This window comes from Halorhabdus rudnickae (genome assembly GCF_900880625.1).
GTDB lineage: Archaea > Halobacteriota > Halobacteria > Halobacteriales > Haloarculaceae > Halorhabdus > Halorhabdus rudnickae.
Genome location: NZ_CAAHFB010000005.1, coordinates 171,967 through 225,430, shown reverse-complemented (window position 1 = coordinate 225,430; position 53,464 = coordinate 171,967). Strand labels below are relative to the sequence as shown.

Sequence of the window (53,464 nt, the reverse complement as noted above, 5' to 3'; positions counted from 1 at the left end):
GAGATCATGGCGATGGCCGTCCCGTCGTCGGCGAGTTCGCGGGCGAAGGCCCAGAACTGCTGGTAGGTCTCCCAGTCGAAGCCCGTGTACGGTTCGTCCAGCAAGAGGACGTCGGGATCGTGCATGACGGCGATCGCGAGGTTCACCTTCTGGCGGTTCCCGCCACTCAGCTGGTCGACACGGTAGTCGAGATACTGTTCGAAGTCGAGTCGATCGGCGAGGCGATCCCTGGCCGCGGCGATCTCCTCGCTCGTCATGTCGTAGCCCGATCCGAACAGCCGGAAGGTTTCGGCGACGGTCAGTCGATCGTACAAGAGCGGTTCCTGTGGACACCACCCGATCGATCCCGACCGCTCGACGGTGCCCGCATCGGCGTCGAGGACGCCGACGAGGATCTTCATCAGCGTGGACTTGCCCGCGCCGTTTTCACCGACGATCCCGACGATCTCGCCGGGGTGGATCGCGAGGTCGGCCCCCGAGAGGACTGGCACTTGTCGAGTGAACGGGAGTCGTGAGCCGTAGGTTTTCTCGATGTCGCTCGCGCGAAGCACCGCCTCTGTGCTGTCGGTAGCGGCCGTCTGTGGTTCGGAGACTGCCATGTGTATACCAACGGGTGGCTGTTTCAGGCGATTTTCTGCTCAAATTTCAAAGGGACTGACGTGCCTCCGTTGACGATTCCGGCACGCGATACAATCTCGTCGGTGTATTCATTCGAACTGGGGGCAAAATGCCCACCATATAAACCACGAAAGCGGCACGCGGTGGGTCGTCGTGGTCCCACGGCAGCACGGTGTGCCTGCGACTGAAGCGAATGACGAAATTCAGTTTCGTTTCCAATGATCCGATCGGTGTCTGGGACCTGTTTGCTAAGCACAATTGCAAAAGGCGATCCCGACGAGTGTATTCCCATGTCACCGATTATCAATGGCGTCCTCGAATCCCTCCGGATCGGCGTGGGGTTTCTCTGGACGGCCGCGTGGGCGATCATCATGGGCCTGACGATCACGAGTCTCGTCCAGGTCTACGTCTCCAAAGAGCGCATGGCGCGGGTCCTCGGCGATGGCGATCTGCGCGGACTCACCAAAGCGACGCTGTTCGGCGCGGCCAGCAGCGGCTGCAGCTTCGGCGCGGTCGCCATCGGCAAGGGATTGTTCAAGAAGGGCGCTCACGCCGTGAACTTCCTGGCGTTCATGTTCGCGTCGACGAACCTCATCGTCGAACTCGGGTTGATGATCCTGCTTCTGCTGGGCTGGGAGTTCCTCGTGGCGGAACTCCTCGGCGGGCTCGTTCTCATCGCCGTCATGGCGGTGATCGTGCATCTCACGCTCCCGGAAAGCCTCTTCGCAGAGGTCCGAGAGACGCTGAATGCGCGCGACCGCGAATCGGGCACGACTGAGGATCTCACGTGCGGCATGGAAGGGACCGAGGAGTACACGGTCACGACCGACGGCGGGGAGACGCTGCAGTTCTGTTCGGAAGGATGCATGGAGACCTATCTACAGGAGTCCTCGAGCGCGGGCGGCTGGCGCGAGGAACTCCTCTCGTGGGGTGGCTGGTACAAGGTCGGCAACCAGTTTCGCAAGGAGTGGTCGATGATCTGGACGGACGTCATCGCCGGCTTTCTCGTCTCGGGGTTCGTCATCGTCTTCGTCCCGCAGTGGGTGTGGAACACGCTGTTCGTCCAGGGTGACGGCCTGCTCGTGACCGCCGAGAACGCCATCATGGGCGTCGCCATCGCCGTTATCAGCTTCGTCGGCAGCATGGGCAACGTCCCGTTCGCGGTCGCGCTCTGGGGTGGCGGGATCAGCTTCGCCGGCGTGATCGCCTTCGTCTACGCCGACCTCATCACGATTCCGGTCCTCAACGTCTACCGGAAGTACTACGGCTGGAAGGTAATGCTGTACATCCTCGGGGTGTTCTTCGTGACGATGGCCTTCACGGGCTTCCTCATGGAACTGCTGTTCGACGCGTTCGGCATCGTTCCTGATCTGGCCGGCGGCGAGACCGCGACCGAACAGACGTACTTCGAACTCAACTACACGTTCTATCTCAACCTGATCGCCTTCGCACTCTCGGGGTTCCTCCTATACGTCTACCGACGGGGACTCGGGGCGCCCGGGCAGTATCGTGATCCCGTGTGCGGTATGCGGACCGATGATTCCGAACCGAGTACAGTCCACGACGGGACAACGTACTATTTCTGCTCAACGACCTGCAAGCGAACGTTCGAGGAGACACCGTCGACGTATGCCGAGCAGCACCCGGAGATCGAACACCACGATCACGACCATTGATATGACCGGGTGTTATCCCGATACCTGCGTACGATGATACAGCAATCGTCTCACTGCCGGCTTCCGGTCAACAGCAGGCGGCCTGGACGGCCGAACACGCGTTTGATCGTGGATCGACTGCCGTCCAGCAACGGGTTCGAGCGTTGCCAGTCCAACAGCCGGGTCACCCATGATAGCGCAGCCCGAATACATATGTCTGCTGCAGAAAGAAATATGTAGTTTTAGTGCGTGGGATGATGTATGGCAGAGCGTTCCCGTGGCGACGGCCCACCGCCGTTCGATCGCCCCTTCGAAGACGAGGACACGAAACAGCGCGTCTATGGAACGATCCTCCATGCACGCGACCCGATGACGGCAGCGGAGATCGCCGATCGAGCGGACTGCTCGGAGGATGCCGCGCGGTCGCATCTCTCCTTCTACGCCGACCTCGGGATCGTCATCCGGCACGAGGGCCGTCCGGCCCGGTACGAGCGCAACGACGATTACTTCGAATGGCGACGGGTGAACGAACTGGCACGGGAACACACCGTTGACGAGCTCCAGGCCCGCGTCTCCGAACTCACTGCCCAGATCGAAAGGTACCGTGACGAGTACGACGCTGACTCACCTGCTCACGTCGACGTGCTCGCGTTCGACGCGGACGACGTCGACGATGTGTACGTGGACCTCAGCGAGTGGGCCACCGTCGTCGAGGAGCGCCGTCTGCACGAGCGTGCCAGGCGAACGGCCACCGACTCGACGGTGCCATCACACAGCTGACGATGGTGCCGGTGGACGACGGCGCGAGCCCCGCGCCGATCGATCGGGCAGTCCTGCGACAAATACGGTCCCGGTTCGCCGGCGGTCGTCAGACTGACGCCGCCCGGATCGTCGAGGACGGAAAGCGACACGTGCGGGTCGAGCTGTCTGGTGACTACTACCCGAACGAAGTCTCGGCTCGTTTCGAGATCCGCTGGTACCGCACCGACGATTTCACCATCCACTATCGGGAAGAGCGCGACGAGGAGACGTGGCAGTGTCGGTGGGATCGCCATCCGAACGTGCACAATTCGCGGGATCATTTCTACCCGCCGCCGGCAGCCAGTCGTACTGACGCTCGGGACGCCGACTGGCCGAACGACCATCGTGACGTATGTCGCCTCGTGCTTGATTATCTCGAGGAGCGCATCGAGACACTGTGGGAATAGCCCCAATGAGTACTACAGGTCGAATCATATTTCGGAATCAGCCGCACAGAGAGTTCGTGAAATTCCGGAAGGAGCGCGCCGTCGCTTACGTTTCTGGCAGTCCCACGTTGAGTTGCAATGTCTCGAAACGACCCTGTGTTCGGGGACGGCTTCGATCAACCAGTCTGTCCGAACGGCCACACCTCGTGGACACGGTCGAACGGACACTACTGGTGTCACGACTGTAGCCGTCTCCACGGCGCGAACCCCGAGTTCGACTCCCTGCGAGACCCGGAAACCGGCGACCCAATCGAGGTGAACGCCTCGTGACCGGCGACGTGCCGGAATCGACCCGGAAGTATGCCCGGGAGAACCGAGACCAACTCGAGTACATCCTTCGGCACGGCAGCAGCATCGAGATCCGGGCGTACGCGGCGGCGCTGCTCATCCGTGGGCTGTCCGATCCGGAACTCGATCAGGTCGTCGAGGAACTGGAGACCGGCCGGGAAGTACTGACTTGATGTGCATTGTCGCGGCCTGATTCTCCGATCTCCGAGTATTGTTCCCAAAGCCCAACACTAGGTTTATCCTGTTCGACAGACTCCATCTCGTTATGAGCCTCGAAGAGACAGTCGACTACCTTGCTGAGGAACTCGACCTCGAGCGGAGTGAACACGTTCGCGAGGTCGGTCAGTCAGTCGCAGAGCTTCGCGACTGATTAGAACATTTCTCTGAAGTCTCGTTCGACGAGGGCGTTCTCGAGAGATGCGATTGCTGAGTCAACGCCCCCTCTGAATGGTCTTCTTAAGAGTAGCATACTCCACGAGATAAATGTCCCAGCGGACGAGCGGACTGGTCCGCTTCTGGCACCTCCGGAACCACCACGACCGATCTTACCCACGCATACAACGTACGAGCGCCGGGTGCAACCCGAATGTCAACTGTCGCTCAGCGCTTCACGGAATCGTTCGGCGTCTTCGAGGAGATCGGGTCGGTTCTCGAAGACCGTCATCGCCTCCTGGGCCTTCTCAATGTCGTCGAGGAGTTCGGGATCCTCCTTGATGAGGGTCAGAATGGAGTCCCGGAGGTCCTGCTCTTCGGCCTTGATCTCCTCGACGGCGTCGTGAGAGGTCGCCTGGCCGCACCAGACACAGAAGTCCTTCTCGCGGGGCGTCTCCTTCCCGCAGCGCGGACAGTCCATCGGCGCGATGGGGTCGGGTTCGTCGTCCTCGTCGATCTCGGCGCCGTGGATCTTGGCGAGTTCGCGGTCGGCGTCCTCGCCGAAGACGCTGACGTAGCGGGCCGCCACGTCGCTGCCGCGGACCCACCCGTGGTGATCCTCGATGTGGGCCTGGTTCATGCCCTGCGAGGCGAGATAACTCGCGGAACTCTTCCGGAAGTTGGTGAACGTGACGGGCTTGTTCACGCCCGCGTCCTCGGCAGCGCCCTCGAGGATCTTCGTGAACATCCGGTAGGAGAACTCCTCGGCACGGTTCAGCTTGCACCACAGCGGCGCGTTCGGATCGTCCCGCGCGGGATGATCGGCGAGCCACCGCTGGAGGTACGGAACGGACGGGATCAGCGTGACCGTCCGCTGGCCGGTCTTGCCCTGAAACGTAAGCTGATAGCCGTGGCGGTGGTCGGCGACGTCGCCGATGGTGAGACTCCGAATCTCGCCGCTACGCGCGCCGGAGTCCCACGCGACGGCGATCAATGCGGCGTCGCGGCTGTGATTGGTCGCCTCGATCATCGGGAGGACGTCTTCCTCCCAGTGGAGCATGTCGCCGGGGTTCGGTGCGGGATCGTAGTTGTTGGAAGTCCCGGACGGCACCCACTCGATGCTCTCGGGCGGTTCGTCGCCGTTCTCGTCGGTCGTTCGCCGTCCGAAGACGCTGAGTGCGACACGGTAGTCCCGGTTCGTCTCCTCGTTGTCGTAGGTCCGGTTGATCCAGCGAACGAGTTCCTCGGTCGCTTCGCGGTCGTCCAGCGCGTCGGCCACCCCGCCGACGTGTTCGGCCATCCGCGTGCAGTGACGGAGGAGCTTGAGGTGCCGGTGGTCGCTGTACTCGGTCTGGAGCAAGAAGAGCTGGTCACTGAAATCGAGCAGTGCCGCCCTGTCGTCCTCGCTGATCTCTTCGGAATCCTGGATACGCTCCCGGAGCGTGTCGATCTGATCGCCCGGATCGGTCATACCAGTACATGGTGCTTCCACCCCTTTGAATTACGGCATGTGAACTACCAGTTCAAATCCGGCTGAAGACTTCGTTCCCGAGGGGACTATTCTGTATCACTACCGGATCTCCGGTGAGCTCGAAGCCAAGATCCACTTAGACGAATTTGACGAGAAAGATGTCGAAACTTGGGAACGCTTCATTGAGAGTGAAAGATGTTGGAAATACCAGCCTCAAACCCTCACCGACATTCTGAGAAACGCCGATATTCATAAATTGGTGGTTCGGTGACAATCTTAGATATTCATGAAGAGGGCCCTGATTGGATCGGTTCGAACGTCTTCCGAAGTTCGAATCTTCGGCAGGGTCGTGGTGGGGGAACCCGCCCTGATAGCATGACGACACCCCGAGAAATCGCCGCAGACATTCGTGAGTACCTCCGCTCCAATTCAGCCGTCTGTGCCGAAGGGGCGGCTCATGGGTGGCGGTGGCTACGATTCTGCGCCGGCGAATGGCGTGCGGTGCGTTACTGTTCAGGCGACGAGCGCCGATCTAGTTACGTGGAGGGAAGGGTTTTCGATGATGACGAAGCGCTGGATTGGATCGAATCACACCCAGCCACTCTTCGGCCAACAGCAGAAGCCTACCGGTGGGACCCAGCCGAGCAAACAGTGTGGGAAGACGCTTGCGAGCAAGACGTCTTCTCCGATTTCGATCGTTGCTTCTGGTGTGGTGGGAGCGATCGGGATCACGACCTCCAGGAGTACCAAACGGTCGAAGACGGTGTCTGTTCACTCTGTGATGAGTGCCACACGGCCTGGGCCGACGCCGGAGAGATCGTCTCAACCGCCGGAAAAGGGAGGGGAGCCAAAGCATGATCACGCCAGACAACCTCAAAGATCAGATTGACCAAACACGACTCAAGTACACTCCAAGAAGTCATGGGGCCTCCGTCCAGGGGGGACCCTTCGTCTGTTACTTCGGGGAAACTGTCGATCCGGGGGTGTTCTTGGACCAGATAACAGAAGTCGGAGAGCCTTGGCACTTCTTCGGGGCCACCTCGAAGATCCACAATGGGTACTGGACCTGCAAAGGAAATCTGTTACACGTCGAAAACGGGGAGCAAGTGTGGTCGTCAGAGGTGACTCTCGAGGTGAGCGACGAGTGGGTCCGCATCTACGTTTTCGAAGAGTCTTCAGCAGCTAGAGTCGCCGAGTTTGTTCAAGAATTGGACGATAGATATGGGGTGAGAGTAGAGTTCTCAGACCCGCGAAAGCCGCCCAAAAACCCGGTGAGTACCAATAATGGCCATTGAAGGCTCTTCCAATGAGGAACAGCCATCGTCAGAAATGGACGCCCTTGACTACCTTTCCGAGCTCGAAGAAGTGGCTGCGCGTGTCCGGGCTGGGGATGTCGATGACCTTGACGATGCAGTGAAAGAGTCGTATGACTCGTTCCATGCGTTTTTGAACGAGATCGTCCGGTCTCACTGTGGGCCTGACGATATTGACAGAGGTCGAACCGTCCTAGTGAGTTACGGAGAAAAGCAGGGGAGCGAAGTGGTCAAGGATCCACGTCCGATCGAAGACTTCCAGTTCACGATCGGGGACCAGTTCGAGCATGATCACGGCGACGAGGACGACGAAGACGAGCCGACCACTTGGTCTATCGTCAGCGTGGCATGGGAGTATACGCAGACCTGGCCGGTCAAAGGTGACTGCGACCCGACGTACCCCGGACACAAACAGTACAGACTGGTTTCCGACGAGATGGATCTCCAGTGGGTTAGCGAGCGGGATCTGATTCTAGGGGCCTGGGAGCACGTCGACGAGTAAGCCGATCACACCTCATGGCGTTCCCAGAATCGTTCCAGCCCGTCCTCGAGTAGATCGATCCCAGCCGTCTGGAAGTCCTCGAGGGCGTACTGCGGGAGGTACTCGCGAACGCTGTTCCACCGCCATTCTTCGGCGTAGCGTCCGTCAGCCATCACGCGAACCCCAACCTCTTCGTCGCCCCGGATCACGCGACCGATCGCCTGCCGGGCCTTTCGGACGGCGGGGACGGTGAATGCATACTCGAAGCCATTGTTCTCACCGAAGCGGCTCTCGTAGGCCGCCTGGATTGCGTCGGGGTAGTCACCGCCGAGGCCTCGGATCGGGACGCCACAGACGACGACTGCGGACAGCCGATCGCCGTCGTAGTCGACCCCTTCAGTCAGCGTCCCTCGAAGGCCGGTACACAGCACCTTGCCGTCGCCAGCGAAGAACCGCTCTTTCAGCTGCTCGGTCTCGTCCTCGCTGCTACTCTCGTCGATGTGGATCTCTTTCGAGACGTCGGTGTTCCGCTTGAGGAACTTGCCGGCCCACTCGGCCTCTCGGTAGGAAGGCATACAGACGAGCACGTTGCCCGGCGTGGTCCGAACCACGTCCTCGATGACGTCACGATACTCTTCGCGAACGCTCTCTTCCTCGTCGTCCCAAAACTGTTCGTAGTCAGGATTCCCCCGATTGTTGCCGGTGAACGGCGTGGTTTTCACTGCCAGCGACCGGCGATTCTTCTCGGGGAAGTCCAGCCCGTAGACCATCTCTTCGACCGGGCGGGGATCGCGGTTTTCGTCTCCTTCCGCGAGTTGATCGATCCCGACGACCTCGCGGTAAACGTCGATCGGGGCCAGCGTGGCCGACATAAGCACCGCCGAACCGAACTGATCCAGCCGCTTTGCGATCGGGTCCGACGGGATACAGTTGTGCATCTTGAGCCGGGCGCGGTAGGCACGCTTCCAGCCGTCTTCCTGGTCGTACATCCGATCCCGCTTTTCGAGGATGAACTGCCGGAAGTACTGCTCGTGGCCGCAGGTACGCCAGCGATTGAGGATGCGCCCCACCGAGTCCGAATACGTCTGATCTCGAGAACCGCCGACCTCCGAGGCCGCCTCCTGGAGGGAGTCAGCCACGGCTGTCCCGACTCTCTCGACCCGCTCCCACTCATGTTCGAAGCCCTCTTCGACGACCCACTCGGAGAAATCGTCCTCATCCGGTTCGTCCGGCTCCCGAAGGTTGTCCTCGATCTCGCCCGGGAGTTCGTCGAGGTTATCCAGCCACCCCGAATCTTCCGACTCAAGGTTGTCGATCGCTCGGTTATCGATCCAGCGCTGCACGGCTTCGAGAAAACGCCGGAAATCCCGGACTTTCGCTGGGTTCACGCCCTCGTTCGATAGGTGCTGCCGGGCACGTTCGGCGAGCGTCCCCTCGCCCTCGAGGAGACCTTCCACCTCCCCGATCGCTCGATCGAGCGAGTAGCGGGAGACGTCGTCGGAAAGCAGCTGGCGGACGGACTCTTCCAGGCCGTGTGCCTCGTCGACGACCAGGATCGTCTCCGGCCCGATCACATCGGCCGTGAGGCGTTCGACCGTGACCGGATCGAATACGTGGTAGTAGTTGCCGATCAGCAACTCGGATTCTTCCAGGCCGGTTCGCATCAGCGCGTGGGGACACTGCCCCTCACTCGCGCCGTGGGCCAGCATTTCAGGCGGCGTCATCACCCCATGCGGGTGATAACCGCCTCGCTCTTCTTTCTGCATCTCAGCACGGAACGCGGCGTAGAACGGGCAGTACTGCTCCCCTTCATCGTCCGTGGGGGGTGAAGTACCGAACGGGGCCACCCAGTCCTCGCCCGAGAGAGGGCGATCAGCGTCCCGAGCTCGCCCCGCCATCTGCTCCCAGTTGCCGATTTTCTCGCGCGGCCCGGATGCCGCCGCGCCGGCCTGCCGCACCGAGTCGCAGAGGTCCTCACACGACGTATAGAACTCGTCCGACGAGATGACGCCTTCACTCGCGTAGGGGCACAGGTCCTCTTTGCCGACGAGCGAAAGGCCGCTCACTGGCGGGACGCCGTCAGGAAGATTCTCGTTGATCGTCTGCCCGTCCTGCTCGAACGCTCGAAGTTGCTGCTTGACGCTAGTGATCACCAGGACGCGCTCGTACTGTGTGCGTGGGTCGCGGACAGCCTGGATCGCCGGCGTGAGCGCTCCGAGGGTCTTCCCCGTACCACAGGCACCTTCGAACGCCGCAATCCCCTGCTTGCGGAATAGATCGGCGAGGCGAGTGATCGCTTCCTGCTGGGCCTCATAAGGCTCGTCGAACGGGAAAACGTCACCGAGCGATAGCGGGTCATCGCCCTGGCCGCTAGACGATCGCTTGGCTGCCGTCATGCGTCCGAACCCCCGACCGGCGTCAGCCGTGAGACGGGCATGGTGTACGACTTGACCCCGTAGCCACCATTGCCCTGGCTCTCGGTGAGCTCACCGGACTCGAAAGCCGCCATCACGTCAGAAACCGTCCATTCGCCGTCGAACTTGTAGTCGACGCTGTCGCGATACACGACTTTGATCCCCTCAGCATCCGGGTCGTGATCCGGGTTCCATTCGTCGACAGTCTTCTCATCCCCGTTCGGCTCTTCGTAGACGACGATCTCACTAACCGGCGTCCCCATCCGCTCAAGCACGATCACCAAGTCGTCACTGTCCTCGTCCTGATCGGCGTCGCGAGCGAACACGCCCTCCCCGATTTCTTCTCCCGTCGTAGTTGAAGTGGCCATCTTGCGACCTCCGTGTACTACTACGTTGGTTCGGATTTAACTTAATACTTACGGGTTAGAATAGAATATGCTGATACACCAACCCGGGGTGCTACGAACTGAACCGAAACGGGATTCAGGCAGGGTTGGCCGTCGCGATCGGTTCGAAATGGCGAGACTCTTCCGTAGCCCACCGGGTCACGAGCCGCTCGTGAAGCACGATATTCTCGTCCCGGTCGTCGGCTTCGAGCTCGAGATGTCGTCCTTCCACGTCTGAAATGTGGTCGCCGGCGTCGACGACTGGATGCACCCGGTCGAGCCACCGAACGGCCTCTGCCTCAGCGAAGTCCTCGAAAACGTCGTCTTGCCCCGTCTCAGCCGCTTCCCCATTCCACAGGTAGAGACACTCGTCGCACCCGAAATCGGGATTCGCGCCAGGTACATCGGTGTCCGGGTTGCACACGGTGTCATCGCTTCCACACCGGGGGCAAGTGGGCGCGTCGCTCATGCTCGACCCCCCGGTTCCTCGCCTTCCTCGTAGCCGAACACGTGCTTGTCGAGAAATTCGTTCGCCTCGTCGATGTCCGTCTCGTCAGCTTCCAGGTAGTCCTCCCGGAAGTCAGCCCACCGCTCAGCGTCCACCGTGCCGACACAGTGGTTGCCGTGGACTTTCTGCATCTGGCGTTCGACGAACGACGTCGAATAGGTGAAAATGTCCCCCGATCGGGGATCTTTGAGAGTCCGACTTGCATCCGGGTCGATGTCCTCATGACCCTCGGGAAGCATTTCATAGAACTTCTTGGTCGACGGGATGAACAGCACGAGCGTCTTGAGCTCGCCATCGACTACTTCCGTATAAAACGGAAACCCCGAGGATCCTCGCTCGCCCTTTGTCGGTTCGGCCTCGCCAGCGGTTGTAGCGGTTTTCGTCATGGTGTGACCTCCTACGCATCTAGTCCATAGAGCGGTTTAATAATAAATGTTTCGGTAGCTATTGGGTTTATACCGTTACTCTCTTGAGGCCGGGACAGTCCAGACAGAGAAATCCCAGGAGGTCCTCGCCAGAATGACCACTATTCGCTACCGACGAAATCCGTCAGCGTTCGACCTGAGTCTCCGTTATTTTCGTCCTCGTCGCTAGAATCGCTTTCATCGTTACTGGGAGTGCTTTCGTCGCTAGCGGTGGCGCTCTCGTTTTCGCTGCGATTGGTTGTACTCTCGTCCCGGCCGTTCCGCTGTTCTGCATCCATCCCGCCGCGTTCCTGGTTAGATCTCACGAAGGGGCCGGCCACGTAGCCACAGTCCCCGCACTCTTTTCGGAAGTGGCCGTCCTCTCCCCGCCAGAGTTCCGTATTCTGCGACCCACAGTTGATACACTCCCCCGTCATGGCTGTGGGTTCTCCCCCCGGGCTATCGCAGAGAGGACGTCCCCGACACGTCCGAAGTCGACCTTTTCAATCTGACCGGTTTGTACGCGGTGCCCTCGCTTCCCTGCCTGGGGCCGGATTCGTCTGTAAAAATCGGTCGTGTTCCGTGTTTGGTCGACCTCGTCGAACCGGATGCACGTTTCGTAGTGATCCGGACCAGATACGACCAAGACATACTCGGCGCCGTCTTCGTCGTCTGTGCCGACACTGATATCGTCCCCCCCCATGTATCCGCCGGCGATCTCGTTGAATGCCATAAGTATCACTCGAATTTGGTAGCTGAAGCTGGTTTCTTTACAAGTCGAGCTCGTCACCGGCGTACTCCTCGAATTCGTCCATGACCAGCTGATACACCTGATCTTTGGCCATCTCGACCTCTTCTTCCACGAAATGCACGGCGTCGTGAGGGACTTCTATGCGGGCCTCTCGGATCACCTCGATCGTGCGTTCTTCGACCTTCTCAGCGACATCGTGCTTGTCTTCGAACCCGTGGGCTTCGAACTCCTCGGGGATAGAATAGTCTTCCATCAGGGCGCGGGCACGCGCTTCCCAGTCCGGGATCAGGTGTTCGACTTTTTGGCGGTGTTTTTCTTCGCGAGCTTCGGCGCGGGTCATTACAGTCATCGTAGTTACCTCCGGTGTATCTAAACAATAGAGTGTGATTATAATAAAGCTTTCGGTAGTAATTAAGTTTGTGTCGGTGACTAATCGCCTACTCGAGATCGGCGTCGGCTCCGACTGCGGCCTTAAACGCTATCGAATGAAGAGGATCGGGGGCCGGCGTTCCGACCGCATCGATCTCATAGTCAGCCAGTGCGTTCGCCAGCAAATCCCATCCTTCGGGCGCTAACTCGACGGCCGCGCCCGGGGCTTGGTCGAGAATTTGATCGCGAACGCTATCGAGATGTTCGCGGTCCACGTCGCGGCTCTTTCGCTCTGCCCACCGTAACCCCCGTTTGGCTTCCTCGAGTTCGTCCTCAGTGATCGGGTGAACGTGATCGGATTGCTGTTCCGTGTCGGTGGTGGCTTCAGACATGACAGACGCCCCCGTTAGAGATCCAGCGCTTCTTCGAGATCGTCCACGTCGTCGCCCGCTTCGACCACGTGAAGGCCCTCGATACCGTCCAGTTCGTCGTCCTGTAGCTTGTGGACCGCTTTCTCTACCCACGGGTACTGGTCGGTCAGCGCGACTACGACGACCCCGTCGCCGGCGACCGCTCGGTCGCCGATCGTTTCGTAAGCTCCCTGAGTGTTGTATACCGATTCACTCACGCTGGAGACGACCCGACCGGGGACGCATTGCCGGCCGTTGACTCCCGAATCACGGTGGAAATGGAGGTCCACCGCGTCTTTGTCACCTGCTAGTTCCCAGTCACTCACACCGAAGTAATCGATGGATTTGGCATCCGGTTCCTGGATTGTAACGTACATCGTGTGACCTCCTTCGCATCTAGTTCATTGAGTGTTTCTCTAATAAGTGTTTCGGTAGTAAATAGGTTTGCTTTCCGCTGCGATCACTGGCGGAGACGCTACGGCGAGGTCACTACCACTTACCCGCCCGGCTGAAAAAGTCGAAGCTAGCGTTGCCGATCGGTCACGACTCAAGCGACTGCATCGCACTGATGACTGTCTGCCGATACGTGTCGACGGATTCGTCGTACTGCTCTTTTGCCATGTTGACGTACTCGTCCGGGTCGTCGGCCCGGAAACGCTCGATCCGATCTAGCGTTCGCTGGGCCGTCTCCGTCATCCAGGCGTCCCGGGTTTCTTCGTCGACGATGGCCAGATTCTCCGGCCGAAGAGATACGTTGATATCTCCATCATCCGTCTCGTAGGTTCGGGGCTTGCCGACGACCGATAGATACGCCGGCGGCTCGATCTCCCGGAGTAACGCCGCAGCTTGCGGCTGGTACTGACCAGCGTACACGAACACCGTCTCGTCTGAGTCGGTGATTCGGCCCTGCCAGTACTCGCTGTCATCGTTGCCGACATCTTGCGTCTCGGTCAGCGTCCCGACGAAAAACACCCGGTTCGCGTAGTCGCCCGTCGGCAGCAGGGCGTACACGGGGGCGCGCTCTTCGTCACTCTCTTTGAACGTGTGCGTTGCGTCGTTGATCTCGGTGGCGAACATCCGCTTGGCAACCTCACGGGTTTGTGCTTGGCTCATGCGTCCATCGACCTCGCTTTGATGAGGATCTCCTCAGGATCGTCCATCTCGTTGGCCTCTTCCACCTCGTTGACCAGGAGATTGCGGCCCATAACAGGCCCTTTGACCCGGTAGTACCGGCCAAGAAGCTGATCACGGATCTCGTCGGTGACGACACTCTTGTCGAGTGCATCCATCGCCTTCTCTTCGGCCTCATCGAGCGAAATGCCGGTCACTTCCTCCGTCATCTCCTCGTCGAAAATCGCCTTCTGAACCGACTCCCCGTCGTCCAGGACTGCTTTGATCCGCAGGTCGAAGTCGCCGTCGACCTCACCATGCTCCGAACAGCGGCCGTTCTGGAGGACTCGCGTACACCCCTCTTGCGGACAGCGGTTGATCAGGCCACTTCCGTCTTGGATATCGACGAGCGCACCGACGATCTCGACGTCGTCATCTCCGACTTCGATCCCTTCGTCGACCTGCTCGACCGTGGTCCTCTCGTTGAGTTGGACCGAGTACCGACCCTCGTACTCGTTGGTGACGACATCCTCGAAGCGGTAGGCTTCTCCCTCCTCTAGCTTCGGAAGGTCAGACTTGGCCCATGCAGTGAACTTGATCCGGCCCGACTCGTCACCGAGGAGACCGACCTGCCCGATCGAATCGCTTCGAGGGTCCCAGAGGTCGATCACCTTTGCCGTCAGATTCACCCACTCACCTTCGGACGCTACCTCGGCGGCGTCCACCTCCTCGTTCTCGGACTCCATCTCCGTGTCCGACTCGTCGGTGTGGTTCGATACGACACTATGTCGAGCCTCTTCGAGCGGGACGTTGTAGTCCCCTACCAGCGTGGAAAGCTGGTCCTCGATCTCTTCGACCGATAGCCCCACGTCGTCGGGCAGATCGTCGTGAAGGTCTTGAGCTTCCTCGCTTATGTCGATCTCCGTCATACTATCACCTTCCACTAGAGTAATAGAGTGGGTGTATAATAAATCATTCGGTAGTAAGTGGGTTTAAAACTCCAGTGTGGCGGCGGGGACTCAACGACGGTGAAAATCAAAGCTGCTCGTTTAGACGTATTCGACCGTACCGCCAGAGACGACGAGCTCACCAGATGGATCATGGGTGAGGTAGATTTCGACGTAGAGTGACTTACGCTCAGTTTTTGAAGAGTTGATGTGCGGAACCTCCGCCATGACGGTCCCTACCGCCTGGGGTTCGCCGTCAAGCGAGTCACACGTCGTGACATCCTCGATCTCCAGGGTATCCCACTCGATCTCGGTAAGCGGAGGGACAGCCTTGTCGATCTTGCTCGGGTCGCAGCTTTTCGCGACAGCCTTCGCGTTCTCAGGTGCGGATTCTGGCATGTGTAGTGACCTCCTTGCGCATCTAGTCCATAGAGTAGATTCATATTAAAACTTTCGGTAGTATTTGGATTTCAGGGTGAGCTCCGACCGAAGTGCCGGCTACGAAGAAACAGTGGTGAGCGTGCCGGCCCGGTCGCGGAAGGTTTCGACCCGGTCCTGGCGAACGAGATTGCCGATCCGCTCCCCAGGTATCTCAGACCCCACATCCGTAGGGTCGATATCGCGCTCTTGCATGGCCTCAGCCCCACCGATCTCCTCGATCGTCTTGACGGCGAGGGTGAGGTGTTCGCGGACGATCCCATCCGGGAAGTCGTCGGCAGGATCCCGTCCCTTCGCGTCGGCCGTCCCGAGGTCGATCACTTGCTCGATCGAGAGCGGAGAGCCGTGGACCTCTTTGGCGAGGTCGATGATCGCCGGCGCCGTCATTTCCTCGATCCGGGGGAGTCTCATGTGAACGCTAGCAGCTGTATCCATCACCCCCCGGAGGTCACGATCGAGGCCGAGACGGGACCGCACCGACCGAGCAATGGGGACACCTTGCTTTCCGTGACCGTGGTGGGCGGGAAGTTCGTCTGCCGGCGTCTCTCCCTTCCCTAAGTCGTGGGCGAGGGCGGCAAGGAGAGCCGGCACATCGTTCCCACGTCGCTCATGCATCTGTTCGAGGACCTGAAGCGTATGCTCCAAGCTATCGCCCTCTTCGTGGGTCCCCTCCGGACCAGCGGGAACGTTCGCGAGCGCCGCGAGTTCCGGAAATGCAATTTCGAGCGCATTGACATCGTCCAGTACATCGACGAACGCCCGGGGCTGAACCGCCTGCTTGAGCGCCTTTACGAGCTCAGCACCGATCCGGTCGTCCGGGATCGTCGCTAGGTCGGGGGCTATCTCTGCCATGAGCCGGCGGGTCTCGTCAGCGATCTCGAAACCCGTCCGGGCCCGGAAGCGCGCCACACGAACCACACGTAGCGGATCCTCAGCGAACGCTTCCGAGACGTGGCGGAGAGTCCCAGTCTCGAGGTCCTGCATCCCGCCGTGAGGATCGAAGACCCCACCTGTCCGAGCGTCGACGGCCAGCGCGTTGATCGTCAAGTCACGCCGCTCGAGGTCGCGCCTGACGGCTTCCTCATGAGGGACGTCGGCCGGGATCGCATGTGCCTCGAAACCGGTGTGTCCCTCGCCCGTAGACTCTTCTGTCCGGGCAAGGGCCACCTCCCGGCCTAGCGTATCCTGGAAGACCGGGAAAGACGCGCCTTCGATCGGCCGAAACCGTCGATCCCGCATCTCGCCCGGAGTCACGCCCGTCACCATCAAGTCGACATCGTTCGTTTCGACCCCGCGGAGTCGGTCGCGAACGAACCCACCGACGATGGCGACGTCGATTCCGTCAAACTCCGGGGGGAGCTTGACGGCGTCTGCTATGCCGATTGCCTTCGTCTGCTCCATTGTGAATCACTCCTATCTAATCCGTGGAGTGGTATCATAATAAATATTTCGGTAGTAATTGAGTTTATAATTGAAGGCCGGTCGATCGTCGACACGTGCGAAACTCGACGGGAAAAGGGTTTACTCGTCTTTCTCGACCGCAATTTCGTCGATCCGCAACTGCATCGTCATATCGCCGATTTCGACATCGAGATAGTCTTCCGACGCTGCGTCACGAAACTGTTCTATAGCGTCTTCCCCATCATGCGCTTTAAGAACAGCGCTCAAGACGCAATCCGCTTTGACCACGTGGGGTTCAAATTCGCTCATACCTGATCACCTCTCGTTTATCCGTAGCGTGTTCATGTCTGTGTGACCTCCTACGCATCTAATCCATAGAGCGATATTATAATAAGTGTTTCGGCATCTATTGGGTTTGAAATTGAGTCGGTAGTAGGCCCCCAGTAGACCCACAGATATTATCTATAACACTTCTATCCAGATATTTGGCTTTAGAGCCCGTAAGTATCGGGTCTAATGAGTTTTGATGGGGAGATTTAAATGCCATTTAAGTGGTGGAATATAGAATTTACACGCTACCAGAAGGTAGTTTTGTAAGAGTACGGTTCTGAGCCGTACTTGATGGCTGAGTACGTGTTGCGCAAGATTAGCGAGTCGGGGCAGATACGTCTCCCCAAGTCGTTCGATATTGCGTCTGCATATTTTGTCTTAGAGCCCGGAGAATACACTCCTCCGGGGATGATTAAACTGTACCCCGTCGACCAACCACCAGTCCATAATGGTCCGATGACAGGGGAGCAAATTCGGGCCCCAGTCACCGCACAAAATCACCTGACTATTCCTGCACAGTTCCGGAAACCGGGGTTCTCCGAGAATGATACTATCTATGTTTTCAACGAGGGATCGACAATAGTGCTCACACCGACCGAAGACGATCTAGAAGAGGAACCCGACGAAGAAGCCGTAAACGTAGACGAAAACAAGAGTAGCGAAGTCATCGAAGAAGAAAGCGGGGGGAGCGGAGACATCGAAGAAGATGACGAGGACGAAGAAGGCGAAGAAATCGACGAGGACCTCCTAGACCAAATGGTTCGAGACGGTGAAAGCGATAACAGCGATTGAATCAGCTGGACCTCGTCGCAACCGAGATCGCGTGTTTACTCGTCCTCGTCGACGGTAAACCAAATCACACCATTCCCACACCGGCCTGAAACCATTGCTAGCGGCTTCTCGTCACAAGGGATACTATCGCTCGAACAACGCAACAGCAAGGAAAGCTGTTTACCCCTCGATTTTCTCCGGTGGGAATTCCGTTGGTCCACTGTCGCCATCGAACAGTAAGGAGTAGGCAGGATGTTCGTAGACAATACCACCACATTTGACACACTCAGCCCGGAGAATTGCCCGTTCAGCCCCGGCATCCGTCCGTTCGATCGGGGCATTTCGTAGCTCTGGACTTCCACCCCACAGACCACTCGTGACGTAGTGACAGCGGAAGTTCTGACTCGAGAAACGGTCTAAATGACCACAGAACGGGCAGTCGTCAAGGGGGCCGTCCCATGCTGTCGTCACTGGATCGGTCTTGCCGGCGGCAACTGGCTCTCGATCGCCCTCCTCAACGATCACAACGCTGTCGACGGCCCCATCTGAGTCCGTCTTCCAAGACCGGGACGTCACCTCTCGAGAAAGAGTGGTGACTCCACCTCGAGGTCCTTCCGCGGCGACATCGCGAACATCCGAGTGCTTGCCGTCTTCGTGAGCTTCTTCGATCACTGTGAGGGGTTCAGAGCGTCCCTCCCAGAGAATTCGATCGCCGTCAGCCAGCGCCGGCGGCCCGCCGGCGATTGGGTACCGCTCCGTCAAGGGTTGTTCCGCTTCAGCTTGTGCCATCTTAGAGACCTCCTCAAGCATCTAGTTCATAGAGCGGATATATAATAAATATTTCGGTAGTAAATGGGTTTAGATTGTATGGAAAACAGAACAGCGCAGCGTTTAGGCGGGGAGAGGAGCCTCCGGCCAATTCCGTTCGATAACTCGAGCGAGAGTGTGTGGACAGACGATGTAGTACTTCTGAGCCGGGCACGTACAAACGCGGTAGCCACTCGGATGGGCGACGATCGGGTATAGCGACGACTCACGTTGACCGAACCCCGTCTTATTGACCGAACGGGCCACCTCTACTGTCTCCCCCGCGATCTCGTGCGGTTCGATCTCGCCATCGTGGTCCTCCAATATCGGCGGCATCTCCCTAATCTCAAGGTCGTAGCCCACATCCTCTCCAATCATCTCTTTGGCCTTGTCGAAACTCGTTCGAAACGCCTGCGCAGCTTTCTCAGCGTCACCTTCACCGAGCCGCTGGATGAGTCGGGCACCCTCATGCTTCGCTTGCGTGAGGCGATCTTCACGAGCGTACTCAGCTACAGCAGCGAGGACTCGCTTTCGTAGGTCGAACATCTCAAACTCGTAATCCTCTTCAGAGCACATCGTTCAGGTGACCTCCTACCACAACCATAGAGCGGGTTTATAATAAGTCCTTCGGTGGTATATGGGTTTAGAACACCCACCTTATGACAGAGTAAACGCGATAATAATGCGTTTAGACACAACACGCAATATAAGAGAGAATTGCCGGTATATCATTTTTAAGCGCTAGTAGTAAATCGCCATACGGAAGCGGTTTGACACCCCCCTTATGACAGAGTAAGGGCGGCCGTTTTGGCGGGTATATCAAAAATGAAATTGGGTTCCCACATGACTGAGTAAATTATATTTCATATACACACACTTAAAGAGTAAGTGGCTAACCACCAGGCGGGAGTCGTATTGCACCCCCCTTATGACAGAGTAAATGAGCACGTAGTGCGTTTAGACTCAACCCGCAAATAGGACAAAATTTCTTCACCACGAGTATATAAAGGCGAGTTGGTAAAGGGCAGACGGTAGGGGGTTCACACCCCCCTTATGACAGAGTAAATTACGGAATATGCCGTTTAGAACGAAAACGCTGAAGATGGCTTCAGCAATATGAGAGTGGTGGGTCCCCTCCGCATTTAAATCAAATACGTTATATTAAACTGAGTCACGATTAGATGCACTTAAAGACGAATCTGAAACCACCATACGCAAGTAGGTTCACACCCCCCATATGACAGAGTAAATCTGTCCGGATTCACGTTTTTAGTAAAAAGAATGACGCTCCTTCGATCGTCGACAGCCTACGATAGGAGCTTGTTGAACTCGGCTGTAGCTACCTGCTGGACAATATCCTCGTCGATAGCGTCGAACCTGTCGCTATTCGACTTGAGGGCCTGTTTGACTGTATCTGGATCCTTCGTGAGCTTGAAATGTTGATGCTGGCCCTTTCCTTGACCATAGCCCTTCTTTTGTGATTCAAACAGGGAATTGGTCTCAAACCCACGTAGCCATCGTAGCGTAGTCTGGCGCTCGTTCGTTGACATATCGAGTTTATCCGCCATTTTCTCGTACACTCGATGGATGACGACAGCTGGGACCCCACTTGCTTCTAGCTCGGCGTGACTCATTCCCTGGCAAATAGTAGCAGCATATGCCACCAGCTTCTTCTGCGAGCTCGAGTTCCGAACGATATCCAAGACGTACTCTTTCTCGATCCGTTCCATTGCCTCATTTACATGCCCATCGTGGACGGTAGACTCTCCTCTTTCGTCACATACCTCCCCAGAGGCGCGAAGGAGATCGATCGCCATTCGGGCATCGCCTTCACCGGACGCCGCATGGGCAGCTGCGAGTCTGAGGGCACCATCCTCTAGTGCACCTTCTTTAAAGGCGTCTTCCCGGCGTCTGAGGATCTGCCGAAGCTGCTGAGCGTTGTAATCCGGGAACAGGATCTTTCGGGGCTTGAAGGAACTCTCCACTCTCGACCCAAGATTAGATATGAGCGACTCCGGATCATTCGTGAGGACTGCGACAGCGATCTGATTATCCAGATTGCCAATATCCGACGCTCGAGTGAGGTTGTAAAGAAGATTCGAAAACGCTGGTTGAGAGCTCTTCCCACCAGGACTACCGATCAGTCGGTCCAATTCATCTAGGATCAAAATCGCGAGATCCAGGTTATCACGGATAAGGTCAAAAAGACGATCGTACTTCTCTGACGTAGATATGCCATGTCTCGGGATATCGTGGTCCACACCCACCTCCTCCGAAACCTGGTCCAAAATAGCGTATACAGCTTTGTCCTCTGTCTTAAAATTCCGACAGTTGATGTTGATGTATGCAAACTGCCGATCTTTGCGTTCAGCTACTCGGACAAGCTTCTTTGATACCATATTCGCGATAAGAGACTTCCCGGTTCCCGATGGACCATGTAGAAGCATATCCTTGGGAGGGACGTCGTCCAAGGCTCTTTTGAACAGATTGATGACCTGCGACAGTTGCTCATCGCGACCAAAGATACGATCTTCACTCACAACCTTCGAGGGCTGGAGAAGAGACTCGTTCTGGAAGACGGTGGTCCGCTGAGACAGCAGTTCGTCCTCAATATTGATCCCGTTTTGGTCGGGATCATCTTCTGTGACCTCCCCACCAGGATGATTGCCCCTCTCTGACGACGGCATGGCTTACCACAACTATCCCTCCCCCCGATAAATAAATCTACTGGACCCTTCTGACAGAGTAAAACCGGGGATAGAGAGGTTCTATGTCGTGTAATTAGCAAGTATGGAAATATTGAGGTGTTGCCCTGAAATTCTACAAGATCATTGTGTTTTCTGAAAAGGTAGGAACTGCCTACAGACACCTTCATCTAAGATTCCCTCACCACACACCCTCCCCTCATGACAGAGTAAACTGTCCAAACGTGAGTGAGTAACTCGAGAGAGAAGAGGGGTAGAAGGTCTGCAAACTACTATACCTCCAGTTTTCTCAGGATATAGACCCTCTAACGGGCAATCCTACGTTAATATTTAAATATGGGAAGTTTTATTAGCAACATCTTCTAACAACAACCGCAAACTAGTTAGAAGTGATGAGAAATATAACCTTAGATATGTTTCTCAGAATCATTGTAACTTTGATAATACTTTCCTTAATCGGTTAGCTGATTAACTCTCCCCTTCTATTTCCGCAGCTTTAGTCCTTCTAAGACTGGTTCTTTGCTGCCTGGCTTCTGGCTTCCTCTTTCTCAGCCACGCAGTTTACTCTGTCATGAGGGGAGGGTGTGTTCGCACCGAGTTCGATCGAACCCACCCTCGTAGTTTACTCTGTCATGAGGGGTGGGGGCGGACTCCTTCACTCACGCCGGAAGTACGAATAGGTATTCTCCGCAAGGAACTCGTCTGGATTGATGCCGACCTCTTCAGCCACTTCCTCGAGCTTCTTCGGATCGAGATCCATTGCTTCCATAGGATCAGCCCCAGCCTCTTCGAGCCGTTCCGTCACGATCTGGGTGGGGCTCTGAACGAACGTCCGCGAATTGGAAACTCTCGATAGCCCTTCGAAACTGTCCCCCACTTCAACGTGTTCGGATAGCACGGGTTCGACTTCCTCTTTCCGAGTATCCTCGGCTTTGCTCTCGATTTCTTTGATGACCTTCACTAGCTGGGCGATCGTCTCTGGCTCTGCCTGGTCCAGATCCTCGTCTTCGATCTGTTCCAAGGCCTCGATCCCCTCCTCCAGGTTGTTCGAAATCTCTTCGAGTGTCGAATCTACTCCAGCTTCGAAATCTTTCAAGCTCATATTCGTAGTGACCTCCTCACGCGTTTAGATCATAGAGCGGGTTTAAAATTAATCTTTCGATAGTGGTTAGGTTTTAACCACACCTACAAACCGAAACACTACCGAAACACTTATTATAGACCCACTCTATGCTTTGGATACACAGGAGGTCGCTACGAATATGAGTGTCACACAGTCCAATTCGGTCAGTTTCGAAGAGTACCCTTTCGACCAAGGCGACGAAGTCTTCGCCGACTGGCGGGAAGGGATGTCCTCGGAAGACGTCATCCACGGCGAGATTGAGGAGATTCACCGCAGCGCCGGCGAGGTGGTCGTCCAGGTCGTCGACCACGAGAACGAGCACTTCGCCGGTGGGAAAACCTACGACGCTGCGCCGGAGTGGATACTCACTCCAGCGGTCGAACCCGACGACTGACTATACACTTGGTAGGGCGATCGTCTACCCTACGAGGTCCTCGACCGCTGAAAATCCTCGAGGACCTCGTCGACGAACAGCTTGAAGTATTCTCTTGTACTCTTCCTTCTACCCCACTCGCTTTTGATGCTATCCAGATGCTTGAACGTCCACTCAGCACCGGCAGGTCTTGGATGTGGGGCCGGATACCAGCGGAACCCGATCTCGTCTTGCACGTGGACTCTGAAGCCGCTCTCGCCGCTCCCTTGTGCCATAGCTTTGGTTTTCATCCTGGGTAGGCCGAACACCTCGCTGAATTCCGCCCCGCCGCGGGTCGTGATCGTGATGACGGCCTCGGGATCGAGTGCATCCATCTCTTCATACAGGTACCCATCGAACTGGCCAGCGCCGGCACAGTGTCTCCTGGCCCGATCGTTGCTCTCGTCGTATTCGATCTGGTTGCACTTCCGAACTTGAGTGAAGTGACCGTCAAACTCCGACTCTTCGACAGCTGTGAAGAGTGGTTCGGCGAATTTGAGTGTCCCGTTCACCGCATCCATGATCGACTCGCTCCGAACGTCCTCGAGATCTGCTTCTCGCTTGTTCTCATCCGCTGGGTGATGGTCCCCGTCATCCTGGGGCGGTCCAGGCCCTTCACCGACGATAACGATCTCCGGGTCCGCATCCCCGTATGCGAATAACGGGCGGTGATCGAACGAGCTCGTTCGAGATCCTGCCTCGCCGTGATAGTCCTCACGCACTGACCAGTGTGCCGGACAACCTTCGCACCGACCAGCCCCACCGTTCGGCCGTGTCCAATTACTCCAGAGAACATAGTCGACTTCGGGAAGTGGCTTACTCATCCGACCGGTACTTTTGGGGGATTTCCACAAGAAACTGAGGGGGGTGGCCGGCGATTTACGCTTCGATCGACGGCGCTTTCGGCGCCTCACCGAGCTCCTCGACGAGAACATCGTCTTCTTTGACTGTCTCGTCGATCGTTCCAACCGGGTTGGCAGGGACGAGTACGAAACGATCAGCTTGGGGGATAGCACGGAGCGGCATGTCGAGCGACCACCGTAAACCACGGACAGCGGCCTTTGGGACCGAGACTGCGTACTGATCCTTTCGCGGGCCACTACTGTCTGGACTGTAAGCGTTCAGCGACCGCGTTGCGAGGTGGGGATCGTCGATGTCCCCGTCCAGGTTGAACGCGAGTCCGAGCGTCCCGTCGTCGACGATGAGCTCTACAGTCACCTCTTGCCGCGGCTCAAACCCGTATGCTCGAGCGTAGTCGAGCGGCACCTCGTACCGCAGTGACTCGATCAACTCTGAATCTCTGGAGCGTGAGGGCGTAAGGCCGCTTTCTGTGAATTTCTCGTCGAGGTCAGCGTGATCTGCTTGCGAGGAGACCACTCCACCGATCGGTGTCAGCGAAGGCCGGGTTGTGATGTCGATTGTGACCCGACCCGGGTCGATACCGTCCATATCACCACTGGTGATTTCATCCTCGATCTGTTCAATAGAGAACTCGTGTAATGGCTTGCCGTCGATATAGACCGAGAAGTAACTCAGGACCACCTCAGCGTTGTTTGCGAGGGACTTGAGCCCCGAGATCCTCGCCAGGGCTGACGGGACTCGGAGGGTGAAGTTGTCGTGTTCTTCGTTGTAGTGGACCTTTCGTCCGGCAATCTGGGACCCTTCGTGGAACTCCACGTGGAATCCCAGTCCGAGGTCATCTTCGTCCCAGTAGGGGTACATCACGGCAGCGTAGTCGTCGGAAAGGGCGACGAGATCTTCGACTTGGGTCGGCACCCCCATCTTGATATAGTCTTCACCGTAGACTGGCGTTTCGAAGTGGGGCGGTTCATCCCCGTCCGTGGCTGTCGGATCGATTATTGGCATGTCTATCTGACCATAGAGGGCCTTCACCAATAAGTCTTTCGGCAGTAATTGGGTTTTACCTAACCCCACCCTTCGAACGGGGTATCCTGGAGAAGAGATTTCACATCAATTCGACTTCTGCCCACTGACTCGGCGCACTGATGTAGAACGTCCCATTGATCTCGACCAGGTCACCTACTTCGAGGCTCCGCGTCTCGGCTTCGATGAATGCTTCGCTCTCCTTACCGCTCCCTCGGTTCCACTTGTGCCAGACCTCCGAGAGCCCACTCTGGACGCCGGCGTCCTCGTCAGCGCCTACTGTGACACTCTGAGTGCCGACTTCTTCGTAGAGGCGTTCGAACGTGGCTTCGGCGAGCTCGAACCCGTCAGTCTTCAGGCTCTTGTAGCCTTCTTCCCGAATGGCCATGCGGACTTCAAGAGCGATCTTGCCGTCCGTGTCCGACCGGTGATCGCCGCGGTGTAGCTGGTAGATCGTTGCCTCGTCCTTGGCTTCGGTCTGAAGTTGTTCCTTCATCGTAGTGACCTCCATCACATCTATACCATATAGCGGGTTAATAATAAGTGTTTCGGCAGTTCTTAGGTTTAGAGTTTTGGCGAATCCGGTCGACAAGCACCCACGCGGTTTTAAAACCCAAGCAGTCTGATCGTTTCATATGGTGGGTGACCCACTTTCCGCGGGGACAAGTGGTATCGTCCTTCAGGTAGCTGGCTTCCCGGTCGTCAAACTCGTCCTGATCGCTGCGGCGATCGCTGCGGCGATCGTAGTCCTCAAGGTGGTGATCGGATTTACAGCCCGGATCGTGTACGGGGCGGGAATGGCTCTAGCAGTGCTGGGTGCTCTGTGGGTCGTTTCCCCGGAAGCCTTCAACCGAGTGGTCGATACGGTTACCGGATTGCTTTGATTCTCATGATGGACGTCATCCTCACGATCTTGACGCTGGTTGTTGTGGTACTCCTCTTCGGTGGCCTATTCTTCTACCTCGAGTACCGGTACGATTCCCAGGGATCAGTACGCAATTGGTGGGTCTATCTTATCTGTCGACTCGCCCTCGCTTTTGCTGGCGGAGCCGTCGGCGCTTACGTGGTTGCCAGGGCAGGCCTAATCCAAGAGCACTACAGTTACTACCTCGTCGCAGGGGTCTTCTCGTTCCTCGTCGAGCTCGTCAGCAAGATACGATCTCTCCGAAATGACGACATCGAACCGCTGGCAGATTTCGAAGATGGATAACTTCTACCGTCTAAATCGTCTGGTTTAGGTCCTTATTCGATTAGCTCTCGCGTTTCTTGGTATAGCGATTGGTAAACCAGCGGGGACCTTGCCGCCTGGGACTGGTCCTTAAGCGACCGTCTCCTGATACGGACCGTTACCTTTCTCCCGAAGAGCGGTGTCGAGAAGGTTCTCTTCGGCGAGTTCGGTGAGCGGTTTGTTCAGCTGCGTGTCCCCCAACATGGTGACCGCCCACGTCTCTTGGCCGGCCGGGTTCGGCATTTCCGTCCACTCCGGCGACCATCGGCGATCTTCTCCGGCGCCGTCGGCCCATGGCCCCTCATCCGTCCCGTAGAGGAGCTTCTTGATGAGCTCGTTCTGTCCGTCAATATCCGTCCAGTAGTACCCATTCTTGTCGTGACCCGCTTCTTCGCGCTTCTCTTCTTCTCGAATATAGCAGTACTCGACGATGAAACCGCCGTCCGCATACGCGGATAGCATGGTTTCGTCCTCGCCCGGCTCACCATCTAGCCGGTAGAGAGTGATCGCGTTGTAGCCGCCCATGTCGACCATGCTCCGGATTCGATCGACGCCCTCCTCTTCGAAGTTACCGGTGTTCCCGAACGTCCGAACCAGGGTGATGACCGGCTCCAGGCTCTTCTCGTCGATCAGATGCCGGGCTAGCTGCGACGGAAGCCGCTCGCCCGAAAGGTCGTACCCGTACTCCGAAAGGAACGCACGTGGCGTGACGACCGCGTCCTCGTCCCATGACGGCTCTTCTCGAGGGAAATCGTCATCGTAGAACCGAAGCTGCTCTTTGAGAGACCGTTCGTCGTTTGAAACTCCGCCGGAATCGGAACCGCTCGTTGCCATACTTTCTCGACCTCCTACTTTGTCCATAAAGTGAGATAATAATAAGTTTTTCGGTAGTAATTAGGTTTAGAATCAGTCAATAACACTCGATAGGTTATCTTCTGAATATCGTTTTCCATTCAGCGGTTAGATGCCCGACTACCGGTATATTGTGGACTTTCCGCTAGTCGAAACTATTCGTCCAGACATCCGCTTGCTATCCTCAGTCTTCGTCGGAATCTTCGTCAGTCAGGTCTTCTCCCGGCTGAACAGGCTCCCAGAAATCATCCGGAGAGGGATGCCACATGTCGATCTCGCGAGCTCCGGGGCCGCCGATCACCTTCAGCGAAACCGTCCCCTCGGGCAGTTCCCGTCGGCTGTCCTTGTGGAGGTTCCAAGTCGTTTCGTTCGAGAATGTGACCAAGACCGCTTCGTCGGTACCGGCCTTGTCTTGGGCCTGCTTGATTTCGACCTGCGTGTTGCACGCCTCGCAGAACACGCCCTCGAACACGATATGGTGGAACTCCCGGCTGCCGCACACCGGGCACCACAGGAAGTCGAACAGGTCTTCGCTGTAGCGCTGGGTAACTTCGAGACTCGAACCGTCGGAAGTGTATTTGCTGGTCGCCATCGTGTACCTCCTGTTTGGTTCATGGAGTGGCTGTATAATAAACCTTTCGGTATCAAATAGGTTTAGAACTCAAGGGTGGGTATTTTGTGAGAGTGGTTAGAATAATAGGCTAAGAGAATGCTTCACCGGTGGTTTGACCGCTTTTGGATCCATAAGATGCCGATCGTGTTGTTTACCGGGGGAACCATACTGATAGTCATGGACTTGGCTACTCTGTTCTTCAGGTCGCTCCCTACTTTTCTTCAACCGCCCCTTGGTCTGGGTCTAGGGCTTGTGTATCTGGTTCTTGGCGCGATAGATGAGTGGGCGATCCAGCAACAGCAAGATCTACGGAAACGGGAGAATCAGCTAGAGGGCATCCCGTAGGTATCTCGACGTGCTCAGACTACTCGCTGTCGACGAATCGATTATCGAAGCCGAAAAGAATTGTCTCCCAGTCGACGACCTCCAGGCCGTTCCCGTCGACGGGGCGTAGATCGACGCCTCGCTTGTGGGGCCCGGACAGTCTGACTTTCTCTTCCCGTTCGGTGTCGTAGTGAATTCCGCGATCACCGTACCCGAACTTGTACTCTCGGATGAGCTCGAGTTCGCCGGCGAAGATTCTCTCTCGCGCTCTGCTTCCGAATAAGCCGCTCTCGGTTGCACTGGCAACTTCACCCTCTTTAGTCCGAATCCGGACCAATTCGGCATCGTGAAACCCGTTATCAGGGAGTTTCGTCACGATAAGGTAGTCGAATGGGCCATCATTGTCTTCGAACATCTGGCCGATCCGAAACTCGTGGTGATCGACTATCTCGATGTCGGTCAACTCGAAGAAATCGTAGACTGGAAAGCCGTCTTCGTTCGCCCCTTCACGTCGCCCCACGGTGACGTACTCTCCGGCGCTGCCGTCGTGGTACCTGATCTTGTATCGGCCTCCTTGGGGACCTTTCAGCTTGGCCCACGCACTCCCGAAATTACCTTCATGCAGGCCTTCCTGTCGCGTCACTTCGAGTGGCTGCACCCGATCGTTGAAGAGGATCCGGTCGCCCGTCCTGACTCGGTCGATAACCTCGAGCGCCTTCTTCTCGATCTCGCTCATGTCGCACTCGCTCGTATCGACGGTTGCAGTCATTTCATCCACCTACGTCAGTAAAAGAGTGCATATATATTAAGCCCTTCGGTAGTAATTAGGTTTGTGGTACCTGGGTACAGCTGTCTACACCGGGTTGTATTCGATCTCGTCAGTCCTGGTCCGGGTTGATCTCCCAACTTCGAACGCGCATCCGGAGGTCGGGCTCTGCGTGGACCGCTGCGCCGCCTTCCTCAGACGAGAAACCGATCATGACTTCGTCGGCGTCCATCATCCCCTCAGCCACTCCCTTCATCATCTGGGCGACGCTCGTCCGGGCGTCCGATTCTAGCTGATCGAGCTCGAGGATCGCGAAACTGTGTCCAGTATCGACGAGCACCCGCCGGAGTACTCTTCCACCGACGCGCCGGCGCTTTTCGATCTCTTTCTTGTCGACGCCCATCTCCAGGAGCGCCGACTTTACCAACTCCTCACTGTCCTCGACCGTCCTCGCGTCGACGGCGACGACGTCGCCGCCGAGACGATCTCGGAGGACCGCTTCACGATCTTCCGCCGTTCCACCGTACACCTCCACCCCGTACCCTCTGGCTCCGTGCTCGAATTGCCGTTCCCCCGTTTCGTCCAGATCTAGCGATGCCATGAGCCTAGTATCTCCCCGGGGTTTAGAAATATCCCCGCTCGTCGAACGTCCGTTCTCGGCGTTCGTCTAGTCGGCGTTCTGCGGCGGCCTCCGCTCGTGCGGTGGTCGCTTCTTGATCTTCGTCCCCTTTCTCAGACGGTGGTTCCTCGTTCCCCGGTGCTTGTGAGACGAAGTATTCGGCGCCCGCTTCGTCTTCCAGAGCCCCGGCGACCGCCTCGGCCTTCGCCTCCGAATCGAAGTACGTACCCACAACTTCGTTTCCGTCCTCCGCCCGCTTGATCCAGTAGCGTTGTGCCATCGATGGTGACCTCCGGTGTATCTAGACAATAGAGCGAGTTAATAATAAGACTTTCGGTAGTAATTGGGTTTTCACCTATGGCGAAGCAATCGCTTTCCGTCGGCTAGTGCCGGTGGACTTCAACCATACTGACGGCCAATACGCCGCCACCGGGCATATCGTTCTTCGGGATGTTCCGCTCCAGACGCTCCCCTACCGTCTCCACGTCTACCGAATTCGAGTAGTTGTGGCCGCACTTCTTGAAGCGCCATTCACCGTCCTCGACCCAGTAATAGCGCGTTGCACCGGGCGCTGGCGGCTGGATTCGGAGCGCTTGACCGTTTTCCAGGGTGGCTTCGTTAGCTTCCTCGAGAGAGTCGATCTGTGTCGCCATTTCAATCACCTCCTCGACTAGATTAAATAGTGGTATTATAATAAGTCTTTCGGTAGCAAATAGATTTGTACCGTGGTGGTCGATGAAGCTGTCGAATATTTTCATTGAACAATTCAGGGCCCGACTCCCGGAAAATTGGGGTTGAACGGAAGGAGAAAAATACTGAGATCGACCTCGGTTGATCGGTCACCGGTCGGGCTTTGCTTCGAGCGCTAGTGCCCGTAGTTGGGCGCTGTCTGGTGAACCGTATTTCCGGCCTTGTTGTCCCACGGGAAGAATGAGTCTCGTCGCGTGCCGTTGTCTTTGTCGCCATCTACGTAGGGGTAACTCCCTCGGAAAACGGGATCGCCGCCGCTGTCGCGGACCTGAAGCCGAAACTCATCGCCGTACTGTTCCGCAGTCGGTCGAACGGATTCGGACCCTTCCTCAACAGAGACGCGCTCACCTTTGACCATCCGGGCCTTGACCGTTTTCCCCGTCCCGCTGACCTCCGTGATCTGGGCGAGGTTGACATTCGTCTGGCCGTAGCCCCACGACGTGTAGATGAAGGTGCCTTCCCAAGCGTCCGAGACTGTCGCGCTGTCCCCGCTCGGATCGAAGTGCTGTTCCTCGGCCTGGCCACCGTCAGTCAGTGCCATTTTGCCGAAATCCTCGAGGGCGGTTTGTTCCATCGTTGTGACCTCCTGCGTATCTAGTCCATAGAGCGGGATTATAATAAATCTTTCGGCAGTAATTAGGTTTATACAACCCCTCCGCGGCCCCATCGAAGCCAGAAAAACAGGGGTTCTCGACCTCGATCGGGGGAGTCATTGTGGGGACTTCCCAGAAAGCCAGGGTTCGGGCGAAAGGCGATCAGGGAAGATCCTTCGTGTGCTCACAGTGGTAGTCCGTACAAGCGAGGAACTGCCCATATGGGCCATCCTGAAGGGTGAGGGCAGAACCACACTCATCGCACCACGGATCGCTGTCGTAGTCCCGCCAGCGGGCCATGAGGTCCGCCATCTTCTCGCGAAGGTTGCCTGCCCACGTCTTGAGTCGAAGTGTTTTCTCGCGGCCACCGATCGGTTCGTCGGCCTCTTGATGCCAGACGACACAACGGATGGCGTCGTTGCCACAATCACGGGCGGCACTGGCCCCTTCTTGGATCGTCGAAAACACCCGGATCGTGAGGTGATCGACAGGGAGCGGGATGTCGTACACGAGCTCGCTCGCGGCATCGTAATCCACTCGCTCGTATTCAGCCATCTCGCCGAGATTTTGCTCGAATTCCGCTTTCGAAATCCGGTGGTACTGTCGGCCCCTTGCCGTCGAAGTATCGTGTTCGGCCATCGTGCGACCTCCTGCTAGGACCATAGAGAGTTATTATAATAAAACTTTCGGTAGCAATTGGGTTTAGCTGGTCGGTGGACGGCCCCTTCTTCGGAATCTCAATCTCCAGGCGATGCGCAACCCTCAGTCTTCTCCGGCGTAGACGATCGTCTCTTCTCCGCACGCCACACACTCCAGAAGAACGGGCGTCTCGCCGTCTGATGGGTCGCCTTCTTCTTCGATGGTCTCGACGGCGTCCGGCCCGGCGAGTACCTCATTCGGCGTAAAGTGCTCGCCACACTCACACTCGGCCGGCCAATCGATCGAGCGGAGCGCGTCGATCGGCGGGAGGGGTGCGTACTGATTCGCGTTGGTATACTCGTGTTCACCGGGTTCCATCAAGCCCTGCGAAACCGCCGAATGGCGTTCCTGGACGGGGTTTTGCCACGAAATGTCGATTGCCCGGTACTCCACCGTGAAGCGGAGCCCGCAGTCCTCACACCTGACTGCGACCTCGTGATAGTCGAACGACTGGGGGACCTGTTCACCGGCGGGATCGAGCTCGCCGTTGCAGATCGGGCATCCGACATCGAGCGCTGTGTACGTTTGGACATCCTCGCCTTCTGACTGTCCGTCTTCAGTGTGTGTCTTGCTCATTCGTAGTGACCTCCTCACGCATCTAGCTCATGGAGCGTGTTAATAATAAGTATTTCGGTTGTAATTAGGTTTACAAGGGCGATCGTTCGAGCAACCGCGTGGCCGATCGCCGCTTACACCGTTTCGACGAGCGTCGTTTTCCAATTCTCCGACCGGCAGCAGGGCGTCAGTAAGCCGTCGTCGCTGTCGACCATCTGGGGGCCTTGCCGGGGAAGGTCCTCTTGAGAAACCGGAATGCGCGTCGTCTGACCGCAATCTGAACATTCCGCTGCGACGTCCACCTCGGCCTCGTAGCTGACCGCAAGTGTGTCCGTTGTGACGGCCTCGAGCTCGTCGAAGCGGCCGACGCCCATCTTGAAGTATACAGTCCCTTCGTCCGGGTCGTGCGAAATTCCGCGCGTCTCGGCGAAATCGGCGGACGGGTTACGCCGACTTTCGCCATTCAGGATGACGTCGTAGGGCTCCGCGAGCGACGAGCTCGCGTAGTTCTTTACATCCGGGTAGGGCCCTTTGGTGATCGTGATGTGCTTCAGCATCGTCCCCCACGACCGTTCGATCTTCACGGCGATCGTCTCGCCTTGATCGAGACTGTATAGGAGTTCGGCGATCTCCGCAGGTTCCGAAACCCATTCTGGTTCGTCCGTCCCGCCGACCTCGAGCGTGTTTAGGTCCATCGTTGGCGACCTCCTGTATAGTCCATAGAGCGGGATTATAATAAGTCTTTCGGTAGTGATTAGGTTTGTAATAGTGGCCAAAGCCCACGCTCGAGGTTTGCGATCACCGGCCAATCTCTCGGGATTACTGTCTACTCGTCCGTGATCGCCTTTCGGGCGAGTTCGACGAGTTTCTCTTTCGCGTCCTCGATACTCTCGAACTGTTCGGATTCGATGGTCGCCGCGTTCTCTGCGCTGAGCTTCACCCTGAAATGCCGGTTCTTAACCGCTACAGCGCTCGTCCCCGACGACTTCCGAATTGAGAGTCGCTTTCCGTTCTGATGTCGATACAAGACCTTGTACGTCCCGTTCGCCGTCGCTTCGAACCCAGCGATCTCTTGGGGGAGCTCGTGCGTTGTGTGGCTGCTGAGCATCGTTGGTTTCACGGTCCCATCATTCTCCTGCATGATCTCGACGGCCTCGTCGAACGCTTCTTCACGTTCTTGGGGCGGGCGACGGCGCAGCGCACCACGTAGGGGATCGTGCTCGATGACGTACCCGTCGTAATCCTCCGGACTCTCAACCGTGAGCGTCCCACTCTTGTCCTCTCGCTCCCATGTCGCTCGTTCTCGGCGGTCTCCGTCCGTCCCGCCGATCGTATGCTCTTCGAGCGTCCAGGGACCGGGCGGCGAACCGTTGAGCGGGTCGAACCGGTCACTGTCTTTCGGGTATGGACCTCCGCGTCCGTATAGTGAATCAGACTCCGCCTCAGCTTCGAGTTCACTTTGAGCCATCGTGACCTCCTACTCGGACTATAGAGGGATATTATAATAAGTCTTTCGGTAGTTTTTGGGTTTAATTATTATCTGAAAATGATATATTATCTATATTATGGATGTCATCTATCACGTATAATCTCCTTCTCAACCCTTCTATTGGTAGAGTTAACTTCTTTCTATTAATCCAGCGTCAAGATTCCCATCAAGGGAATATTTCGCAATGGGTTGGGAGAAAGTATCCGTTTGGCGTGCGATCGGCGTTTATCATTTCCACGATCGACTTCCTAAGTCTCGAGTACGTCGGTGTATTCAGTCATTTTTCCGCCATCTCTGGATAGAGATGACCAGGTCTAGGAGTACGACTCCCCCCAGGGCGATATATAGTACCATCGCGACAGCCCCGAGATCCTGGCCCCGCAGCCACTCCTCGCCGGCGAACAAGAGGACGAAAATCCCGATAGCAGCTACCCAGCTGGCCGAGTTGAGGGTCGATCGGTCGAGGCCGAAGAGCGTTTTGTCGGTCATGAGTGTGTGGGTCGCTCGCCGCTCGCCCAACCCCTTTCGGGGTGGTTCGGGGCGTCAGCCCCGAGCTATGCGAGCAGTGCCCGCCCGATCCGGAAGAGGGCGTATGCGGCCGCCGCGAGTTTCGCGGCCACCGTCGCCCACTCCCGCAACCAGTCGGGCGGTGGATTGAGTTGGGTCATCACGACCCATCATATTCTATGCACTCCTACCCCTTAAACATGTCGGAATATTGTCAGGTAATTATACTTCCAATAATCTTACCACTGACCGGAGTCAACATTGAAATGGATTGAGTTGGGTCATCACAGGGATCGCTCCTGTGCTTTTACTCAACTTCGAGCATCGAACAGCGACGCGTCAGCGTCCTCAAGATGGCGCCTCGGGCCTCTTCATTGCCCTCGAGTCCTTCGAATTATCCAGTTAATCGCTAACGTCTTCGACGTTGAGCGGGGCGTGGCAACACTCTGAACCGTATTCGTTCGGGTTCTTGGTGACCTTCGAGGCTCGGTGTCGTTCACCGACTTTCTGACCACATTCCGAACAAAAGAGGAGATAACTCGGATCACTCCACTGCGGGCCTTCTAGGGGCGCGTCGATCTCGCGGGCTCGCGCTTTGAAACCGTCTCGGTGGTTCGACGTCCCGAATTGCTGGTATTGCTCGACGTGGACGAGTTCATGGCGCAGCGCTCCGCGGCAGTCCTCGGGCCCGATACTCTCGGCATCGAAAGCGTTCCAGGTGAGTTTCACCCGCACGTTCCGGTGCTCTTCGATGTCGGAACCCTCCGGGATCGGCACGTGCTCACGGATCTTCCCCCAGTCGATCGGGACGCCAATCGTCGTCCTCACCGGCAAATCCAGGGATTTCATCGCGGCGATGCGGGCCTTACTTCGGTCGGTCGTATCGACCTGGAAGGTGACGCGCTCGAGATCTACGTCCATGTCGTGCTCGTCGACGACATCCCGAGCGTATGCCTGGGCCCAGGCACGTAGATCGTCGGACGTTTCGACTGTAGCAATCGAATGCTGGTTTCCGTCGCGATCGGTGACGGACTTAGCCCCCTCGAACGCGCCAAGACTCCGCTGTGATGTGGCCATCGTTGAGTGACCTCCGGTGTATCTAAACCATAGAGAGTGATTATAATAAAGGTTTCGGTAGTGGATAGGTTTGAGTTAGGGGCGAAGGATCACCTATTTGGAAGGAATCAAATGGGGAAGACGATCCATCTGTCAGCTTTCGACCGCGTCCTCGGGTAGTAGCAACTCCCCGCGAGTCCGTAGCTGGTTGAGTAGTTCGTCGGCCGCTTCGTTCGTCTGTTCGCCGATCGCTCTGGTCTCGAGACCAGGGCCAGGGACCCGACCGTCGCTCCCGACTAGTTCGACCGCTTCGGAAGCATGATGGTGAGCAAGCGCCAGTCGGCGGAACAAGCCGTCTCTCATGATTCGTTCGACGACTTGCCTGTTGTGGGCCGATACGCCGTGATACTCGGCGACTTGCTCCGCCTGCGACCGGATCACAGTCTCATTGTCGGCCATCGTTCCACCTCAGGCCCCCGCCCGCTTCCGGGCCATCTCGGCCGACCGGTCGGAAATTTCGTCCGGACCGTCGACGTTGTCCTTCTTGATCGTCCCGACCATGCCGAAGTCGTGTCCGCATTCGTCGCACCGGACGAACACTTTGGCAATAGTCGGTTCGTCCTTCGTCCCCTTGCAGAGGGCGTCAGCGCCGCATTTCTTGCACGTCGCGTCGGTCAGCATGATCATTCTCATTTGTAGTGACCTCCGGTGTATCTAAACCATAGAGCGGTATTATAATAAATGTTTCGGTAGTCATTGGGTTCGTTAAAGTGGCCCGGACTAGCTAGCTCGGCCGCTACTCGAGTTCGTAGCCGGCGTGTCTGAGAAGGGCCTTCAACTCAACCACCGACATGCTCCGCCGTCGTTCGTCGTTTTCCGGGGCTAGATCGGCGATCGCCGAAGCCCGGCCGTCCTTCTCCCCGATACGTTCGATCGACCATTCCCTCCCATCCGGGTGAACGACCGTATCGCTCTCGGTGGGCCAGGGAACACTCTCCTGCTCGCTGTCCTCGCCAGTAGCAAACTCCGGCATAGCCATCACTCCCGTTCCTCGCGCCGAACCTCGTTGAACGCCTTGTGGATCGGGTTGGTTGTCGCCTTGACTTCCTTCGGCGGGGTGTCCGTAACGCTCGCGGCTTCAGCAAGCCGGCGCAGGTGCTCGAGCGCGGCCTCGAACGTCTCGAAGTCTACCCCGACCGGTTCGTGCGTTTGCAGGTCCGAAACCACCGTGCCGTACTCCTCGCCCGTTCGGATGTTGTGGCCCGACCCCTCTTCTCGAGTTTCCACGCTCTTGGTGACGTCCCACCGGCCTTCCCCCTTCGTCGTGATCGCGTACTTCTCCCGGATCGCCGGCAGGACCATGTCGTCCGTGGGGGTGTAATCCCGCTTGAAAACCACCGTGCTGTTGTTCGGACAGTCCCATACCTCGAACTCGCCGATCTCCTGGGGGACCTCTCGCGTTTCGTCGAACCCGTGGCCTACTGTCGCCGTGATCGTATCCTCGGCACTTTCCTCGCCGGTGGGTGTCTCACTGACTGCCATCGTTGGTGACCTCCGGTGTATCTAATCTATAGAGCTCGATTATAATAAGTGTTTCGGTAGTGATTGGGTTTAGGACTTATCTAAAATAGATCTGTCCTAGAAATCCGCGCTATTAGATACCTGCTGGTTGGGTGGCCCGTTGGTATTTCACCAGAAACCCGGTGTCCTGCCGTCACAATTGCGCTTTTCGAAAGCCCATTTCGAGCTCGTGGTAGCTGATAGCGGCGTCACGAACCGAGAAGAGGGCGGATTACCGTTCAATCGTGATGCTCGAGACACTACCCACAAACGGGTGGTGACCGCCCGTGAACAGGCCGACGTCCCCAAACTCGTCGTGCTTGACACGCATCGTCTGGCCGTCGTCCCGCTCGAAAACGATCGCGGGGGAGTTCCGGCGCGAGGGCGCTCGCCAGATGGTTCCCTCTTTCGAGTTCATCCCGTTGCCGTTCTTCTGGAGGTATTCGACGGTGATCCGGTCGCCTTCCTCCACGGTTTCGGCGGCTTCCCGAAGGCCCGTCTCCGCGTCGTCGATCTCGTCGATCTCCGCGGCGACAGTGGCGCCGTGTTTGTCGGCGACTTCCTGGAGGTGGTCCAGGGCGTCCGCGTCGACGATCCACTCCTCGCGACGCTCGTTCCACTTGTGGTGGGTCTGGTCCCAGTCGAGTTCGTCCTTGACGCCCTTCTCGATCAGCACATCGTAGGTGTCGCCGGCGAGGACCGCGCGCTGATCGCCGTACCGGTTCTCGAACGTCTCCTCGACCCACACGTCCGGCACAACGGTCTCCTGGGCCTCGAATTCGAACGTCACGCTTTCAGCACTTGCCCCTTCGCCGGTCTCGCCGTCGTCAGCAGTTGTTGACATCTTTCGTGACCTCCTACTTAGTTCATAGAGTGATATAATAATAATAAAGGTTTCGGTAGCAATTAGGTTTAACGAGGGCAGTATTATATATTAACTGATAGTAGTTAGACAGTCTACTCGGAACGTTGTAGAAGTCTATTGATTAGGATATCGGGGAATTAGGCTCTCTTTCCCCAGATTTGGCCCCGACTTCCGGATTCTTGCTTTGGTCTGTGGCTTCGAGAAAAAGACATCTGGCGTCCGTGCCCGGGGTTTTGTCCTACTGTTCCGGGGGGACCGCGCGGACTTGGGCGTCGGGGCCGTTCTCGCCCATCGGCTCGTCAATCGTTTCGAGTCGCCAGTCCCACGCTTCCAGCGTTTCCTGGACCATGTCGGTCCTCGATCGGACGCCGGCCGGCGTCTCCTCGGGAATGTCGACGTAAAGCGTCTCGTCGGCGTCGTCACTGTGTTGGACCATGCTGACGCCCGGGGCTATCTCGGCCTTTTCCGGCGTCTCACCGGGGCCGAGCTCGATTCGAACGCGAGTGTGGGTGTATGCCTCGTCGAGGATCTTCGCGACGGCCTCGACCCTGTCCACCTCGTCCTCGAGGTTGTCGACCGTCACCAGGTCGCGCTCCGTTCGACCTCGAAGGGCTTTCCGGGCGAGAGTGTCCAGCGTGTCCAGGCCACAGATAGCGCACGGGCCCCCACCGTTGCCGTGACGGAACTGAGAATCCTCGACCGTCCGTAGGTTCGACGTCGACAGATTCGCATCGTTCGCGCACCCTTTGCACACGTAAGCGTCCTTTCGAGAGTTCTCGAATCCAGTTGTAGCCATCGTGTGACCTCCTGTATGAACCATAGAGCGATACCATAATAAGTGCTTCGGTAGTAACTGGGTTTGGTATAGATATAAAGCATGTACGTTATAGGATGTATAGGAAGCATAGGATAGAATTACCTTCTATGCTGTAGAGGCAGTATAAGATGTATCGGACCACTCTACATTATAGGTTTTATAGAACAGATTGGATTTACCGGATGTATCCGAAAGATGTGCGTGCTATATTTCATCTACTGTATCTAAGTCGTATATAGCCCAATCTGACGACTCACGCCGGGATTGCTGCCAAGATTCACCACGGCATTCTCGAGAGTCTAGCCACGGCCACGAGCTCGCGATCGCTGGCGGGGATAGCTTCGACCGACCCACCGGTCACTCCCGGGCCCGTTCGCTTTTCCAGTTCTGCACGACTGCACGGGCGATTTTCGGGCGGGGCATCCCACAACTCCGGAGGGTGCTCTTCAGACTGTCCCGAACCGCTTCGATACGGCGCTCTTCGGCGATACTGGTTTTCGTGATCTCGTCGAAAACCCGGTCGACCACTCGCCGGGCCGCTTCCCTTGTCACCTCCCCTTCGTTCACGTCCCGAACGAAGTCATGGCTGTAGGCCTTGCCGGCGTACACTTGGAGGGCCATCTGGACGCCCTGGACGTCCCACTCTTCCAGGAAGTCCATCAGGCGATCGTAGTCGTCGTTAGCCATCGATTCACGCCCGTACTTGGGTTCGAGGTACCGCTCTTTGGCCACCTCGAAGAGTTTCATCCGAACGTATGCTTCCTTCACACGTTCGGCCGGCATCTCCTCGACGGCGTCGTCGTCCGAAAGGATGTCAGTGAGCGTTTCGTCCGGCCCGGGGGTGTAACATCGGTCGTTCATCGTAGCGACCTCCTAAGGCATCTAGTCCATAGAGCGGGTTAATAATAAATGTTTCGGTAGTAATTGGGTTTGAATTGCTGATCGATTCCTCGGTTTGACGCCTTCGTGCTACTCCCGCGAAAATTCGCCGGCGGTTCGCGTTCTATGCTTGCGTTCTCGAGGTTTTTCAGGTCCAGCGTCCCTTTTGGATCTGGTCGTTCGTGATCAGAACGATCCCGGCCAGGATCAGTGCTGACGTGCTCGTCCCGCTGGCGATAACGGCTGTTCCGAGGGCTGCGATCCCCAGCTGAAAATTCGATCGTTCGGCAGCCCAAGACGTCGACGTGTCGAGTGCTTTCTTCACTTCCGCGTGGAAAACCTTCGCCTTACCTACTATCGCGTTTTTCAATTCAGTTCTCGCACCGGCCGCAACTGCGTTTTCTGGCATTCGTAGCGACCTCCAATTGTCTTGTAGAGTGTCATATTAATATATCTTTCGGTAGCTAATAGGTTTGGATTGACTCTATCAAAGAGCGCTGCTGAATGTAGCTTGATCTTATTTCTGATTTGGCTATTAGAAGTCCCACCGAGGGAATATTGTCGGGTTTCAGGATGCGGAATGAAGAAGGGATCAGAGCTCGGTTGGCTTCGATTTTGAAGCCTGGCGGCGTCAGAAGAAATCAGAAGGGGGTTAGCTGTCCGCAACCCCGTAGATCTCTGCCACCCGCTTGTTCCCCTCGAGAATTCGCTGGACCTGAATGTCACTGAGAATCCCGCCTTTGGCTTTTGCAGCGACGATCCGCACGGCGACGTCGTCGAGTTCCTCCCGCTGTTCATCGTCAACCCCGACCGAGGCCATGATCATGCTGCCGAACGACTGGCGCGGTCGTTCGAATTGGCTGATCGACTCTCGAAGGTACTTCTCCGGGGCACCGGTCTTGACGTGATCGCGGTCCATCATACCGCAGCCCTGCTTCTTGGGTCGCTGGAGACGGAGGAACCAGTTTTTCGCTGTTTCGTCCTCCAAGTTCTCGAAAATCGGCTTTCCGTGCTCTTCCCAGTTCTCGCGCTGCTTCGGAGTGAAGTCCTCCTTCAGTTCCTCGATGTCGGGCTCTTCGAGTTCTTCCGGCCGGACGCATGTGGTAACGCTCATCTGTAGTGACCTCCTTACGCATCTAGTTCATAGAGTGGGGATATAATAAGTGTTTCGGTAGCGATTGGGTTTAGAATTGGTGTGATAAGGTTACTGTAGGTAAGGGCTCTCTGGCATCTCAATCCGAGAAATCATCTAATTCTTCTCTATGTAAAACCCAATTGCTACCGAAACCTTTATTATTAACCCGCTCTATGGACTAGATGCCTTAGGAGGTCACTCAAAGATGGCAACTCACGGCTACGGTTACGGAATGACGTACAGTCAGAAGTTCAAGATCACGTTCGCCTTCATGCTGATCCTGGTCGGCTACGCGGTCCCGCTGCTGCACCTTTGGCTCTGAGGGGATTCCTCGCCAGGGCGCACTGCGCACCCCTTGGCGCGATCCCTGGCCAGTTAATCGACAGTACCGGCCACACGTTGACCGCGTCTCCTGACGTCGTCTGGGCCCCGTCGCCGTACTCGAGCTCGTTCTCCCCTCCCTTCGGCCCTTCGCCCGTCCAAAATTGCCGATCGTTCGAACGGCCCACTAGATTGTTCGAGGTTGCCGTTCTCTACATACGGCCAGGGTTGAATTCCGCGTCCGTGACGGCCATCCCTGCGTCCGTAGGTAGAAAAACGGCGCTTCTCTCTTTCTGGGCGGTCTTGACCTTCTCGGGCTTGATTGTGATCTGATTTGCTTTGGCTCTCTCTACTGAATCTTTATTTCTAAGAAGTTCTTCGGTGGTGGCCTGGTTTTGAATATATCTCTATGCTCTCTGTCTTCTAATTCCGGTAGTTAACCGCTCTCCTCTCTATTCTATACTATATCTAAAACTGTCATATCCGGTAGATGGCCTCACTTCCGGATTATTACGCAATTTGAGATTATGGAATAAGCTATCGTCCGGTGGACTACGTCGAGATCTCGAGCAAACGGTAGGGGAAAGAGCGGCCGGCTTCCCTACGCGTCGATAATCTCGCGGTCAAGTGCGTCCGGGTAGTGGCCTGGCGTGATATCGCCGGCGTCGTTGTCCCAGAAGTGGGGTTCGATCCCGGTGTCTTCGGCGATCGTCTCCAGGTACGGCTCTGCTTCGGACAGGGTTAGCTGCCGGCGATTACCCGGATCGCACGCCAGCCACACACCGAAACTCTCGTCAGACTGGGCCCGGACTCCAGCCCAGTGCTCCCCTTCGACACTCTTGGTGTCGGAAATGTAGGTGATCATCTGGGCCATGATCTCGGCGTCGTACTCGTCGCTCATGCTGAACCGGAGGACCTCAGTCTTCCCCAGTTCGTCCACGAGAGTCTCCTGGAGATCTCGGCGAAACTGCCGAGTTTCGATCGCCGAGAACTTCGTCGTGTCTCGAACGATCGACAGAGCGACGTCGTCCGTAGGATTTGAGATAACTTGCCAGTTCCCCCGGTTGTCGATCCCATCGTGGTAGCCGTTCAGCTGGCGCACACTCCGCCGGGAGAGCTCATCCGCACCGATCACGTTGACGACCGTCCAGGAGGTGTCCTGAGTGAGATTGAACACGGTTTGGTGAGATTTGCCGTTCGTTTGGCTGGTACGCGTTCGGTTCCCCCCGTGACTCTCGCGTTCACCGGGGGGGACAGTGCCGGTTGTTCTTGCGCTCATATCTAGGGTCGCCATTCGGCCCTAATAAACCCACGCTGTCAAATTGACATGACTGGAATCGGAGAAAACCGCCAGAAGAGCGTCCGAAAGGCCTGATTCACTCGGCGTTTCGGTTCTTCCACGCCTCGTGGGCCGTATTCGTTCGAGTGATCTTGCCCTCGCGTTCCTTCTCCCGGATATCCTCGACATCGACCTCTTCATCGGGTTCGTCGTTGTCGGTCCCGTAGGAGACAGTCACGCTCACGCTGCCGTCTTCCATGACCCGCACTTCCGTCACTTCGAATTCCCGGTGGGCCGGTTTGGGAACCTCGGCGTCGTCGGCGAACTCCCACGTCGATCCACCTTCGATGACTGCCAGGTTCTCTTCCTCGCTTTCCATCTCTCCACCGGTGGCGGTAGTGACTGACATCCGTAGTGACCTCCTTCGCATTTCATTCATAGAGTGCTATTCTAAAAAGTCTTTCGGTAGTGGTTAGGTTTGGTATGTATATAGTATAGATGACGCATCGACCTTAGATAACAGATATACACGCCCAATTTTATCGATGTTCGATGCTGCCTCGCTATCGTCCGAAACCTCTGCCCGCTCTCACAGCCGCGCATCCTGCCGAGAAATCGATCCGGGGGTTAGACGTGTATCCCGGCGTCTTTACGACTCGGCACGATCTGCGCGCTGTTCTTGCCCCTCCTCGGCCCTGTTGTCGCGCACCCGTTCCTCGCCGACGCTCGCATCGGGGAGTGCCGCCGCTACACGCTCCTCGACGTCGGCGTACACCCGGCGCATCTCGTCGGCCTCTTGGACCCTCGGCTTGATCGATTCTCGCCAGCCCCGCTCGGTCCCGACCATCTGCCCACTGCCCGCGACGACCGCGTCGGGGCCCCGCTCCAACACGTTCGGCGACAAGAGACTCACCGTGAGCAAACGTAACGGGGAATCACCGGTCACCTCGACCGCACGCTTCGACTCCCGGGCGAGCATCTCCAGGTCCTCGAGGAGCTCGTCGATCAACACGCCTCGGCCATCGTTGAAGTACTGGTTACAGTACACCGCTGCATACGGGTACCCAAGCTGGTCGATCGTCCGGTAGCACAGTTCTCGCTCCGCCGGCGTCGTCGTTTTCACGAACGGGATCACCCGCGTCTCGAGGCCGTGATCGGCAATATGATTCGCCACGGTGACCGTCCCGGTCATGCACTCCTTGGTCTTCTCGTAGCGTTTTGCGTCGTCGAAGTCCCGATAGTCCGACCGATCGGCCGGGATATGGAAATCCGGCTCAAATTCCCGTACAATGTCGATCTCGCCGCGTCGATGCCCATTGTCCTCCAGTGGGATCGGCGCGTTCCGATTATCGATCACGTTCGTCGACGTGATCACAGTCGTTTCCTCGGGGAACCAACTCTCTGCCGTCTCCCCACGCTTCAATAGCCGGTTTGCGTGGTGGTACTTCATGATCGCATACCGCGGCTTCACGGCTTCGAGGAAGTCGTGATGCCCCCGCCCTGCCTCCACCAGAGCAACCGCACCCTCCGGATACTCGCTCATCGTCCGTCCGTATGGGGGCCGAACAATTAGTAGTACTCCACGGCCCCCATCTCTCGGGCCGACATCACGGCATTCCGTCGCCCTCGCCACCGACCGTTTCGTTGAAGTGGTCGATCGTCGCGTCTATCAGGTCGTCTATCGTGCTATCGTAGTCACTTGCTGCGTCTCGGGCGGCACTTTGAGTCACCGCCCAGAGCACCGACCGCGTGGCACGTCGGTACTGTTCATCACCACTACTGGCCTCGTCACCGCCTTCACTCTCACTTGTCTCTCCGTCTGGCTCCTCGTCCGTCTCCTCGTCCGTCTCCTCGTCGACATCGCTGTGCTCGTCGTCGACGCTCTCAACATCCGTATCTGTGACCGGTTCGATCTCACCGCCAGCCCCGCCGGCCGCTTGCCCGCTGCTGGCATCCGCGGCTTCGATCTCTCCACCGGGTCCCTCACCGTCTTCGGCCGCCTCGATGGGGCCTTGGTCTTCGATCGCCTGGATCGTCTGCTGGGCGTCGTCGTAGGCGTCACTGTCACCGGCGTCCTCGACGTCGTCGTCTTCACCACGGCCAGGCTTCCGTGATCCCTTCCCCCGCGTCCGTGCCGATCCACTGTCGTCGCTACTCATTCACCCTTCCCTCCGACCTCCGTACTAGTCGCTGACTCTCCGCCGCTCTCCGTACTACCCACGCCTTCTGACTCCGCCGGCGATCTCTCCGTACTCGCTGACGCACTGGCTTCCTCACGTTCGGTACGGGGCACAGACAGCGCCTTCGCTACGCGCTCCTCGACGTCACCGTAGATCCGCCGCATCTCCGCGGGCTCTTGCTTCATCGGCACTACCTTCTCCCGCCACCCTCGGCGCTGGCCCACCCACAAACCACTCGCGGCCTCGACGTTCTCCGGGAACCGCTCAAGCACCTGGGGGGACAGACAGTTCAACACCATCAACCGGAGGGGGCCGTCGACGCTCTCGACCATCTCCGCGCTCTCCTCGGCGATCAATTCCAGGTCCTCGACGAGCTCGCCGATCCCTATCCCCGTCCCATCGTTGAAATACCCGTTCGCGTAGAGTGCCGCGTACTCAAGACCCAACTGTTCCATCGTCCGGTAGCAGAGCCACCGCTCTTTCGGCGTCACCCCCTTCACGAACGGAACGATCTGCGTATCCCACCCACCGTCTGCGATATGATTCGCCAGCGTCACCGTCCCGGTCATGCACTCCCGGACATGCTCGTACCGTTCCGCATCCTCGAGGTCCTGGTAGTCCGACCGATCGGCCGGGATGTGAAAGTCCGGCCCGAACTCTCGTACGATATCAGCCTCTCCGCGCTTGTGCCCGTTCCCCTCGATCGGGAGCGCCGCGTTCTGATCGTCGCGAATCGCCGTCGACGTGATCACAGTCGTCCCCTCGGGGAACCAACTTTCCGCTGTCTCCTCCTGCTTCAAGAGTCGCCGAGCGTACTGAATCTTCAACAGCGCGTAGTCTGGTTCGACGCTTTCCAGGAAAGTCCTGTGAGCTACCCCCGTTTCCACCTGTGCTATCGCGCCTTTCGGAAAGCGAGATGTAGATCGCGACATCGGTTTCTCTGTCTCACTCTCCCTTTGACGCTCTTCCCCAAAAAAGTACGTAGACGCGATATACTTGTCCGACTGGGGGATTGTTGCGCTTGTAGATGGGAGAAAGAAGGTGGGCGACCGCGCCGCCGCCGAGAGAGCGCTTCGTCCGGGGGCGAAGTCAGGCTCGAGACACAGCTGGGGGGCCACCCGGCGAAAAGCTAGAGTCCCGAGACGCGCGCTTGCAGTCTCGGGGATGCGGTAAGCTCTAATGGCCCTGAATCTACTGGCCTCTGGCCTTCGGCTTTTGCTCTGGGTTCTGCCCCCTGGCTTTCTGCTATATCTTTCTGTGCTTCTCCTGAGGACACAATGCCCTAGCTGTTGCCACTGACCACGCTGAAAACCGCCTAGCCTGGATACACTGCTACCGCGATGCCGCTGACCACCGTGGAGATATGCCTAGCCTGGAGACACCGCTGTACCGATGACGCTGTCCTAGTGAAGAGTTCGCTGTCTCGCTGGTCTGCTACGCTGATGCCGCTGGTGTCCTCGAGGATCTGTTGATTGCTGTCCTGCCTGTACCCCTGTGACTGTCACTGTCGAAGAAACGCTGACCCCCCCGGCTCTGGCTATACCGATGCCGCTGACCACCGTGGAGATTTGCCTAGCCTGGAGACACTGCTATACTGATGCCGCTGTCCACGCTGTAGTAACTCCTAGCTTGCTGACATAGTGTTCAGGGTGCCACCTCCCTGGATCCTCGAGATCTCATTGACCCCCTGGCTCTGGCTATACCGATGCCACTGTCCACGCTGTAGAAAGACCTGGACCCCCTAGTCTGCTAAGTCGATGCAGCTGTTGTCTGTCTTTCACTATTGCCCCTCTGGCTTGGTGTGCTACTGCCACTGACCCCAGTTTCAGGAAACTGGTAGTTAATCCTGGATTGCGCTGCTGGCCACCCCCTCTCCTGGCAGTGCTTCTCACCTGCCTCCCAGGGTAGACCTAGCTGAATATTCCCTTTGCTGGTGACCGCTGTCTACACCGCTGGTGGATCCCCATTGAGCTCGAGATCTGTGTCTCTCACCCTGTATCAGAAACCTGGGACTTTTTCCCTCTCCTGTTACTGCTGTCCTGGCTGAGATTGTTATCTCCTGATGGCCCCCACTGAGGACTATGACCTGCTGGACTTCTCTCTTCTTATCACCATGTTTACTATGCCTTCGCTACTAGCTCTCTGTGAAGTATATACCTCTGTGAGGTGCTTGCGCTGCTAGCGCTGACTTTCTTTGATTACCTCTTTACCCTGTTAAGGGGGGTGGCTCTACCCTTATTTCCTGACGATAGGTTCCAGGGGTTGGAAATATACCCCGGTTCTAACGGTAATAATCTCCGTTGGAATATACACGGGTATAATTTCTTGCGGTTTCATTTGCGGTATGAAAAAATAACCATTATAGAAACAATAGGGTTATAATAACCGTAATAATTTACACCTGTTGAAATTCTAACGGTAATAGTTACCGTCAAAATATACAGGGGTAGAAATAATAACCCTCAATATCACCATTAGAATGGCTGCGGGTATAAACCTCCAACGGTTATTATAACGGTAGTTTTTTACCACCCTACGAATATTATACGGGTGGTGAACAGTAGATGGCTCGGAAGCCGAAGAGCGCCCTTTCGCCCGAAGATGTAAAGTTCCTTAAGATAGTGAGGGAGATCAACGAAAACCCAGATCAGTACCCGAATACAGATGTTTCGGAGGTGCCGGCGAATACACGGAACATAAATCAGGAATCTGATCTATCTTCGAGTCAGGTGACCTATCGAATCCGCCCAGACTCGAGGGGATTCGAGGAGATGGGGTACGTTGAGCTCCATGATGCGCGGCCGGGTCTGGAGGGTGAGTCCCCCCGTTCAGTCGAGGTCACTGACGAGGGGCTCCGGGCTATTCAAAAATGGGAGGATAGTTATACTTCCATCGAGATAGGTGGCTCGGATACCAAGCCCCAATCGGAATTCGATTTCGATCTTGAGGGTGGTGAGACGGGAGAACTAGAGGATGCGCTTGCGGACATTCAGAATCAGATCGAACACTTGTCCACCCGGGTTGATCACGTCGAGACCGGTGATGACATTCCTGGTGAAGTGTCTAATCGCTTAGATAGTATTGAGGCTGATGTGGATCGGATCCAAGATGCCATCCAGGGGGAATACGGTGCTGTCGATGATGTCCGTGCTGAACGACTCTCTCAGACCATCGATCTCGTGATCCTGTATCACAACATCTTCCAGGATGTCTTCGGCATCCCGATGGAGGAGATCAGTGAAGAGGTCTCGTTCGAGGAAGCGAAGGCGAGGGTTCGGGATCATCTCGGTATCGAGGAAAGTGACTTCGACCCGATCGAAGAGAGCGAGTCTTCCCCGATGGATCTCGACGACGAATGATCAGTCGGCTTCCACGGTGAAGATCACCGGGAGTGAGAAACATAATCCCGGTCCTTCCAATCTGAGCTTTCTGATTACCTTTCGAAGAAGTCGTCCTCGTTCGTTGGACTGCTCGTCGCTGGGAAGACGTCTCCTCCTGAGTCGGTTTTTTCTTCGTCAGTAGTCTCTTCTTCCGCTTCATCTGTGCCGTCTTCTTCTGAATCAGAAGACTCCGAAGCTTCCGTAGTGTCTTCTTTCTCTCCTTCCACCGGGTAGATTGTAGCTGCGACGGCACAGTCTTGGCATTCGACGATGGAGGCGTCGACGAGATCGGTCACGATAGGGGGTGAGGTGGAGGTCTTCAGCACGCCCTTCTCGGCGAGAGCGGCGGCCACTGAGGGGAAGTTTTCGAGACCGCCAGCTGGCCCAGCGAATGGTAAGTCGGATATCTCGAGATGCGTGCTTCCACACTCGGGGCACACGTCAGGCAGTTCGTCGAGTGTCTCCACCTCAGGGAAGAGGTACTCTGCACCGCCAGTATCGCTTTCCTCATCATCGGGCTCGATATCGAATTCCTCGATGTACTCTTCCTCTTCGACCACGGTGTTGACCCGATGAGCGAGGGTGTTCCCTTGGGTTTCGGCTATAGAAAGGTGGTTTTCCAAAACGCCCTGGTCGATGTCGGGGATGGCATCCACTTGCTCTACTTCTTCTGGGGCGATCTCTTCCTCTTTGATGAGGCCGTGTTCGGGAACGTCGATCCCGAAGGCATCGTAGATGGGGATGACATCGCCCTGGTCGTAGATGAGTGGCTGGTCGTGTTTGGGGTTGTCCGCGTCCGGGATGACGATGATGATGTAGTCGTCTTCCGTGGGTTTCTCGGGGAATTCTTCTTGCGGAAGGAACGGCGCTTTGAATGTCTCCCAATCCTCTTCGAGCTCGTCGCTGGTGGCGTATTCCAGCGTCTCCCCACCCTTTTCGACGATGTACCGGTCTTCACTCTGATCGTAGTGATAGTAGGCCGGAACGGCCGTAGTATCGCCTTCGATCACGTCCTCGACGCTGTCGAATTTGGCGAATACCTCGCCGCCGGTCTTCGCGACGATCCCATCGTCCGTCTCTTCCCAGGTCGTGTCTGACCGCCCTTCGGTGGCTTCCCGGACGGCTGTGTGTTCTTCGTCGAGACGGTACTGGGATTTCTGGTTGTAGAACGTCCGGTGGCCATCCTCGTCAGCTGATTTGGCCAGAATCAGATTCTCGTTGCCGTAGAGCGTCTCATGTTTCCGCTCCTGCGCGTTGTACGTCGTATCGTGAAGAACCCGATCGATGAACGCTGCCCACTCGACCGTAGGGTCTTCGTGGGTACCCTTACTGTCGTCGTCGTGGTAGGCGTCTTTCGTAACGTAGGCGGCGAAGTGGCCTTTGTCAATCGCTTTCCGGAAGTTCGTGAGGCATTGTGCCGGCTTGAATAGGGTCGATGACTCGGCTTCGATGCTGACGTCTTTCCCTTCGCTGATCTTAGCGATGTGGGGGTAATCCTCTTTGAGCGTTTCCATCCGCTCTTCGAGGGCTTCCTGGATCTGCGAGGGCTTCTTGCCTTTCGTGTCGATGTTGGTGGGATCGAACGGCGTTTCGGCCAGCCCGTCCGGCAGTTCTATACCTTCCTGCGTCGGCAGTGACGCCTGATAGCCTAACCGAGTGAAGAGTTTGAACGACTCTCGAAGCAGCCGACGGTGGCCGACGTCTCCCCCGGTGATGTCGGCCCCTGTTGACCCAAAGACGCGACTCCGACCTTTGCCGGTGAGGGCAAACGTGGGTTCGTTACTCTTCTGGTCGAGCTCAATGAATTCCGACAGTCCTTCGGCAAGGTCGGCCAGCCGCTCTTCGTGACCAAAGTCGAGTCTTCGCTCTTCTATCTCCGCTTTCACTTTCTTCGTCTCGACGGGTTCGCCGGTATCGAGACCAGCCTTCACACGAGCGGCGTAGGTACACTCAAGGAGACGCTGCTCTTCCTGCTCTCTGAGCGCCATCTCATCGTCTTCGTCTCCGTCTTGTGGTGTGCTCGGCGACGGTGCTTGGCCTCTAGCTTCGTCAACGGAAGTGTCGCCTTCGAGGACCTGCTTGTGGCGATCAACGGCCATCGCTTTTCGGGCTTCAACCTCTGCTGGCGGTATCTCCGAGTCTTGTTTCGCCAGGAGGATCTCTTCACCAACACCGAGCTCGGCGTTTCCTCTACCCTTGTGGAACTGGAGCCGTCGCTTTCGCTCAGAGGGGGTCATCTTCTCACGGCCGTACTCCTCGAGACTGTTTTCGATCACTTGGTCGGCTTCTTCGGTCGTCCGTAAGGGTGGGAATGGGGGGTGGATATAGACCTTGAACGGTGCGGTGAGCTCACCAGTGTCGGGGTTGGTCAGTCGGAGCCAGATATGGAATCGAGATTCGTTGAGCAGCGATTGGGAGTTCAGATCAAGCTGTGGAGCTATTTTCTTGGCTTCTTCTTCTGACCCCGCGTTGAACGACATGAAGGTATCACAGTTGACTCGAATCCCTTTCACTACTCCTTCTGGCAATTGGGAGAGGTACTGGGTAGCGAGGTTGATGGAAAGCCTGAGGCTTCGTGCTGCGGCCAGCATCTTTGGGAACGTCTCGTCGGCCATCGCGACGTGGTGGGCCTCGTCGACGAACAGGTAGAACGGCGATCGCTCGTGCTCGGCCATCTCCGCTCGCGACCGGATCGTCGCCCAGATCCGACGCACGACGGCCATCCCGAGCATCTTCTTCAGGTCGTCCGGCTGGCCCCCCATCCGGACAATGATGATCTTCCCCTCTTCGACGGCCTGCGGGATGTTCACCTCACCTTTCCGGAAGCAGATCATCCGGCGGGCGGCCGGCGACTCGATCCAGGGCTGCATCCGACCGAGGATCGGCTCGAGTTTGTCGTCCTCCATCTCGGCGATCTCCTCGGTGTAGTCCTCGATGAAGTCGATCCCGGCCGCCTTGACCATCGCTGCGAATTCGTGCCGGGAGCGGGGGTCCATCAGGACGTAGTAGAGGTCTGCCAGGTTCAGGTCCGGACGGTCGGGGAACTTCCGGTTGTAGGTGTTCATCGCCCGGATGATGTTCCCGGCGATACGGTCCATCCGGGGTCCCCAGTATTTCCCGGCGCCGAGCATCTTCTTGAGGTCGTCGACGAGAGCCGATACTGCGGTCTCGATCTGAGGGTGGTCTGGGGGGAGACCGACGTTGATGAAGTTGAATCCGGAGACAGTCCCCGATGAGCTCCCTGGCTCGATCCAGATGATGTCGTCTTTCCGATCTTCGGGGACTATCTCTGCAATCCGGCGGGAGTCGTCACCCTTCGGGTCGATGAAGCAGACTCCTTGACCGGCCTCAATCAGCTGCTTGATGTTGTTCGTGAACAGTGTCGACTTCCCGTACCCGGTCACCCCGAGTGTAGCCGAATGTCGGTAGAGGGTCTGCTTGGGAATCGTGGCGTCGTTACCACGCTTAACCCCGGTGCCAAGGAATAATGGTGGGTCAAAACCTTCAACCTCTCTCGATCTCCGCGGGAGGCTTTGTAGCTGCGCCCGTGCTCGAGGACCAGCGTATATTTCCCGGCCGTCATCATCCATTTCTTCCGGATCGACGTCTTCTCGAACCCCTATAGATTGAACCGCTCGGCCGTGCCTCTTGGCTATATCTTCTTCTTTGAAGGCAAAGTTAAACTCCTCGTCATGCTCTATCACAGAGAGGATCGTAGCGAAACTCTCGCGCAGTTCCTCGGCGTCCGCGTTTGAGAGGGTCGCATTGTCAGACTGCTCAAAAGCTCTTTGAAGGTTTTCCAAGCTCTTACCCATCTCCTCAGTTGACGGGTCTTCTCCTGGGGGTACCCATAATACAGTCTCTTCGACCTTTTCGTTCCCCCTTTTGATGATAGCCTTATAATCGTCTAATAGTTGTTCTCGGCGTTCAACGGGAAGATTCGTCTCTTTAAGCGCATCGGATAGGTCATCCAGGTCGGCACAGACGGCTTCTAATAACGTATCCGAACCCCCCTCTTCGTCACCGTCGTTCTTTTTCTCGTCTGAACCCCCGAGTGGATTGAAGATGCTCATGTTGTGGTTGTGGTCTGTTAGTAGTTCTCGTTTCTCATGCAATTAGAAAATCTTTCTGTCAGATCAACCGGATTTCCCGTCACGCGGTCGGTTTTGCCCTGGACATTGTAGTTGTATGGATGATCCTCGCTGGCCCTCCCTCACTCTTCGTCTCCCTCTTCTTCTGTCAAGCCGAGATCGAGCCATCCGGAGTCTTCGCCAGACTCTTCGTTAGGTTCTGTCGAATCGCTTGACTGCGATCCGGGGTCTTCGTTGCCCTCTTCGTTTTCTTCCTCGATCGCTTGGTCGGTGTTAAGACCCCGCCCGTCAGCAGCCGACCTTAAACCGCTCCCTGGCTCTTCGAAAACATCGTCCTCTGATTCGATGGTCAGATCGATGTCTTCGGCAGCCTCATCATGTTCGTCGACCGCGACCATCCTCGAGTCAGCATCCTCTTCAGACTCGGCCCGGGCAGCTTCCGCAGGGTTGTCGACTGAAGCCTGCATCTCCTTCTGGACGTCGTCCAAGCCAGGGATGGATGTCGGGACACCCGACCCCTTTTCCATCTTTGTCCAGTCGACGTTCGGAGTGTGGATGTCCTTGTTCGGGATGTGGACGATGCCAGCGAGCTCTGGAACCGTCAAGACGTCTTTCATCGCACTGATTTTTCCGAGCGTTGAGCTTGGAAGATCCCTTGCTGCCGCCATCTCGAGGGTGGTTTGAATCTCTTCCTCGTTGAGGCGACGCATCTGGAGCGTTTGCTCCGTGACGGGGTTGTTGAAGTTCTCGAATTCTTCGACGACCCCCCCGACGTGTTGGCGTGAGATCTCGTCGTAGGGGGATATACCGATGATCCGAATATCGGTGAGGAACGCCGGCTCACCTTTCAATTCCGAGATCATCCGGGCTGACTTCCGCATTTTCTGGGTGGGCTCTCGCATGGCAGGTTCGAGGCCCACCACAGCCCGCATGAACTGGCTCATGGAATCGCCCTTCTGTTTGGGCTTCTTCAAGTCGTCCGCGTAGTCGTTGAGGTTGGTCCCGAATAGTCCACCTCGGCTCCAGCTACGCGAGATGGGCTGGAAGACGACCTGTACCACCATCTTCACTTTCTCCCCTTTCACACGCTCACCAGCGGTTGTCCGCTCGTTTTCGACGACCATCTCAGAGGTGAGGCTTCCGTGTGGGTCTCGATCGAACGATTGGGGCCCCTCTACCGTCTTGAGTGGTCGTGCGAAATGGTTGCTGAGGGTCATCTCCGCGGCAGCGATGTAGTCCCCCTCGTTAATTTCTGGGAAAGGATCCTGCTCTTCCACCATCCGGGTCCCTGGATACTGGTCCTCGAAGTGTTTCTTCCCACTGTTCTTCATCTCCCGAGTATCGGGGTGGAAGTAGAAGCGGACCTCTCCTTCGTCGAACCAGATTTCGAAGGAGTTGATGGGGGAGTCGTTTCGACCGTACCCATCTTTCCGGTAGTGGTAAAGACTCCTGATGAGGCCCTTGGCGTTTGACAGGCCTGGATTGTCTTCGTGCGGCCGCAGCCGAATCAGGGGTTGATCGGGGAGATGTTCTTGAAGATCGGTGAACAGGTCCGCGTCGGCTTGAATTGTTTCGAGGCCCGTTTCTTCTTTTCCGAGGAGTCTTTTGAAGAGGCTCATACGTTGATCTCCTGGGTTGATTCTGGGGTACGCTTTGCTGGCTTGGTTTCAGTCTGACGCTCTGTACGAGTGTCGTAATCGCCGACGGGAAGCGATACTTGCTGGCTGTCTCGCTTTCTTCCGATCAGGTCGGTTCGGGGTTTCCCAGAGCGCTGGGTATTCGGAATCCCTCCAGTTGGCTTCCCGGATGGCTCTGGGCCGAATAGATCGAGATCGATCTCTACCCCAGCGAGTGAGGATCTAACTCTCCGTACCGCGTATCTCCCACCGTACCAGAGAGAGCCGACGACCCAACCGACCGGGAAGGCGATTACGAACCACATCAGCAGGTATGTCGGCCCACTCAGATCGAAAGTAGAGTAGAAGAACTGCTCTAACCCCATGGGGGCGAGGATCGTCCCTGCGATCCAAAAACCGACAGAGGAACTCATATCGAGGATAGGGCTAAACGTGGGCTCGTAGAGCGCGATCACTGTCGCTGGTAGAAACACGACGTTCATCCCGAACGGATACGCCAATCCGATGGTCTTTGCTCGTCCTGGGACACGGTAGAAGAGGGTTGCTACGGAAGCTGAGAGGACGGCCACGATACTCCCGGCAACCAGAGCGATTAGTCCACTCTGCCCGAAGCTAATCGCCCCGTAGAGTACCGCCAACCCCCACACAAGAGCG

Annotated in this window: 66 protein-coding genes (2 of these 66 running past the window's edge); 13 read left to right on the top strand and 53 right to left on the bottom strand. The window is 57.0% G+C overall.

Features of this window, described 5'->3' with window-relative positions; genetic code table 11:
• Positions 1–599, bottom strand: partial view of an ABC transporter ATP-binding protein gene (locus BN2694_RS14530; RefSeq protein ID WP_135666865.1) — the 5' portion only. It extends 124 nt beyond the left edge of the window; only the first 599 of its 723 coding nucleotides appear in the window; its start codon is at positions 597–599; its stop codon lies off the left edge, out of view.
• Between the two features lie 309 nt (positions 600–908).
• On the opposite strand from BN2694_RS14530, the gene BN2694_RS14525 reads away from it, so the two are divergent.
• From BN2694_RS14525 to BN2694_RS14505, 5 genes are all read left to right on the top strand, one after another.
• Positions 909–2,294 (top strand): permease, encoded by a 1,386-nt coding sequence (locus BN2694_RS14525; RefSeq protein ID WP_135666863.1) that lies wholly within the window; start codon positions 909–911, stop codon positions 2,292–2,294.
• A 240-nt stretch (positions 2,295–2,534) separates the two neighbouring features.
• On the top strand, positions 2,535–3,053 hold the full coding sequence (locus tag BN2694_RS14520; protein WP_135666861.1) for a DUF7342 family protein: 519 nt from the start codon (positions 2,535–2,537) through the stop codon (positions 3,051–3,053).
• Positions 3,054–3,055: 2 nt separating this feature from the next.
• Positions 3,056–3,481, top strand: coding sequence for a hypothetical protein (locus tag BN2694_RS14515; protein ID WP_135666859.1), 426 nt, complete (start codon positions 3,056–3,058; stop codon positions 3,479–3,481).
• 117 nt (positions 3,482–3,598) lie between these two features.
• The gene (locus tag BN2694_RS14510) at positions 3,599–3,790 is read left to right on the top strand and encodes a hypothetical protein (RefSeq protein ID WP_135666857.1); all 192 of its coding nucleotides are present in this window, start codon (positions 3,599–3,601) and stop codon (positions 3,788–3,790) included.
• Positions 3,787–3,981, top strand: a complete 195-nt coding sequence (locus BN2694_RS14505) for a hypothetical protein (RefSeq protein WP_135666855.1) — start codon at positions 3,787–3,789, stop codon at positions 3,979–3,981. The genes BN2694_RS14510 and BN2694_RS14505 overlap by 4 nt, the downstream gene beginning before the upstream one ends.
• Before the next feature lie 416 nt (positions 3,982–4,397).
• Here BN2694_RS14505 and BN2694_RS14500 read toward each other — a convergent pair whose 3' ends face one another.
• Complete coding sequence (locus BN2694_RS14500) at positions 4,398–5,651, bottom strand: tyrosine-type recombinase/integrase (protein ID WP_135666853.1); 1,254 nt, start codon at positions 5,649–5,651, stop codon at positions 4,398–4,400.
• A gap of 375 nt (positions 5,652–6,026) precedes the next feature.
• Between BN2694_RS14500 and BN2694_RS14495 the strand changes: the two genes are divergently transcribed.
• Genes BN2694_RS14495 through BN2694_RS14485 form a run of 3 tightly spaced genes read left to right on the top strand, consistent with a single transcriptional unit; the run spans position 6,027 to position 7,466 of the window.
• Positions 6,027–6,509 (top strand): hypothetical protein, encoded by a 483-nt coding sequence (locus tag BN2694_RS14495; RefSeq protein ID WP_135666851.1) that lies wholly within the window; start codon positions 6,027–6,029, stop codon positions 6,507–6,509.
• Positions 6,506–6,946 (top strand): hypothetical protein, encoded by a 441-nt coding sequence (locus BN2694_RS14490; protein WP_135666849.1) that lies wholly within the window; start codon positions 6,506–6,508, stop codon positions 6,944–6,946. Before BN2694_RS14495 ends, BN2694_RS14490 begins: the two co-directional genes overlap by 4 nt.
• A 34-nt stretch (positions 6,947–6,980) precedes the next feature.
• Positions 6,981–7,466, top strand: a complete 486-nt coding sequence (locus tag BN2694_RS14485) for a hypothetical protein (protein WP_135666847.1) — start codon at positions 6,981–6,983, stop codon at positions 7,464–7,466.
• 5 nt (positions 7,467–7,471) lie between these two features.
• Here BN2694_RS14485 and BN2694_RS14480 read toward each other — a convergent pair whose 3' ends face one another.
• The 14 genes from BN2694_RS14480 to BN2694_RS14415 form a co-directional block, all read right to left on the bottom strand.
• Positions 7,472–9,841 (bottom strand): ATP-dependent DNA helicase, encoded by a 2,370-nt coding sequence (locus BN2694_RS14480; protein ID WP_135666845.1) that lies wholly within the window; start codon positions 9,839–9,841, stop codon positions 7,472–7,474.
• Complete coding sequence (locus BN2694_RS14475; protein WP_135666843.1) at positions 9,838–10,227, bottom strand: hypothetical protein; 390 nt, start codon at positions 10,225–10,227, stop codon at positions 9,838–9,840. Before BN2694_RS14475 ends, BN2694_RS14480 begins: the two co-directional genes overlap by 4 nt.
• A 115-nt stretch (positions 10,228–10,342) precedes the next feature.
• Positions 10,343–10,714, bottom strand: coding sequence for a hypothetical protein (locus BN2694_RS14470; RefSeq protein WP_135666841.1), 372 nt, complete (start codon positions 10,712–10,714; stop codon positions 10,343–10,345).
• On the bottom strand, positions 10,711–11,139 hold the full coding sequence (locus BN2694_RS14465) for a hypothetical protein (protein WP_135666839.1): 429 nt from the start codon (positions 11,137–11,139) through the stop codon (positions 10,711–10,713). The genes BN2694_RS14470 and BN2694_RS14465 overlap by 4 nt, the downstream gene beginning before the upstream one ends.
• Before the next feature lie 140 nt (positions 11,140–11,279).
• Positions 11,280–11,594: a hypothetical protein gene (locus BN2694_RS14460; protein WP_135666837.1), complete on the bottom strand. Its 315-nt coding sequence runs from the start codon at positions 11,592–11,594 to the stop codon at positions 11,280–11,282.
• Positions 11,591–11,890 (bottom strand): hypothetical protein, encoded by a 300-nt coding sequence (locus BN2694_RS14455; protein ID WP_135666835.1) that lies wholly within the window; start codon positions 11,888–11,890, stop codon positions 11,591–11,593. Before BN2694_RS14455 ends, BN2694_RS14460 begins: the two co-directional genes overlap by 4 nt.
• A 37-nt stretch (positions 11,891–11,927) precedes the next feature.
• Positions 11,928–12,257, bottom strand: coding sequence for a hypothetical protein (locus BN2694_RS14450; protein ID WP_135666833.1), 330 nt, complete (start codon positions 12,255–12,257; stop codon positions 11,928–11,930).
• An 88-nt stretch (positions 12,258–12,345) separates the two neighbouring features.
• Positions 12,346–12,669, bottom strand: a complete 324-nt coding sequence (locus BN2694_RS14445; protein ID WP_135666831.1) for a hypothetical protein — start codon at positions 12,667–12,669, stop codon at positions 12,346–12,348.
• A gap of 14 nt (positions 12,670–12,683) precedes the next feature.
• Positions 12,684–13,064, bottom strand: a complete 381-nt coding sequence (locus BN2694_RS14440) for a hypothetical protein (protein WP_135666829.1) — start codon at positions 13,062–13,064, stop codon at positions 12,684–12,686.
• Positions 13,065–13,227: 163 nt separating this feature from the next.
• The gene (locus BN2694_RS14435) at positions 13,228–13,800 is read right to left on the bottom strand and encodes an RPA family protein (protein WP_135666827.1); all 573 of its coding nucleotides are present in this window, start codon (positions 13,798–13,800) and stop codon (positions 13,228–13,230) included.
• Entirely contained in the window at positions 13,797–14,726 is a 930-nt protein-coding gene (locus BN2694_RS14430; RefSeq protein ID WP_135666825.1) for a replication factor A, read from the bottom strand. Before BN2694_RS14430 ends, BN2694_RS14435 begins: the two co-directional genes overlap by 4 nt.
• A gap of 120 nt (positions 14,727–14,846) precedes the next feature.
• Positions 14,847–15,143 carry a hypothetical protein gene (locus BN2694_RS14425; RefSeq protein WP_135666823.1) on the bottom strand — a complete coding sequence of 99 codons (297 nt, stop codon included), beginning with the start codon at positions 15,141–15,143 and terminating at the stop codon, positions 14,847–14,849.
• 99 nt (positions 15,144–15,242) lie between these two features.
• On the bottom strand, positions 15,243–16,583 hold the full coding sequence (locus BN2694_RS14420; protein ID WP_135666821.1) for an HD domain-containing protein: 1,341 nt from the start codon (positions 16,581–16,583) through the stop codon (positions 15,243–15,245).
• A gap of 120 nt (positions 16,584–16,703) precedes the next feature.
• Complete coding sequence (locus BN2694_RS14415) at positions 16,704–16,892, bottom strand: hypothetical protein (RefSeq protein WP_135666819.1); 189 nt, start codon at positions 16,890–16,892, stop codon at positions 16,704–16,706.
• Between the two features lie 312 nt (positions 16,893–17,204).
• On the opposite strand from BN2694_RS14415, the gene BN2694_RS14410 reads away from it, so the two are divergent.
• Positions 17,205–17,705 (top strand): hypothetical protein, encoded by a 501-nt coding sequence (locus BN2694_RS14410; RefSeq protein WP_135666817.1) that lies wholly within the window; start codon positions 17,205–17,207, stop codon positions 17,703–17,705.
• 159 nt (positions 17,706–17,864) lie between these two features.
• On the opposite strand, the gene BN2694_RS14405 is transcribed toward BN2694_RS14410, so the two are convergent.
• The 4 genes from BN2694_RS14405 to BN2694_RS14390 form a co-directional block, all read right to left on the bottom strand.
• Entirely contained in the window at positions 17,865–18,473 is a 609-nt protein-coding gene (locus BN2694_RS14405; RefSeq protein WP_135666815.1) for a hypothetical protein, read from the bottom strand.
• Positions 18,474–18,575: 102 nt separating this feature from the next.
• On the bottom strand, positions 18,576–19,037 hold the full coding sequence (locus BN2694_RS14400) for a hypothetical protein (protein ID WP_167880052.1): 462 nt from the start codon (positions 19,035–19,037) through the stop codon (positions 18,576–18,578).
• Between the two features lie 761 nt (positions 19,038–19,798).
• Positions 19,799–21,178 carry a Cdc6/Cdc18 family protein gene (locus BN2694_RS14395; RefSeq protein ID WP_135666811.1) on the bottom strand — a complete coding sequence of 460 codons (1,380 nt, stop codon included), beginning with the start codon at positions 21,176–21,178 and terminating at the stop codon, positions 19,799–19,801.
• Positions 21,179–21,851: 673 nt separating this feature from the next.
• Positions 21,852–22,298, bottom strand: a complete 447-nt coding sequence (locus tag BN2694_RS14390) for a hypothetical protein (protein WP_135666808.1) — start codon at positions 22,296–22,298, stop codon at positions 21,852–21,854.
• Between the two features lie 160 nt (positions 22,299–22,458).
• Here BN2694_RS14390 and BN2694_RS14385 point away from each other — a divergent pair, with 160 nt between their 5' ends.
• Positions 22,459–22,713 carry a hypothetical protein gene (locus BN2694_RS14385; RefSeq protein ID WP_135666806.1) on the top strand — a complete coding sequence of 85 codons (255 nt, stop codon included), beginning with the start codon at positions 22,459–22,461 and terminating at the stop codon, positions 22,711–22,713.
• 29 nt (positions 22,714–22,742) lie between these two features.
• Here the strand turns inward: BN2694_RS14385 and BN2694_RS14380 are convergent, their stop codons facing one another.
• From BN2694_RS14380 to BN2694_RS14370, 3 genes are all read right to left on the bottom strand, one after another.
• Entirely contained in the window at positions 22,743–23,252 is a 510-nt protein-coding gene (locus BN2694_RS14380) for a hypothetical protein (RefSeq protein WP_135666805.1), read from the bottom strand.
• A 358-nt stretch (positions 23,253–23,610) separates the two neighbouring features.
• Positions 23,611–24,597 carry a hypothetical protein gene (locus BN2694_RS14375; RefSeq protein ID WP_135666803.1) on the bottom strand — a complete coding sequence of 329 codons (987 nt, stop codon included), beginning with the start codon at positions 24,595–24,597 and terminating at the stop codon, positions 23,611–23,613.
• 100 nt (positions 24,598–24,697) lie between these two features.
• Positions 24,698–25,111 (bottom strand): hypothetical protein, encoded by a 414-nt coding sequence (locus tag BN2694_RS14370; RefSeq protein ID WP_135666801.1) that lies wholly within the window; start codon positions 25,109–25,111, stop codon positions 24,698–24,700.
• Between the two features lie 139 nt (positions 25,112–25,250).
• Here BN2694_RS14370 and BN2694_RS14365 point away from each other — a divergent pair, with 139 nt between their 5' ends.
• Entirely contained in the window at positions 25,251–25,499 is a 249-nt protein-coding gene (locus BN2694_RS14365; RefSeq protein ID WP_135666799.1) for a hypothetical protein, read from the top strand.
• 8 nt (positions 25,500–25,507) lie between these two features.
• Positions 25,508–25,825 carry a hypothetical protein gene (locus BN2694_RS14360; RefSeq protein WP_167880051.1) on the top strand — a complete coding sequence of 106 codons (318 nt, stop codon included), beginning with the start codon at positions 25,508–25,510 and terminating at the stop codon, positions 25,823–25,825.
• A gap of 108 nt (positions 25,826–25,933) precedes the next feature.
• Here the strand turns inward: BN2694_RS14360 and BN2694_RS14355 are convergent, their stop codons facing one another.
• The 27 genes from BN2694_RS14355 to BN2694_RS14220 form a co-directional block, all read right to left on the bottom strand.
• Positions 25,934–26,677, bottom strand: coding sequence for a hypothetical protein (locus BN2694_RS14355; protein ID WP_135666795.1), 744 nt, complete (start codon positions 26,675–26,677; stop codon positions 25,934–25,936).
• Positions 26,678–26,879: 202 nt separating this feature from the next.
• A complete protein-coding gene (locus BN2694_RS14350) occupies positions 26,880–27,287 on the bottom strand; it encodes a DUF7567 family protein (RefSeq protein WP_135666792.1) in 408 nt (135 codons plus the stop codon).
• A 385-nt stretch (positions 27,288–27,672) separates the two neighbouring features.
• Complete coding sequence (locus BN2694_RS14340; protein ID WP_135666788.1) at positions 27,673–28,401, bottom strand: hypothetical protein; 729 nt, start codon at positions 28,399–28,401, stop codon at positions 27,673–27,675.
• Positions 28,402–28,510: 109 nt separating this feature from the next.
• Entirely contained in the window at positions 28,511–28,999 is a 489-nt protein-coding gene (locus BN2694_RS14335; protein WP_135666786.1) for a hypothetical protein, read from the bottom strand.
• A gap of 22 nt (positions 29,000–29,021) precedes the next feature.
• Positions 29,022–29,297: a hypothetical protein gene (locus BN2694_RS14330; protein ID WP_135666784.1), complete on the bottom strand. Its 276-nt coding sequence runs from the start codon at positions 29,295–29,297 to the stop codon at positions 29,022–29,024.
• A 103-nt stretch (positions 29,298–29,400) separates the two neighbouring features.
• Entirely contained in the window at positions 29,401–29,670 is a 270-nt protein-coding gene (locus BN2694_RS14325) for a hypothetical protein (RefSeq protein WP_135666782.1), read from the bottom strand.
• Between the two features lie 212 nt (positions 29,671–29,882).
• Positions 29,883–30,341, bottom strand: a complete 459-nt coding sequence (locus BN2694_RS14320) for a hypothetical protein (protein WP_135666780.1) — start codon at positions 30,339–30,341, stop codon at positions 29,883–29,885.
• A 181-nt stretch (positions 30,342–30,522) separates the two neighbouring features.
• The gene (locus BN2694_RS14315; protein ID WP_167880050.1) at positions 30,523–30,999 is read right to left on the bottom strand and encodes a topoisomerase DNA-binding C4 zinc finger domain-containing protein; all 477 of its coding nucleotides are present in this window, start codon (positions 30,997–30,999) and stop codon (positions 30,523–30,525) included.
• Positions 31,000–31,122: 123 nt separating this feature from the next.
• Positions 31,123–31,635, bottom strand: coding sequence for a hypothetical protein (locus BN2694_RS14310; protein ID WP_135666776.1), 513 nt, complete (start codon positions 31,633–31,635; stop codon positions 31,123–31,125).
• A gap of 113 nt (positions 31,636–31,748) precedes the next feature.
• On the bottom strand, positions 31,749–32,309 hold the full coding sequence (locus BN2694_RS14305) for a hypothetical protein (protein ID WP_135666774.1): 561 nt from the start codon (positions 32,307–32,309) through the stop codon (positions 31,749–31,751).
• A gap of 131 nt (positions 32,310–32,440) precedes the next feature.
• Positions 32,441–33,082 (bottom strand): hypothetical protein, encoded by a 642-nt coding sequence (locus tag BN2694_RS14300; RefSeq protein ID WP_135666772.1) that lies wholly within the window; start codon positions 33,080–33,082, stop codon positions 32,441–32,443.
• A gap of 294 nt (positions 33,083–33,376) precedes the next feature.
• Positions 33,377–33,592 (bottom strand): hypothetical protein, encoded by a 216-nt coding sequence (locus tag BN2694_RS14295; RefSeq protein ID WP_135666770.1) that lies wholly within the window; start codon positions 33,590–33,592, stop codon positions 33,377–33,379.
• A 420-nt stretch (positions 33,593–34,012) separates the two neighbouring features.
• Positions 34,013–34,687: a hypothetical protein gene (locus BN2694_RS14290; protein ID WP_135666767.1), complete on the bottom strand. Its 675-nt coding sequence runs from the start codon at positions 34,685–34,687 to the stop codon at positions 34,013–34,015.
• Positions 34,688–34,819: 132 nt separating this feature from the next.
• The gene (locus tag BN2694_RS14285) at positions 34,820–35,125 is read right to left on the bottom strand and encodes a hypothetical protein (RefSeq protein WP_135666765.1); all 306 of its coding nucleotides are present in this window, start codon (positions 35,123–35,125) and stop codon (positions 34,820–34,822) included.
• Positions 35,126–35,134: 9 nt separating this feature from the next.
• Positions 35,135–35,359, bottom strand: a complete 225-nt coding sequence (locus BN2694_RS14280; RefSeq protein ID WP_135666763.1) for a hypothetical protein — start codon at positions 35,357–35,359, stop codon at positions 35,135–35,137.
• A 103-nt stretch (positions 35,360–35,462) separates the two neighbouring features.
• Complete coding sequence (locus BN2694_RS14275; protein WP_135666761.1) at positions 35,463–35,705, bottom strand: hypothetical protein; 243 nt, start codon at positions 35,703–35,705, stop codon at positions 35,463–35,465.
• Positions 35,705–36,208, bottom strand: a complete 504-nt coding sequence (locus tag BN2694_RS14270; RefSeq protein ID WP_135666759.1) for a hypothetical protein — start codon at positions 36,206–36,208, stop codon at positions 35,705–35,707. The genes BN2694_RS14275 and BN2694_RS14270 overlap by 1 nt, the downstream gene beginning before the upstream one ends.
• Before the next feature lie 250 nt (positions 36,209–36,458).
• Entirely contained in the window at positions 36,459–37,070 is a 612-nt protein-coding gene (locus BN2694_RS14265) for a hypothetical protein (RefSeq protein WP_135666757.1), read from the bottom strand.
• Between the two features lie 259 nt (positions 37,071–37,329).
• Positions 37,330–37,887, bottom strand: coding sequence for a hypothetical protein (locus tag BN2694_RS14260; RefSeq protein ID WP_135666754.1), 558 nt, complete (start codon positions 37,885–37,887; stop codon positions 37,330–37,332).
• Positions 37,888–38,265: 378 nt separating this feature from the next.
• Complete coding sequence (locus tag BN2694_RS14255) at positions 38,266–38,769, bottom strand: hypothetical protein (RefSeq protein ID WP_135666752.1); 504 nt, start codon at positions 38,767–38,769, stop codon at positions 38,266–38,268.
• A 166-nt stretch (positions 38,770–38,935) separates the two neighbouring features.
• Positions 38,936–39,196, bottom strand: a complete 261-nt coding sequence (locus BN2694_RS14250) for a hypothetical protein (protein WP_135666750.1) — start codon at positions 39,194–39,196, stop codon at positions 38,936–38,938.
• Between the two features lie 243 nt (positions 39,197–39,439).
• Positions 39,440–39,901 carry a hypothetical protein gene (locus BN2694_RS14245; RefSeq protein ID WP_135666748.1) on the bottom strand — a complete coding sequence of 154 codons (462 nt, stop codon included), beginning with the start codon at positions 39,899–39,901 and terminating at the stop codon, positions 39,440–39,442.
• Between the two features lie 943 nt (positions 39,902–40,844).
• Positions 40,845–41,522 (bottom strand): hypothetical protein, encoded by a 678-nt coding sequence (locus BN2694_RS14240; protein WP_244605470.1) that lies wholly within the window; start codon positions 41,520–41,522, stop codon positions 40,845–40,847.
• Between the two features lie 97 nt (positions 41,523–41,619).
• Positions 41,620–41,931 carry a hypothetical protein gene (locus BN2694_RS14235; protein WP_135666746.1) on the bottom strand — a complete coding sequence of 104 codons (312 nt, stop codon included), beginning with the start codon at positions 41,929–41,931 and terminating at the stop codon, positions 41,620–41,622.
• A gap of 240 nt (positions 41,932–42,171) precedes the next feature.
• On the bottom strand, positions 42,172–43,065 hold the full coding sequence (locus BN2694_RS14230) for a hypothetical protein (protein ID WP_210408993.1): 894 nt from the start codon (positions 43,063–43,065) through the stop codon (positions 42,172–42,174).
• 64 nt (positions 43,066–43,129) lie between these two features.
• Complete coding sequence (locus BN2694_RS14225) at positions 43,130–43,681, bottom strand: hypothetical protein (RefSeq protein WP_135666744.1); 552 nt, start codon at positions 43,679–43,681, stop codon at positions 43,130–43,132.
• Positions 43,678–44,634 carry a hypothetical protein gene (locus BN2694_RS14220; protein ID WP_135666742.1) on the bottom strand — a complete coding sequence of 319 codons (957 nt, stop codon included), beginning with the start codon at positions 44,632–44,634 and terminating at the stop codon, positions 43,678–43,680. The genes BN2694_RS14225 and BN2694_RS14220 overlap by 4 nt, the downstream gene beginning before the upstream one ends.
• A 1,839-nt stretch (positions 44,635–46,473) precedes the next feature.
• On the opposite strand from BN2694_RS14220, the gene BN2694_RS14215 reads away from it, so the two are divergent.
• A complete protein-coding gene (locus BN2694_RS14215) occupies positions 46,474–47,061 on the top strand; it encodes a hypothetical protein (RefSeq protein ID WP_167880049.1) in 588 nt (195 codons plus the stop codon).
• Positions 47,062–47,135: 74 nt separating this feature from the next.
• Here BN2694_RS14215 and BN2694_RS14210 read toward each other — a convergent pair whose 3' ends face one another.
• The 3 genes from BN2694_RS14210 to BN2694_RS14200 all read right to left on the bottom strand — a co-directional run.
• Positions 47,136–50,486: a type IV secretory system conjugative DNA transfer family protein gene (locus tag BN2694_RS14210; protein WP_244605469.1), complete on the bottom strand. Its 3,351-nt coding sequence runs from the start codon at positions 50,484–50,486 to the stop codon at positions 47,136–47,138.
• An 809-nt stretch (positions 50,487–51,295) separates the two neighbouring features.
• The gene (locus BN2694_RS14205; protein WP_210408992.1) at positions 51,296–52,792 is read right to left on the bottom strand and encodes a hypothetical protein; all 1,497 of its coding nucleotides are present in this window, start codon (positions 52,790–52,792) and stop codon (positions 51,296–51,298) included.
• Positions 52,789–53,464: the 3' portion of a transfer complex protein gene (locus BN2694_RS14200; RefSeq protein WP_210408991.1), read on the bottom strand. It continues 3,101 nt past the right edge of the window; the window shows 676 of its 3,777 coding nt (coding positions 3,102–3,777); its start codon lies beyond the right edge, outside the window — the gene reads right to left on this strand; its stop codon occupies positions 52,789–52,791. The genes BN2694_RS14205 and BN2694_RS14200 overlap by 4 nt, the downstream gene beginning before the upstream one ends.

Bases quoted from the DNA above. Each gene is read 5' to 3' on its own strand.
- BN2694_RS14275 (WP_135666761.1), bottom strand. From the start codon at position 35,705: ATGGCTATGCCGGAGTTTGCTACTGGCGAGGACAGCGAGCAGGAGAGT.
- BN2694_RS14280 (WP_135666763.1), bottom strand. From the start codon at position 35,359: ATGAGAATGATCATGCTGACCGACGCGACGTGCAAGAAATGCGGCGCT.
- BN2694_RS14305 (WP_135666774.1), bottom strand. From the start codon at position 32,309: ATGGACCTAAACACGCTCGAGGTCGGCGGGACGGACGAACCAGAATGG.
- BN2694_RS14510 (WP_135666857.1), top strand. From the start codon at position 3,599: ATGTCTCGAAACGACCCTGTGTTCGGGGACGGCTTCGATCAACCAGTC.
- BN2694_RS14520 (WP_135666861.1), top strand. From the start codon at position 2,535: ATGGCAGAGCGTTCCCGTGGCGACGGCCCACCGCCGTTCGATCGCCCC.
- BN2694_RS14220 (WP_135666742.1), bottom strand. From the start codon at position 44,634: ATGTCGCGATCTACATCTCGCTTTCCGAAAGGCGCGATAGCACAGGTG.
- BN2694_RS14335 (WP_135666786.1), bottom strand. From the start codon at position 28,999: ATGGCATCGCTAGATCTGGACGAAACGGGGGAACGGCAATTCGAGCAC.
- BN2694_RS14455 (WP_135666835.1), bottom strand. From the start codon at position 11,890: ATGGCATTCAACGAGATCGCCGGCGGATACATGGGGGGGGACGATATC.
- BN2694_RS14420 (WP_135666821.1), bottom strand. From the start codon at position 16,583: ATGGAGCAGACGAAGGCAATCGGCATAGCAGACGCCGTCAAGCTCCCC.
- BN2694_RS14235 (WP_135666746.1), bottom strand. From the start codon at position 41,931: ATGTCAGTCACTACCGCCACCGGTGGAGAGATGGAAAGCGAGGAAGAG.
- BN2694_RS14265 (WP_135666757.1), bottom strand. From the start codon at position 37,070: ATGTCAACAACTGCTGACGACGGCGAGACCGGCGAAGGGGCAAGTGCT.
- BN2694_RS14205 (WP_210408992.1), bottom strand. From the start codon at position 52,792: ATGAGCCTCTTCAAAAGACTCCTCGGAAAAGAAGAAACGGGCCTCGAA.
- BN2694_RS14395 (WP_135666811.1), bottom strand. From the start codon at position 21,178: ATGCCGTCGTCAGAGAGGGGCAATCATCCTGGTGGGGAGGTCACAGAA.
- BN2694_RS14445 (WP_135666831.1), bottom strand. From the start codon at position 12,669: ATGTCTGAAGCCACCACCGACACGGAACAGCAATCCGATCACGTTCAC.
- BN2694_RS14465 (WP_135666839.1), bottom strand. From the start codon at position 11,139: ATGACGAAAACCGCTACAACCGCTGGCGAGGCCGAACCGACAAAGGGC.
- BN2694_RS14260 (WP_135666754.1), bottom strand. From the start codon at position 37,887: ATGGCTACAACTGGATTCGAGAACTCTCGAAAGGACGCTTACGTGTGC.
- BN2694_RS14230 (WP_210408993.1), bottom strand. From the start codon at position 43,065: ATGAGCGAGTATCCGGAGGGTGCGGTTGCTCTGGTGGAGGCAGGGCGG.
- BN2694_RS14425 (WP_135666823.1), bottom strand. From the start codon at position 15,143: ATGCCAGAATCCGCACCTGAGAACGCGAAGGCTGTCGCGAAAAGCTGC.
- BN2694_RS14415 (WP_135666819.1), bottom strand. From the start codon at position 16,892: ATGAGCGAATTTGAACCCCACGTGGTCAAAGCGGATTGCGTCTTGAGC.
- BN2694_RS14250 (WP_135666750.1), bottom strand. From the start codon at position 39,196: ATGCCAGAAAACGCAGTTGCGGCCGGTGCGAGAACTGAATTGAAAAAC.
- BN2694_RS14215 (WP_167880049.1), top strand. From the start codon at position 46,474: ATGGGGTACGTTGAGCTCCATGATGCGCGGCCGGGTCTGGAGGGTGAG.
- BN2694_RS14360 (WP_167880051.1), top strand. From the start codon at position 25,508: ATGGACGTCATCCTCACGATCTTGACGCTGGTTGTTGTGGTACTCCTC.
- BN2694_RS14495 (WP_135666851.1), top strand. From the start codon at position 6,027: ATGACGACACCCCGAGAAATCGCCGCAGACATTCGTGAGTACCTCCGC.
- BN2694_RS14475 (WP_135666843.1), bottom strand. From the start codon at position 10,227: ATGGCCACTTCAACTACGACGGGAGAAGAAATCGGGGAGGGCGTGTTC.
- BN2694_RS14385 (WP_135666806.1), top strand. From the start codon at position 22,459: ATGAGTGTCACACAGTCCAATTCGGTCAGTTTCGAAGAGTACCCTTTC.
- BN2694_RS14515 (WP_135666859.1), top strand. From the start codon at position 3,056: ATGGTGCCGGTGGACGACGGCGCGAGCCCCGCGCCGATCGATCGGGCA.
- BN2694_RS14285 (WP_135666765.1), bottom strand. From the start codon at position 35,125: ATGGCCGACAATGAGACTGTGATCCGGTCGCAGGCGGAGCAAGTCGCC.
- BN2694_RS14485 (WP_135666847.1), top strand. From the start codon at position 6,981: ATGGACGCCCTTGACTACCTTTCCGAGCTCGAAGAAGTGGCTGCGCGT.
- BN2694_RS14350 (WP_135666792.1), bottom strand. From the start codon at position 27,287: ATGGCGACCAGCAAATACACTTCCGACGGTTCGAGTCTCGAAGTTACC.
- BN2694_RS14500 (WP_135666853.1), bottom strand. From the start codon at position 5,651: ATGACCGATCCGGGCGATCAGATCGACACGCTCCGGGAGCGTATCCAG.
- BN2694_RS14300 (WP_135666772.1), bottom strand. From the start codon at position 33,082: ATGGCTCAAAGTGAACTCGAAGCTGAGGCGGAGTCTGATTCACTATAC.
- BN2694_RS14490 (WP_135666849.1), top strand. From the start codon at position 6,506: ATGATCACGCCAGACAACCTCAAAGATCAGATTGACCAAACACGACTC.
- BN2694_RS14340 (WP_135666788.1), bottom strand. From the start codon at position 28,401: ATGACTGCAACCGTCGATACGAGCGAGTGCGACATGAGCGAGATCGAG.
- BN2694_RS14400 (WP_167880052.1), bottom strand. From the start codon at position 19,037: ATGTTCGACCTACGAAAGCGAGTCCTCGCTGCTGTAGCTGAGTACGCT.
- BN2694_RS14270 (WP_135666759.1), bottom strand. From the start codon at position 36,208: ATGGCAGTCAGTGAGACACCCACCGGCGAGGAAAGTGCCGAGGATACG.
- BN2694_RS14310 (WP_135666776.1), bottom strand. From the start codon at position 31,635: ATGAGCAAGACACACACTGAAGACGGACAGTCAGAAGGCGAGGATGTC.
- BN2694_RS14380 (WP_135666805.1), bottom strand. From the start codon at position 23,252: ATGGATGCGGTGAACGGGACACTCAAATTCGCCGAACCACTCTTCACA.
- BN2694_RS14290 (WP_135666767.1), bottom strand. From the start codon at position 34,687: ATGGCCACATCACAGCGGAGTCTTGGCGCGTTCGAGGGGGCTAAGTCC.
- BN2694_RS14370 (WP_135666801.1), bottom strand. From the start codon at position 25,111: ATGAAGGAACAACTTCAGACCGAAGCCAAGGACGAGGCAACGATCTAC.
- BN2694_RS14410 (WP_135666817.1), top strand. From the start codon at position 17,205: ATGGCTGAGTACGTGTTGCGCAAGATTAGCGAGTCGGGGCAGATACGT.
- BN2694_RS14525 (WP_135666863.1), top strand. From the start codon at position 909: ATGTCACCGATTATCAATGGCGTCCTCGAATCCCTCCGGATCGGCGTG.
- BN2694_RS14435 (WP_135666827.1), bottom strand. From the start codon at position 13,800: ATGAGCCAAGCACAAACCCGTGAGGTTGCCAAGCGGATGTTCGCCACC.
- BN2694_RS14375 (WP_135666803.1), bottom strand. From the start codon at position 24,597: ATGCCAATAATCGATCCGACAGCCACGGACGGGGATGAACCGCCCCAC.
- BN2694_RS14355 (WP_135666795.1), bottom strand. From the start codon at position 26,677: ATGGCAACGAGCGGTTCCGATTCCGGCGGAGTTTCAAACGACGAACGG.
- BN2694_RS14470 (WP_135666841.1), bottom strand. From the start codon at position 10,714: ATGAGCGACGCGCCCACTTGCCCCCGGTGTGGAAGCGATGACACCGTG.
- BN2694_RS14430 (WP_135666825.1), bottom strand. From the start codon at position 14,726: ATGACGGAGATCGACATAAGCGAGGAAGCTCAAGACCTTCACGACGAT.
- BN2694_RS14440 (WP_135666829.1), bottom strand. From the start codon at position 13,064: ATGTACGTTACAATCCAGGAACCGGATGCCAAATCCATCGATTACTTC.
- BN2694_RS14325 (WP_135666782.1), bottom strand. From the start codon at position 29,670: ATGGCGACACAGATCGACTCTCTCGAGGAAGCTAACGAAGCCACCCTG.
- BN2694_RS14330 (WP_135666784.1), bottom strand. From the start codon at position 29,297: ATGGCACAACGCTACTGGATCAAGCGGGCGGAGGACGGAAACGAAGTT.
- BN2694_RS14225 (WP_135666744.1), bottom strand. From the start codon at position 43,681: ATGAGTAGCGACGACAGTGGATCGGCACGGACGCGGGGGAAGGGATCA.
- BN2694_RS14480 (WP_135666845.1), bottom strand. From the start codon at position 9,841: ATGACGGCAGCCAAGCGATCGTCTAGCGGCCAGGGCGATGACCCGCTA.
- BN2694_RS14390 (WP_135666808.1), bottom strand. From the start codon at position 22,298: ATGAGCTTGAAAGATTTCGAAGCTGGAGTAGATTCGACACTCGAAGAG.
- BN2694_RS14450 (WP_135666833.1), bottom strand. From the start codon at position 12,257: ATGACTGTAATGACCCGCGCCGAAGCTCGCGAAGAAAAACACCGCCAA.
- BN2694_RS14315 (WP_167880050.1), bottom strand. From the start codon at position 30,999: ATGGCCGAACACGATACTTCGACGGCAAGGGGCCGACAGTACCACCGG.
- BN2694_RS14295 (WP_135666770.1), bottom strand. From the start codon at position 33,592: ATGACCGACAAAACGCTCTTCGGCCTCGACCGATCGACCCTCAACTCG.
- BN2694_RS14240 (WP_244605470.1), bottom strand. From the start codon at position 41,522: ATGAGCGCAAGAACAACCGGCACTGTCCCCCCCGGTGAACGCGAGAGT.
- BN2694_RS14245 (WP_135666748.1), bottom strand. From the start codon at position 39,901: ATGAGCGTTACCACATGCGTCCGGCCGGAAGAACTCGAAGAGCCCGAC.
- BN2694_RS14365 (WP_135666799.1), top strand. From the start codon at position 25,251: ATGGTGGGTGACCCACTTTCCGCGGGGACAAGTGGTATCGTCCTTCAG.
- BN2694_RS14320 (WP_135666780.1), bottom strand. From the start codon at position 30,341: ATGGAACAAACCGCCCTCGAGGATTTCGGCAAAATGGCACTGACTGAC.
- BN2694_RS14460 (WP_135666837.1), bottom strand. From the start codon at position 11,594: ATGACGGGGGAGTGTATCAACTGTGGGTCGCAGAATACGGAACTCTGG.
- BN2694_RS14405 (WP_135666815.1), bottom strand. From the start codon at position 18,473: ATGGCACAAGCTGAAGCGGAACAACCCTTGACGGAGCGGTACCCAATC.
- BN2694_RS14255 (WP_135666752.1), bottom strand. From the start codon at position 38,769: ATGAACGACCGATGTTACACCCCCGGGCCGGACGAAACGCTCACTGAC.